The 57,671-nt window shown below is 46.9% G+C and carries 59 protein-coding genes and 1 tRNA gene (1 of these 60 running past the window's edge); 52 read left to right on the top strand and 8 right to left on the bottom strand.

Annotated elements, in window-relative coordinates:
• The 10 genes from pstA to ACESLK_RS10680 form a co-directional block, all read left to right on the top strand.
• Positions 1-597 carry the 3' portion of a phosphate ABC transporter permease PstA gene (gene pstA, locus ACESLK_RS10725; RefSeq protein ID WP_373229428.1) on the top strand. Its footprint begins 279 nt before the window's first position, so 597 of the gene's 876 nt are visible here — the last part of the coding sequence; its start codon lies beyond the left edge, outside the window; it ends in the stop codon at positions 595-597.
• Positions 598-609: 12 nt separating this feature from the next.
• Positions 610-1,365, top strand: coding sequence for a phosphate ABC transporter ATP-binding protein PstB (gene pstB, locus ACESLK_RS10720; RefSeq protein ID WP_373229426.1), 756 nt, complete (start codon positions 610-612; stop codon positions 1,363-1,365).
• 25 nt (positions 1,366-1,390) lie between these two features.
• Entirely contained in the window at positions 1,391-2,050 is a 660-nt protein-coding gene (gene phoU / locus ACESLK_RS10715) for a phosphate signaling complex protein PhoU (RefSeq protein WP_373229425.1), read from the top strand.
• Between the two features lie 205 nt (positions 2,051-2,255).
• Positions 2,256-4,559, top strand: coding sequence for an EAL domain-containing protein (locus ACESLK_RS10710; RefSeq protein ID WP_373229424.1), 2,304 nt, complete (start codon positions 2,256-2,258; stop codon positions 4,557-4,559).
• 79 nt (positions 4,560-4,638) lie between these two features.
• Positions 4,639-5,895 carry an EAL domain-containing protein gene (locus tag ACESLK_RS10705; protein WP_373229423.1) on the top strand — a complete coding sequence of 419 codons (1,257 nt, stop codon included), beginning with the start codon at positions 4,639-4,641 and terminating at the stop codon, positions 5,893-5,895.
• Between the two features lie 120 nt (positions 5,896-6,015).
• On the top strand, positions 6,016-8,688 hold the full coding sequence (gene polA / locus ACESLK_RS10700) for a DNA polymerase I (protein ID WP_373229422.1): 2,673 nt from the start codon (positions 6,016-6,018) through the stop codon (positions 8,686-8,688).
• A gap of 35 nt (positions 8,689-8,723) precedes the next feature.
• Positions 8,724-9,638: a DNA-formamidopyrimidine glycosylase gene (gene mutM / locus ACESLK_RS10695; protein ID WP_373229421.1), complete on the top strand. Its 915-nt coding sequence runs from the start codon at positions 8,724-8,726 to the stop codon at positions 9,636-9,638.
• 120 nt (positions 9,639-9,758) lie between these two features.
• Positions 9,759-10,439: a sporulation membrane protein YtaF gene (gene ytaF / locus ACESLK_RS10690; protein WP_373229420.1), complete on the top strand. Its 681-nt coding sequence runs from the start codon at positions 9,759-9,761 to the stop codon at positions 10,437-10,439.
• Positions 10,440-10,453: 14 nt separating this feature from the next.
• A complete protein-coding gene (gene coaE / locus ACESLK_RS10685; protein ID WP_373229419.1) occupies positions 10,454-11,050 on the top strand; it encodes a dephospho-CoA kinase in 597 nt (198 codons plus the stop codon).
• Positions 11,047-11,616 carry a lytic transglycosylase domain-containing protein gene (locus tag ACESLK_RS10680; protein ID WP_373229418.1) on the top strand — a complete coding sequence of 190 codons (570 nt, stop codon included), beginning with the start codon at positions 11,047-11,049 and terminating at the stop codon, positions 11,614-11,616. The genes coaE and ACESLK_RS10680 overlap by 4 nt, the downstream gene beginning before the upstream one ends.
• 104 nt (positions 11,617-11,720) lie before the next feature.
• Here ACESLK_RS10680 and ACESLK_RS10675 read toward each other — a convergent pair whose 3' ends face one another.
• A complete protein-coding gene (locus ACESLK_RS10675) occupies positions 11,721-11,939 on the bottom strand; it encodes an alpha/beta-type small acid-soluble spore protein (RefSeq protein WP_373229417.1) in 219 nt (72 codons plus the stop codon).
• Between the two features lie 113 nt (positions 11,940-12,052).
• Between ACESLK_RS10675 and nrdR the strand changes: the two genes are divergently transcribed.
• The 3 genes from nrdR (at position 12,053) to ACESLK_RS10660 (ending at position 14,195) form a co-directional block, all read left to right on the top strand.
• Positions 12,053-12,514 (top strand): transcriptional regulator NrdR, encoded by a 462-nt coding sequence (gene nrdR, locus ACESLK_RS10670; RefSeq protein ID WP_373229416.1) that lies wholly within the window; start codon positions 12,053-12,055, stop codon positions 12,512-12,514.
• A 130-nt stretch (positions 12,515-12,644) separates the two neighbouring features.
• Positions 12,645-12,720, top strand: a tRNA-Ala gene (locus ACESLK_RS10665).
• Between the two features lie 761 nt (positions 12,721-13,481).
• A complete protein-coding gene (locus ACESLK_RS10660; RefSeq protein WP_373229415.1) occupies positions 13,482-14,195 on the top strand; it encodes a DUF421 domain-containing protein in 714 nt (237 codons plus the stop codon).
• Positions 14,196-14,204: 9 nt separating this feature from the next.
• Here the strand turns inward: ACESLK_RS10660 and ACESLK_RS10655 are convergent, their stop codons facing one another.
• The 3 genes from ACESLK_RS10655 to ACESLK_RS10645 are packed head-to-tail and all read right to left on the bottom strand — an operon-like array spanning position 14,205 to position 17,837.
• Positions 14,205-14,681, bottom strand: coding sequence for a (2Fe-2S)-binding protein (locus ACESLK_RS10655; protein ID WP_373229414.1), 477 nt, complete (start codon positions 14,679-14,681; stop codon positions 14,205-14,207).
• A gap of 1 nt (position 14,682) precedes the next feature.
• Positions 14,683-15,516, bottom strand: coding sequence for an FAD binding domain-containing protein (locus ACESLK_RS10650; protein WP_373229413.1), 834 nt, complete (start codon positions 15,514-15,516; stop codon positions 14,683-14,685).
• Positions 15,513-17,837, bottom strand: a complete 2,325-nt coding sequence (locus tag ACESLK_RS10645) for a xanthine dehydrogenase family protein molybdopterin-binding subunit (protein ID WP_373229412.1) — start codon at positions 17,835-17,837, stop codon at positions 15,513-15,515. Before ACESLK_RS10645 ends, ACESLK_RS10650 begins: the two co-directional genes overlap by 4 nt.
• 86 nt (positions 17,838-17,923) lie before the next feature.
• Between ACESLK_RS10645 and ACESLK_RS10640 the strand changes: the two genes are divergently transcribed.
• From ACESLK_RS10640 to ACESLK_RS10600, 9 genes are all read left to right on the top strand, one after another.
• On the top strand, positions 17,924-18,100 hold the full coding sequence (locus ACESLK_RS10640; RefSeq protein WP_373229411.1) for an XdhC family protein: 177 nt from the start codon (positions 17,924-17,926) through the stop codon (positions 18,098-18,100).
• Entirely contained in the window at positions 18,100-19,011 is a 912-nt protein-coding gene (locus ACESLK_RS10635) for a YIEGIA domain-containing protein (RefSeq protein WP_373229410.1), read from the top strand. The genes ACESLK_RS10640 and ACESLK_RS10635 overlap by 1 nt, the downstream gene beginning before the upstream one ends.
• Complete coding sequence (locus ACESLK_RS10630; RefSeq protein WP_373229409.1) at positions 19,008-19,211, top strand: capping complex subunit for YIEGIA; 204 nt, start codon at positions 19,008-19,010, stop codon at positions 19,209-19,211. The genes ACESLK_RS10635 and ACESLK_RS10630 overlap by 4 nt, the downstream gene beginning before the upstream one ends.
• A 103-nt stretch (positions 19,212-19,314) precedes the next feature.
• The gene (locus ACESLK_RS10625; protein WP_373229408.1) at positions 19,315-20,391 is read left to right on the top strand and encodes a lactonase family protein; all 1,077 of its coding nucleotides are present in this window, start codon (positions 19,315-19,317) and stop codon (positions 20,389-20,391) included.
• Between the two features lie 66 nt (positions 20,392-20,457).
• Complete coding sequence (locus tag ACESLK_RS10620; protein ID WP_373229407.1) at positions 20,458-22,257, top strand: sensor histidine kinase; 1,800 nt, start codon at positions 20,458-20,460, stop codon at positions 22,255-22,257.
• The gene (locus ACESLK_RS10615; protein ID WP_373229406.1) at positions 22,250-23,884 is read left to right on the top strand and encodes a response regulator transcription factor; all 1,635 of its coding nucleotides are present in this window, start codon (positions 22,250-22,252) and stop codon (positions 23,882-23,884) included. The genes ACESLK_RS10620 and ACESLK_RS10615 overlap by 8 nt, the downstream gene beginning before the upstream one ends.
• A 97-nt stretch (positions 23,885-23,981) precedes the next feature.
• A complete protein-coding gene (locus ACESLK_RS10610) occupies positions 23,982-25,307 on the top strand; it encodes an ABC transporter substrate-binding protein (protein WP_373229405.1) in 1,326 nt (441 codons plus the stop codon).
• Between the two features lie 63 nt (positions 25,308-25,370).
• Positions 25,371-26,279 (top strand): carbohydrate ABC transporter permease, encoded by a 909-nt coding sequence (locus ACESLK_RS10605; RefSeq protein WP_373229404.1) that lies wholly within the window; start codon positions 25,371-25,373, stop codon positions 26,277-26,279.
• Complete coding sequence (locus tag ACESLK_RS10600; RefSeq protein ID WP_373229403.1) at positions 26,276-27,088, top strand: carbohydrate ABC transporter permease; 813 nt, start codon at positions 26,276-26,278, stop codon at positions 27,086-27,088. The genes ACESLK_RS10605 and ACESLK_RS10600 overlap by 4 nt, the downstream gene beginning before the upstream one ends.
• Positions 27,089-27,110: 22 nt before the next feature.
• On the opposite strand, the gene ACESLK_RS10595 is transcribed toward ACESLK_RS10600, so the two are convergent.
• A complete protein-coding gene (locus ACESLK_RS10595) occupies positions 27,111-27,449 on the bottom strand; it encodes a L,D-transpeptidase (RefSeq protein ID WP_373229402.1) in 339 nt (112 codons plus the stop codon).
• A 124-nt stretch (positions 27,450-27,573) separates the two neighbouring features.
• On the opposite strand from ACESLK_RS10595, the gene ACESLK_RS10590 reads away from it, so the two are divergent.
• The 8 genes from ACESLK_RS10590 (at position 27,574) to ACESLK_RS10555 (ending at position 34,647) form a co-directional block, all read left to right on the top strand.
• A complete protein-coding gene (locus ACESLK_RS10590; protein WP_373229401.1) occupies positions 27,574-27,918 on the top strand; it encodes a YojF family protein in 345 nt (114 codons plus the stop codon).
• Between the two features lie 23 nt (positions 27,919-27,941).
• The gene (gene bshB2 / locus ACESLK_RS10585; RefSeq protein WP_373229400.1) at positions 27,942-28,598 is read left to right on the top strand and encodes a bacillithiol biosynthesis deacetylase BshB2; all 657 of its coding nucleotides are present in this window, start codon (positions 27,942-27,944) and stop codon (positions 28,596-28,598) included.
• 51 nt (positions 28,599-28,649) lie between these two features.
• On the top strand, positions 28,650-29,897 hold the full coding sequence (locus tag ACESLK_RS10580) for a M48 family metallopeptidase (RefSeq protein WP_373229399.1): 1,248 nt from the start codon (positions 28,650-28,652) through the stop codon (positions 29,895-29,897).
• The gene (locus tag ACESLK_RS10575) at positions 29,863-30,582 is read left to right on the top strand and encodes an alpha/beta hydrolase family protein (protein WP_373229398.1); all 720 of its coding nucleotides are present in this window, start codon (positions 29,863-29,865) and stop codon (positions 30,580-30,582) included. The genes ACESLK_RS10580 and ACESLK_RS10575 overlap by 35 nt, the downstream gene beginning before the upstream one ends.
• Positions 30,583-30,638: 56 nt before the next feature.
• Positions 30,639-31,628 (top strand): aldose 1-epimerase, encoded by a 990-nt coding sequence (locus ACESLK_RS10570; protein WP_373229397.1) that lies wholly within the window; start codon positions 30,639-30,641, stop codon positions 31,626-31,628.
• Positions 31,629-32,203: 575 nt separating this feature from the next.
• On the top strand, positions 32,204-32,611 hold the full coding sequence (locus ACESLK_RS10565; RefSeq protein ID WP_373229396.1) for a phage holin family protein: 408 nt from the start codon (positions 32,204-32,206) through the stop codon (positions 32,609-32,611).
• A gap of 116 nt (positions 32,612-32,727) precedes the next feature.
• A complete protein-coding gene (locus ACESLK_RS10560) occupies positions 32,728-34,152 on the top strand; it encodes an NAD-dependent malic enzyme (RefSeq protein ID WP_373229395.1) in 1,425 nt (474 codons plus the stop codon).
• A gap of 114 nt (positions 34,153-34,266) precedes the next feature.
• A complete protein-coding gene (locus ACESLK_RS10555) occupies positions 34,267-34,647 on the top strand; it encodes a cupredoxin domain-containing protein (RefSeq protein ID WP_373229394.1) in 381 nt (126 codons plus the stop codon).
• Positions 34,648-34,709: 62 nt separating this feature from the next.
• On the opposite strand, the gene ACESLK_RS10550 is transcribed toward ACESLK_RS10555, so the two are convergent.
• Positions 34,710-34,901, bottom strand: a complete 192-nt coding sequence (locus ACESLK_RS10550) for a hypothetical protein (protein WP_373229393.1) — start codon at positions 34,899-34,901, stop codon at positions 34,710-34,712.
• A gap of 170 nt (positions 34,902-35,071) precedes the next feature.
• Between ACESLK_RS10550 and ACESLK_RS10545 the strand changes: the two genes are divergently transcribed.
• The 9 genes from ACESLK_RS10545 (at position 35,072) to ACESLK_RS10505 (ending at position 39,929) form a co-directional block, all read left to right on the top strand.
• Positions 35,072-35,359, top strand: a complete 288-nt coding sequence (locus tag ACESLK_RS10545; protein ID WP_373229392.1) for a Dabb family protein — start codon at positions 35,072-35,074, stop codon at positions 35,357-35,359.
• A 163-nt stretch (positions 35,360-35,522) separates the two neighbouring features.
• A complete protein-coding gene (locus tag ACESLK_RS10540) occupies positions 35,523-35,951 on the top strand; it encodes a DUF86 domain-containing protein (RefSeq protein ID WP_373229496.1) in 429 nt (142 codons plus the stop codon).
• A gap of 196 nt (positions 35,952-36,147) precedes the next feature.
• Positions 36,148-36,648 carry a hypothetical protein gene (locus tag ACESLK_RS10535; protein ID WP_373229391.1) on the top strand — a complete coding sequence of 167 codons (501 nt, stop codon included), beginning with the start codon at positions 36,148-36,150 and terminating at the stop codon, positions 36,646-36,648.
• A gap of 5 nt (positions 36,649-36,653) precedes the next feature.
• Entirely contained in the window at positions 36,654-37,004 is a 351-nt protein-coding gene (locus ACESLK_RS10530) for a YtxH domain-containing protein (protein ID WP_373229390.1), read from the top strand.
• A gap of 169 nt (positions 37,005-37,173) precedes the next feature.
• Positions 37,174-37,986, top strand: a complete 813-nt coding sequence (racE, locus tag ACESLK_RS10525; protein ID WP_373229389.1) for a glutamate racemase — start codon at positions 37,174-37,176, stop codon at positions 37,984-37,986.
• Positions 37,987-38,126: 140 nt separating this feature from the next.
• Entirely contained in the window at positions 38,127-39,017 is an 891-nt protein-coding gene (locus ACESLK_RS10520; RefSeq protein ID WP_373229388.1) for a M14 family metallopeptidase, read from the top strand.
• Positions 39,018-39,085: 68 nt separating this feature from the next.
• Positions 39,086-39,322 carry a hypothetical protein gene (locus ACESLK_RS10515; RefSeq protein ID WP_373229387.1) on the top strand — a complete coding sequence of 79 codons (237 nt, stop codon included), beginning with the start codon at positions 39,086-39,088 and terminating at the stop codon, positions 39,320-39,322.
• 63 nt (positions 39,323-39,385) lie between these two features.
• Positions 39,386-39,688, top strand: a complete 303-nt coding sequence (locus ACESLK_RS10510; RefSeq protein ID WP_373229386.1) for an iron-sulfur cluster assembly accessory protein — start codon at positions 39,386-39,388, stop codon at positions 39,686-39,688.
• A complete protein-coding gene (locus ACESLK_RS10505; RefSeq protein ID WP_373229384.1) occupies positions 39,675-39,929 on the top strand; it encodes a YuzB family protein in 255 nt (84 codons plus the stop codon). The genes ACESLK_RS10510 and ACESLK_RS10505 overlap by 14 nt, the downstream gene beginning before the upstream one ends.
• A gap of 48 nt (positions 39,930-39,977) precedes the next feature.
• Here ACESLK_RS10505 and ACESLK_RS10500 read toward each other — a convergent pair whose 3' ends face one another.
• On the bottom strand, positions 39,978-41,954 hold the full coding sequence (locus tag ACESLK_RS10500) for an LTA synthase family protein (RefSeq protein ID WP_373229383.1): 1,977 nt from the start codon (positions 41,952-41,954) through the stop codon (positions 39,978-39,980).
• Between the two features lie 177 nt (positions 41,955-42,131).
• Here ACESLK_RS10500 and ACESLK_RS10495 point away from each other — a divergent pair, with 177 nt between their 5' ends.
• From ACESLK_RS10495 to ACESLK_RS10465, 7 genes are all read left to right on the top strand, one after another.
• Positions 42,132-42,782 (top strand): O-methyltransferase, encoded by a 651-nt coding sequence (locus ACESLK_RS10495; RefSeq protein WP_373229382.1) that lies wholly within the window; start codon positions 42,132-42,134, stop codon positions 42,780-42,782.
• Between the two features lie 402 nt (positions 42,783-43,184).
• A complete protein-coding gene (locus ACESLK_RS10490) occupies positions 43,185-44,891 on the top strand; it encodes a peptide ABC transporter substrate-binding protein (protein ID WP_373229381.1) in 1,707 nt (568 codons plus the stop codon).
• Positions 44,892-45,000: 109 nt separating this feature from the next.
• Positions 45,001-45,936 (top strand): ABC transporter permease, encoded by a 936-nt coding sequence (locus tag ACESLK_RS10485; RefSeq protein WP_373229380.1) that lies wholly within the window; start codon positions 45,001-45,003, stop codon positions 45,934-45,936.
• Between the two features lie 3 nt (positions 45,937-45,939).
• Positions 45,940-46,875 (top strand): ABC transporter permease, encoded by a 936-nt coding sequence (locus ACESLK_RS10480; protein WP_373229379.1) that lies wholly within the window; start codon positions 45,940-45,942, stop codon positions 46,873-46,875.
• Between the two features lie 33 nt (positions 46,876-46,908).
• Positions 46,909-47,925, top strand: a complete 1,017-nt coding sequence (locus tag ACESLK_RS10475; protein WP_373229378.1) for an ABC transporter ATP-binding protein — start codon at positions 46,909-46,911, stop codon at positions 47,923-47,925.
• Positions 47,922-48,878 (top strand): ABC transporter ATP-binding protein, encoded by a 957-nt coding sequence (locus tag ACESLK_RS10470; protein WP_373229377.1) that lies wholly within the window; start codon positions 47,922-47,924, stop codon positions 48,876-48,878. The genes ACESLK_RS10475 and ACESLK_RS10470 overlap by 4 nt, the downstream gene beginning before the upstream one ends.
• 695 nt (positions 48,879-49,573) lie before the next feature.
• Positions 49,574-49,897: a 2Fe-2S iron-sulfur cluster-binding protein gene (locus tag ACESLK_RS10465; protein ID WP_373229376.1), complete on the top strand. Its 324-nt coding sequence runs from the start codon at positions 49,574-49,576 to the stop codon at positions 49,895-49,897.
• A 67-nt stretch (positions 49,898-49,964) separates the two neighbouring features.
• On the opposite strand, the gene ACESLK_RS10460 is transcribed toward ACESLK_RS10465, so the two are convergent.
• A complete protein-coding gene (locus ACESLK_RS10460) occupies positions 49,965-51,188 on the bottom strand; it encodes an MFS transporter (RefSeq protein ID WP_373229375.1) in 1,224 nt (407 codons plus the stop codon).
• A gap of 182 nt (positions 51,189-51,370) precedes the next feature.
• Between ACESLK_RS10460 and hemE the strand changes: the two genes are divergently transcribed.
• The 6 genes from hemE to mobB all read left to right on the top strand — a co-directional run bounded on the left by hemE (position 51,371) and on the right by mobB (position 57,417).
• Positions 51,371-52,426: a uroporphyrinogen decarboxylase gene (gene hemE / locus ACESLK_RS10455; protein ID WP_373229374.1), complete on the top strand. Its 1,056-nt coding sequence runs from the start codon at positions 51,371-51,373 to the stop codon at positions 52,424-52,426.
• Positions 52,427-52,428: 2 nt separating this feature from the next.
• Positions 52,429-53,361: a ferrochelatase gene (gene hemH, locus ACESLK_RS10450; RefSeq protein WP_373229495.1), complete on the top strand. Its 933-nt coding sequence runs from the start codon at positions 52,429-52,431 to the stop codon at positions 53,359-53,361.
• A 1-nt stretch (position 53,362) separates the two neighbouring features.
• Entirely contained in the window at positions 53,363-54,856 is a 1,494-nt protein-coding gene (gene hemG, locus ACESLK_RS10445) for a protoporphyrinogen oxidase (RefSeq protein ID WP_373229373.1), read from the top strand.
• A gap of 101 nt (positions 54,857-54,957) precedes the next feature.
• Positions 54,958-55,578, top strand: coding sequence for a molybdenum cofactor guanylyltransferase (gene mobA, locus ACESLK_RS10440; protein ID WP_373229372.1), 621 nt, complete (start codon positions 54,958-54,960; stop codon positions 55,576-55,578).
• Positions 55,579-55,604: 26 nt separating this feature from the next.
• Positions 55,605-56,867 (top strand): molybdopterin molybdotransferase MoeA, encoded by a 1,263-nt coding sequence (locus ACESLK_RS10435; RefSeq protein ID WP_373229371.1) that lies wholly within the window; start codon positions 55,605-55,607, stop codon positions 56,865-56,867.
• Between the two features lie 37 nt (positions 56,868-56,904).
• Positions 56,905-57,417 carry a molybdopterin-guanine dinucleotide biosynthesis protein B gene (gene mobB / locus ACESLK_RS10430; RefSeq protein WP_373229370.1) on the top strand — a complete coding sequence of 171 codons (513 nt, stop codon included), beginning with the start codon at positions 56,905-56,907 and terminating at the stop codon, positions 57,415-57,417.
• Positions 57,418-57,671: the final 254 nt, after the last annotated feature.

Raw genomic sequence — 57,671 nt, 5'->3', positions numbered from 1 at the left:
GGAGCGGCGATTTACTTAGAAGAGTATGCGAAAAAGAACCGTTTAACACGTATTTTCCAATTAAATATTAGTACGCTTGCCGGCGTTCCTTCCATTGTTTATGGAATTTTGGGACTAACATTGTTCGTCCGCTGGTTCATGCTCGAGCGCAGCTTGATCGCCGGTGCATTAACGATGACCTTGCTCGTCCTGCCGATTATTATTGTAGCTTCGCAGGAGGCACTCAAGTCGGTGCCGAAAGCAAGAAGGGACGCCTCCTTCGCGCTTGGTGCCAACAAGTGGCAGACGGTATCCCGTTCAGTGCTTCCTTCTGCGCTGCCTGGCATCTTGACAGGCGTTATTCTTGCCATGTCTCGGGCAATCGGGGAAACGGCGCCGCTTGTCATGATCGGGGCGTTAACTTACGTCGCTTTCTTGCCTGAGAAATTAACGGATCAATTCACGGTTATTCCGATACAAATCTACAACTGGATATCCAGACCTCAGACTGAATTCCATGAGTTGGCTGCGGCGGGGATCATGGTGCTGCTTATCATGCTCTTACTTATGAATATTACGGCTATTCTTCTACGTAATAAATTTCAGAAAAACATATAAGGAGACCGGACCATGAATACCATTATTGAGATAGATAAATTAAATTTGTTCTACAACGAATTCCATGCCCTTCGCAACGTTTCCCTTGAAATACAGGAGAAATCCATTACCGCTTTTATCGGCCCCTCAGGCTGCGGTAAATCAACATTATTACGTGTGTTCAATCGGATGAATGACATGATTCAAGGCACTCGCATTGAAGGGAAATGCGCCATCGGCGGGACTGAAATTTATTCAAACGAGGTCGATGTAGAAACATTGCGCAAGCGGGTGGGAATGGTATTCCAACAGCCTAATCCATTTCCGAAATCGATCTATGACAATATTGCTTACGGTCCCCGAATCCATGGTATTACAGACCGTAAGAAACTTGACGAAATCGTGGAAACAAGCTTGCGATCTGCAGCATTGTGGGAAGAAGTGAAAGATCACTTGAAACGTTCCGCATACAGCATCTCTGGCGGTCAGCAACAGCGGCTTTGCATAGCGCGTGCTCTGGCGGTTGAGCCGGATATCCTGCTTATGGACGAAGCGACTTCAGCCCTCGACCCGATCTCGACGCTGAAGATTGAAGAGCTGGCACAAGAACTGAAGGATCGTTATACGATCGTTATGGTTACACATAATATGCACCAAGCTGCTCGGGTTTCTCAGCAAACGGTTTTTTTCCTCAATGGAGAGGTTGTGGAATACTCGGATACGGAGCAGTTGTTCTCCAATCCGACGGACCAACGTACGGAAGATTACATTAGCGGCCGGTTCGGTTGATAACAAGAAAGGGTGGTAATAGAAAATGGTTAAGCGTATAGAATTTGATCAAGGACTTAAAGAAATTTCGAATTTGCTAGAAGAGATGGGAAATCGTGTAGAGCAAGCGCTGACTGATTCTATGAATGCTTTGAAGAATGGTGATATCGAATCCGCTAAACGAATTATTAAATTGGATTCAGAACTAAACCAGCTGGAAGAAAAAGTCGGTGTTATCGGAACAAAGCTGATCGCCACGCAACAACCGGTTGCTAAGGATTTACGCAGAATTCTAATTGCCTTCAGAATTTCGTCGGATTTAGAACGCATGGGGGATCTTTCGGTAGATGTCGCTAAGGTAGTCATCCGTCTAGATGGTCAGGAGCTAATCAAGCCATTGTTAGATTTGCCTCGCATGGCATCTCTAGTCAGCATTATGATTCAAGAATCGCTACAATCCTATATCGATGAGAATGTAGATTTGGCACACAAGATGGCGAAAGACGATGATCAGGTCGATGCTTTATATTCGCAGATTCTTCGGGAGTTATTCTCCATAATGGTTGAAAATCCGAAGACGGTGAGCCAAGCGATGCTGCTTAGCTTCGTTGGTCGATATATTGAACGAATCGCGGATCATGCGACGAACATCGGGGAAAGCGTCGTGTACCTAATGACGGGCAAACGGCCAGAATTGAATCAATAATCGTTTCACAGTAAGGGAGAAGAACAAGAAAAGCGTGTTTTACCGATTAGGTGACACGCTTTTTTTGTATAACGAGAGCGATTGTTAACGGTTTTACAGTCAGTTAACATAAGCTTACATTTGTGAAGACGTCTTCATGTTACGGTGAAAGAAATGGAAAGGTTATCTTGGACAAATCGCAGTTGTCACTCGGAGGCAAACAAGGATGAACAAGATCAACGGATGGTTAAATCCAGAAGCAATGAAGAGCTTAATGGAGAAACGCTCGCTGCGCGGGAGCGGCTTGTTTATTGTTCAATGGGAGCAAGGACTAGAGTCATCCGATCGGCGGGCTGGGGAACCATTGCCATTACCGCTTCGTATCCATCGATTATTGCAAACCGTTGTACTCCGTTTTTCTCAGGTTTCGCATTGTGTAGTTGGTTTTACACCTACTGCCTCCGGTATCATCATGATTGTTTCTATCAATGAGGATGAAGATGCGGATAAGGAAGCGGCTGAACTGGCTGCCGGGAGATTTTCTTTTCTTCTTAGGGATTTATCTGTGAAAATATTTACTTATTCTAGATTACGCCGATTGGCAGTCGTAGGGAACATACGCTGTGGATTCGGTTGGGTTGTTCGGCCATGGGAGAGGGATAGGAATCCGATTTCAGATAAGGGCTGGGAAATGGCGATTGTTCGGGCAACGGAGAGCGCCTGGAAGCAAATGCTTGATTCCGGCAGCCAGATTGTTCGATTGCCTTTGCCTGAGGCTCCTCTCATCCGTTCTGACAATGAGATTACCGTTAAATATGCTCCGATCCTATCTTTACTAGATGGTTCGCTCTATGGCTTTGAAGCCATCCCCTATACTTCTTATCACGATGTGAAGCTAGACTTGGACACCTTCTACGCGTCTGCAGATCAATCCGGCAAGCTGTTCGATGCGGACCGCTGTTTCCGTGAGGCCGCGATTCGAGGATTCCCTTCAAAAACAGGTGATGTGAAGCTATTCCTCCCCGTTCCCGCCAAAATCATCTATGATCCAAGACTTTATCCCGGCAGTACTCTAAGGCGCATTGAAGCAGCTGGATTGCGCGCTGAGCACATCGTGCTTGTATTAATAGGAGGTGAAGAGGAGGAAGGAACAACGGTTAGAGCGGCCTTGAGCCATTACCGTACGCAAGGCTTCCGAATCGCACTTGCAGGCATTACGCCAACGCGCTCATCTCTTCGCCGAATGGTCGAGCTCCATCCCGATTATGTGCAAATGAACGTTGGATGGATACACGAAGAGGCGATAGATTCCGTAGAAGAAAGCTTGCTTCAGAGCTTGATTTCATTAACCCGTAAAGAGCAAATCGTGTTGATCGCCAATGGTTTAGATCGAGAGGAATTGCTTCCCGTACTTATATCCAGCGGTATGCATTATGGACAAGGCGAGTGGATAGGTACCATACGCAGCGAGTCTCTTGAAGTAGCCCCCTATGTCCAGAACCGGATCCGTACAGAAGTTAACCGGCGATATCAAGGCGCATCAGGCTCGCTTGCAGAGCTGACGGCACCTGTTCGATTATTCAGTCGAGATACATTGGTATCCGAGATTTCACGGAATTTCGAGCTGCATCGAGAGGCTCAAGGCTTTGTCATTGCGGACAATGGCAAACCAATCGGATTGTTAATGAAGGAGAAGCTTCATCAGATGCTCTCGGGCCAATTCGGATTGCCCCTCTATTGGAACCGATCCGTCGGTAAAATCATGGATACCCATCCCATGATTGTAGATGAGTCTCTGCCGGTGGACCAGGTTTCTCAAATGGCCATGGCTCGTGAACCGGACAAGCTCTATGATGCAGTAATCGTCACGCGGGAGGGGCAAGTAACTGGGATTGCATCTATCCGCGCCATGCTGGAGTGGGTAACGCAAACGCGAATGACTGACGCACAGTGGGCGAACCCGCTTACTGGATTACCTGGCAATGAACGAATTCGCCGGGAAATGATCCGAAGACTGGCGGATGGCAAGCCTTTTGCGGTCTGGTATGCCGATCTGGACCATTTCAAGTGGTATAACGACCAGTACGGCTTTCACAAGGGCGATGATGTCATTCGATTCACGGGTGAAACGTTAGTGACTGTCGCCAGAATGCACGAGTCGGAGCAATGCTTTGTGGGTCATATAGGCGGAGACGATTTTATAGTATTATCGTCAGGCACGGACCCGGAAATGATGTCACAGGATATTCTGCAGCGATTTGTTAAAGGCATTCATTCCTTTGAAGAGCAACAGATAGGTCCGGTTTTTGATCGTTCGGGTCGGCAAGTCAATGATGCAACCGGGTTATCCTTGTCTTTATCCGTGCTCTTATGCGAAGAGACGGCCGGATGGACACCTGAGAAGCTATCGCAAAAAGCGGCATTGTTGAAGAAGAAAGCTAAGCAGGTAAATGGGAACTCAGTGGTCTGGGAAACCATTGCTAAAGCCGAAAGTAAATTGTCCGAGCTTTCGGATTTAACGTTGACTTAACAAACTTAGCGCATTGTCTTTACTTAGGATTGGTAAGTTTATAGTCACCAAGATATCGTGGAAGATGGTGTGCAATCATATGATAACTTCATGGTTTGGCATAGAACAAGTAATGGAACGAATCGATCGGATTGAACGAATAGAAAGTCTCGAGCAACGAAACGTTATAGGTTTGATAGGAGTCGACTTCACAGAATGGAAGAATGGATTTGCCTCAGGCTTTCGCGAAGATGGCTTTAGCTGGCCCAACTGGCTCCAGCTATCCATGGGCCGGAATGATATATGGTTCGGGGATGTGATTGGACATCACCTCTGGCTTTATGCGATCATTCCGGACAATCTTCGGAAGGATGAGATCGATAATTATTTGCGCGGGCTTGCCAAGCGGGTAAGGGAAGGTATGATTGCCCAAACCGGGGGAAGCGTTAAAGCGATCTCCGATCTGCCGCGATATAAGGAAAGAGGAATAGGGTATGCGCAGTTAAATGGATGGCATACACGCCCGAACAAAGAGATCATCTACGAAGGAATCCTCAAGGCAACTGAGCAGATGAATGCCTCGCTTCTGGATCAGAGCGGTTGGGAATTGTGCTTAGAGCTCGATCGATTAATTACGGAGAGCAGCATTAGAAGTGCATATCAGCCAATTATAAAGCTCGCTGACGGACGAGTATTCGGCTATGAGGCACTGACGAGATGCCCGGAAGGAAGTCTCTTTGAAGGTCCGCTTCAGTTGTTCCAATTCGCCGAAAGGCAGAATCAAGCATTTGCTCTTGATCGATTGGCTAGAGAAACGGCCATTCGTCATTGTCCTTCCCTAGTCTCGTCACAGAAAATATTTATTAATGTAACCATGGGGATTATAAACGATCCACACTTCGTATCGGGTCAAACCGTCCGGTGGCTGTCGGATCGGGGCTTGCATCCCGGACAGGTTGTATTTGAACTAACGGAGAGAAGCTCGATAGATGATTTCGATGCTGCCAAGAAAATTCTGGCTCATTATCGCAGTCAGGGCTATGAGATCGCGATCGATGACGCCGGTGCGGGATATTCTTCCCTGCAATCCATCGTGGAATTAAATCCTGACTATATTAAAGTGGATCGTTCGCTTGTGAAAATGGCAGATCAAGACGAGATGAAGAAGCATATGCTTCGTACATTCGTCAGATTCGCCAAGAAGATGAACATTCGTACAGTTGCTGAAGGGATTGAGAGGCCTGAGGAGCTGCGCCTTCTTCGATCCATGGGCTTCGATTATGGTCAAGGGTATCTAATTGGCAGACCGACCGAGCAGTCTTCACTAGTTCATATAGGAGCCACTCCCAAAGTCTAAGGATGGACGGGGGGAGGCTTCTTTCTTTTTAGCGATTGAAAGTGTACGGCGGGGTGCGGCTACCTGCGGCAGTATGTTATGATTACGATATGAAAAATGTCGGTGAGGTGGCACACGGTCATGGGTAACGAAACGGACAAGCTGGTATTGATTGACGGAAACAGTATCATCAATAGGGCCTTCTATGCATTGCCGCCTTTAACAAATGGCAGCGGTCTGCATACGAACGCGGTTCTTGGTTTCACGACGATGTTGTTGAAAGTGTTAGAGGAAGAAAAACCAAGCCATGTGCTAGTTGCATTTGATGCGGGTAAAGTGACTTTCAGACATGAAGGTTATGCGGAATATAAAGGCGGCCGTCAGAAAACCCCGCCAGAGCTATCAGAGCAATTCCCGTTACTGAAGGAGCTGCTTCAAGCGTTCTCGATTGCACAATTCGAGCTGGCTGGTTATGAAGCAGATGATATTATCGGTACAATGACTAGGCTTGCTGAAGAACAGGGCAAGTCAGCCATTGTCGTATCGGGTGACAAGGACATGCTTCAGCTCGCATCATCGCAAGTAAGCGTGTGGATCACGCGTAAAGGTGTTAGTGAAGTGGAGCGATATACGCCTGAAGTTGTTGGAGAGAAGTATGGATTGACCCCAGCGCAGATTATTGATCTTAAGGGCCTTATGGGAGATACAAGCGATAATATTCCCGGTGTTCCCGGTGTGGGCGAGAAGACTGCTCTTAAGCTGTTGCATGATTATGGAACGGTTGAGAATGTTCTTGCCCATATCGATGATCTTAAGGGTAAGCTCCGCGAGAATATTGAGACAAACATGGACAATGCTAAGATGAGCAAGCAGCTCGCGACAATTTTTCGCGAGGTGCCTGTAGAGCATTCGCTAGAGGATGTTGTATATAACGGTTATGATTCCGCGCTGTTGGCCAAAGCTATGCGAAAGCTGGAATTCAAAAATCTTGCCGAAAGGCTTAATCTGCATGAAGCGGATGATGCGGCTAAGGCGGAAAGCGTTGAAACGGCATCCCATTATGAAGTGATTAGAGTTGACGTGGAGGGATGGGATGGCTTGAACAAAGCATTATCCCATGCTGAATCTATACTTGTGGAAGCTTCGGGGGACAATCCTCATCAAGCGGAAGGCGTGGGGATTGCACTTACTGCGGGTACGCAGTGCTTTGTTATTCCTTATGGTCTTCTATCCTCCTCAGCGGCGGAACCGCTTAAAGCATGGCTCCTGGATGGCCAATCGCCTAAGATCAGTTATGATCTTCATCGAGCAGAGCTAGTGCTTGGGCGTTCTGGCATATCCCTAATGGGGCAAGCTTTCGATGTGCAGCTCGTTGCCTATTTGCTTGATCCGACAGAAGCGGACCCTTCTCTTAACGGACTGCTTCAACGTCATGGCTTAGCATCCATTCTTTCTGATGAAGCTGTATATGGCAAAGGAGCCAAATTCCGAGTGCCAGCCGACAGCGAGCTTGCAAAGCATTTGGCCGCCAAAGCAGATGCGGTGCGCAGGCTAAAGCCATTTCTGGCTGAGCAGCTAGAGCAGATGGGAATGAACAGCCTGTATAGCGAGCTCGAACAACCTTTATCTGCAGTCCTTGCAGGGATGGAGAAGCAAGGTATTTCGGTCAATGCGGATGCGCTGAAGGAGCTTGGGACAGAGTTCCAGCGTCGCATCGAGGAGATAACGAAGGCCGTTTATCAAGCGGCTGGCTTCGAGTTTAATATTGGATCTCCCAAGCAGCTAGGCGAGGTTCTGTTCGATGTGCTTGAGCTGCCGGTCGTTAAGAAGACGAAGACAGGCTATTCTACGGATGCGGAAGTGCTTGAGAAGCTTGAGCCTTATCACGAAATCGTTCGTCTTATCTTGCACTATCGTCAATTAGCGAAGCTGCAATCGACTTATATTGAGGGCTTGCTAAAAGAGGTTCGTCCGGAAACAGGTAAGATTCATACCTTTTATCGGCAAACGATTGCCGCTACGGGAAGGCTGTCAAGTCAGTTCCCTAATCTTCAGAATATTCCAATCCGGATGGAGGAAGGCCGTCAAATCCGCAAAGCCTTCGTTCCTTCCGAGCCAGGCTGGAGCATTCTAGCGGCTGACTACTCGCAGATTGAGCTGCGCGTGCTCGCCCATATTTCCGGTGACGATGGGCTGAAGGAAGCTTTCTTAAATGATATGGACATCCATACCAAAACCGCTATGGACGTTTTCGGCGTTCAGGCGGATCAAGTGGATAGTAATATGCGAAGACAAGCCAAAGCCGTTAACTTCGGAATTGTATATGGTATTAGCGATTATGGCCTGTCACAGAATTTGAACATTACCCGTAAGGATGCGGCATCATTTATTGAACAATATTTTTCAGCGTTTCCTGGGGTTCGCCGTTATATGGATACAATAGTGGAAGAGGCGAGAAAGAACGGCTATGTTACGACGTTATTAGAACGTCGCCGCTTTCTGCCGGAAATTCGCCATTCGAACTTTAATCTTCGTTCCTTCGCTGAACGGACCGCAATGAATACTCCGATTCAAGGAACAGCGGCGGATATTATAAAGCTAGCCATGCTGCGAATGAATGAAGCGCTGCTTGAACGCGGGCTGAAGAGCCGAATGCTGCTTCAGGTACACGATGAACTGGTATTCGAAGTGCCGGCGGATGAGCTTGCGCTAATGAAGGAGCTCGTTCCGGAAGTGATGAAAACAGCATTGAAGCTGGATGTTCCTTTGCTGGCGGACGTAAGTGTAGGAACGAATTGGTATGAAGCGAAATAAGCAGGACCAGGCAACATGAGTAAGGGGGGCACGATATGCCGGAATTGCCTGAGGTGGAAACCGTCAGACGGACCTTGAATACGCTCATCCCCGGTAAGACGATCGATCATGTCACGGTAAAGCTTCCTCGTATCCTGCAGAAGCCGGATGATCCAGATCTTTTTGCCGTACGGCTTATAGGGAGAACCTTCCAATCGGTAAAGCGGAGAGGTAAGTTCCTAAGGCTGATTCTAGATGGGCTCGTCCTTGTTTCCCATCTGCGCATGGAAGGGCGATACGGTCTGTACGACAAAGATATGCCAATCGAAGCTCATACGCACGTCATTTTCCACTTTACAGACGGGACGGAGCTTCGGTATAAGGATGTGCGTCAATTCGGAACCATGCATTTGTTTTTACCCGAAGAAGAGTTAAGAGTCCCTCCTTTGAATAAATTAGGATTGGAGCCTTTGGAGGCCGAGTTCACACTTGATGCATTCAGACAAGCTCTAGGTAAGCGGTCAACGAAGATCAAGCCGTTATTGCTTAATCAAGAAATTGTTGTAGGGTTGGGTAATATCTATGTGGATGAAGCACTTCATACAGCAGGGATTCACCCGGAGACACCGGCGTGTGATCTTAAGAAGAAGGAGCAAGAACGGCTTCACCATGCGATCGTGCAGACGTTGTCGGCGGCTGTTGCAGCTGGGGGCTCCTCCATCAAGTCTTATGTGAACGGGCAAGGAGAGATGGGATTATTCCAGCATAACTTGAAGGTATACGGAAGAACGGGTGAGCCTTGCCTAATATGTGGAAGTTCAATAGAGAAATCCGTCGTCGGCGGACGGGGCACCCATGTTTGTCCTCATTGCCAGAAAAGGCCTAAAAACGTGGATATTATAGAGAGCAGCGGAAAGCTCAAAGTGAGTAACAACTCCGTAAAACGTCGCTTAGATGGTATACAGTCATAGTTAATTCTTTCATAAAATTCATGTGATCGGGGCATTGGGCCCCCTCCTTGCATAGGATGAACAGAACCTGAACTCCGGAAACGGAATACGGGAATGCATCCATGCAGGAGGAAGTGCACTATGGCATCTGTCGCTTCGCTCATTTTACTATCTTTTGCTGTCAGTCTCGATGGTTTTGGAGTCGGAATTACGTATGGCGTGAGAAAAATAAAAATTCCTCTATCGTCCATTTTCATTATTGCAGCATGTTCAGGCCTTATTATCCTCATATCGATGATGGTTGGAGTAATGCTGACGGGCTGGATGTCACCTCACGGCGCATCAGCGGTCGGCGCGATAATCTTGATTGGAATTGGTTTGCTCGCGCTGTTCCAATTTATCCGCAGCGGGGAACGGGAGGAAGCAGATCCACCTCTAAGCAGCTCGGAGTTGGCAGCCGAACAAGGTGAACAGCCGTATAAACCCGTTCTTACCATGGAGCTTAAGGTGTTTGGTTTCATTATTCAAATCCTTCGCACTCCATCTGCAGCGGATATGGATCGATCAGGAACGATTAGCGCCGGTGAGGCCTTCCTTCTCGGAACAGCCCTTTCCTTAGATGCGTTCGGTGCGGGAATCGGTGCCGCTTTGGTAGGTTTTCCACCCTTGTATACGGCTGTAATTATTGCTGCGGCTAGTGGATTTTTCCTCTGGTCAGGGACTCGGGTTGGCTTCTGGGCATCCGGTTGGCGTTGGGTACGGCAGCTTTCTATGCTGCCCGGAGTCATTCTCATTGGAATGGGGATATTCAAATTGTTCTAGAAGGAAGAGATCTAATGAATATCGGTTTGACAGGCGGCATCGCTACAGGCAAAAGCACAGTGGCTAAGCTTCTGAAGGAACATGGAGCAATACTTATCGATCTGGATCGGATTGCCCGGGAAGTTGTTGAGCCCGGGCAATCCTCCTTGCTTCGTATTGCAGAGAGGTTTGGACAAGCTGTTCTGCAAGAGGATGGTTCACTAGATCGGAAGAAGCTGGGGAGTATTGTATTCGCCGATCCAAATGAGCGCAAAGCTCTAGAGGCCATTATACATCCAGAAATTCGCACGGTTATGAAGGAAAGAATGATTTATTATGAGAGCCATACTCCGGACAAGCTCGTAGTTGTTGATGTTCCTCTTTTGTATGAATCGGGAATGGAGCCTTATTTCCAGGAAATTATGGTTGTGTATGTTCCGAGGGAAATACAACTACAGAGATTAATGGAGCGCGACAAGCTCACTGCCGAAGAGGCACAGAAGCGGCTTGATGCACAGATGGCTATCGAGGATAAGAAATCGAAGGCAGACATCGTAATTAACAATAGTGGGAGTCTGGCTCAAACAGAGCAGCAAATTAATCGTTTCTGGCGGGAAAAGGGGTTTGGATGAGTAAACGGATAAAGCGCAAAAGAGTAATCCTGCCACTCATTCTCATTGTGCTAGGTGCATTGTTCGTGCAATCAGAGTGGTTAGGACGCTGGATATACCCGATTTCGTATGTGGATGAGATTAAGAGAAGTGCCTTGGAATACCAATTAGATCCGTTATTAATTGCAGCTATTATTAGAGTAGAGTCGAATTACAAGCATGAAGCGGTATCTCCGAAAGGAGCACTTGGAATTATGCAAATTATGCCGGAAACGGCTGCATGGATATTAGAGCAAGAAGACTTCGGTAAGTTAACTGCCAGGGATGCCGGCATGGATGCGCAAGCAGGCATAAGGATGGGTTCCTGGTATGTCAAAGAATTGAATCGGCAATTCAACGGGAACTTATTAGTTTCATTGGCTGCATACAATGCAGGTCCGGGAAAGGTACGACAATGGCTTGAAAAAGGGACCTGGGAAGGCACAGAGCAAACAATACGCGATATTCCATATGGAGAAACTAGACATTATGTGCAGCGTGTGATGTATTATTATAAGAAGTATCAGAAAATTTACGAAACGTTATGAAGAGAAGCCTTGAAGCAAAGCATGCCTCAAAGCTTCCCGGTATTTAGTGCCTTGCCTTCAGTTGGTGCAAAATCTCCGTCTTATTAACCGGATTGACTTGTTAATCAAGCTTGGCCAGCAAGTTGTTGTTCGGCCATCTGTACCAAACGGCGGGTAATGTTACCCCCAAGTGCACCGTTATCTTTAGTCATCATGTTACCCTGATATCCATCTTGTGGGATGGCAATGCCCAGCTCTTGCGCCACCTCGTACTTCATTTGATCCAGTGCAGCATTAGCTTGAGGGACTAGCAATTGATTGGTTCTGTTTTGCGCGGTAGCCATTGATATTCACCTCCTTGCGGTTGGTAAATGTATTATGTGCATAATTTTCGTGTTCATGTAAGGGAAGGGTTGGAAAATAAAAAAAACACTAAAAAGGAGCCGGGATTGACGCCATGAAATGTCCGTATTGCGACTATAGCGGAACGAAAGTTTTGGATTCACGGCCAGCTAATGACAATAAGTCTATTCGCCGCCGCAGGGAATGTGAGAAATGCAGCCGCCGATTCACTACGTTCGAGACGGTTGAGGAAACTCCGCTTATCGTAGTTAAGAAGGATGGTAGCCGTGAGGAATTTAGCCGTGACAAGGTGCTAAGAGGGCTATTACGTGCTTGTGAGAAACGTCCGGTATCCGTAGGACAGCTAGAGGTTATTGTTTCAAATGTAGAGCGGGAAGTGCGAAACACTGCACAAGCAGAGGTAGAAAGCCGTATAATTGGCGAGTTGCTGATGGAGCACATCTATACGGTCGATGAGGTTGCATATGTACGCTTTGCTTCGGTATACCGTCAATTCAAGGATATTAATATGTTCCTGAAGGAACTGAATGGTCTCATGAACAAGCATGGAATCTAAGAGCTGCTGATGAGCAAGAAGAAAGCCTTTCATATTATTGAAGGGCTTATTTTCTAGAGCTAATCGTTGCAAGTAAAGTGGTTGACAGCCTTGACTTGCTTGTGATAAAATCAGTTTTGTTGTCTTACATGGGGGTTTAGCTCAGCTGGGAGAGCGCTTGCATGGCATGCAAGAGGTCAGCGGTTCGATCCCGCTAATCTCCACCATAATAAAAACTCACGCATCCTATTGGATGCGTTTTTTATGTGACCTATCAGCAATGTAGGGCTTGATCCAGACTGGGGAGTTAGCCCAATGGGGAGAGCGCATCGATGGCAGCGATGAGGTCAGGGCTTCGATCCCCCTTGGCTCCATACATGCAAAAGTCGACCTTTAGGTCGGCTTTTTTGCGTTTACTGGGCAGTGGGGAAGGGAACCCGGAGAGTTCATCCCGCGTGGATGAAGCGGAGTGTACAGCGACTAAGTTCCGTTCATTGTATTCGAAAATTCATACATAGATTTGCTCAGGAAGGGCAGATCTGCAAATTATATATGAAATATCGAATATAATCGCATTGTTTCGCAGAAACTCAGTACATTTTATTCGAAATATCGAATACATTTTCCGAATGGGAAAGAAAAGCTTGTCGCGGAATCGGTTGCCATACATGGGCAGGCGGTAACTGAACAAATTCGAAAAGCGTTTGCGAATACGACCGACCCGGCTGAAGCCATATACGCCATCATACGGCTTCGATCGAAGGCGCCGTCGTATTGTGTGCCGCACGCATCGCAGTCCTGAACCGATGCTATTTCTCGCGGAAGAACTGAGCCGAAGGGCTCAAACTCTTGCCGGGTATTGGTGTAAGTCATAGGTGTGGGAGTTATCTTTTTGCCGTGAGTTTAGTTGTAATCAAATTGGATATATTGTATAAAATGTGACCTAAAGGTGCCAAGGGGTTACTTAACGAACGAAGAGGTGAAGTAAATGGAAATGCTTAAAGACCTTTTTCTAGTTGCAGGGCGAATTGTTACCATTTTCCCCCTTATGTTAATGGTTGCTCTTTACATGGGGAAACGCTCTATTGGGGAATTGCCGGTGTTCGATTTCCTTATCATAATTGCATTAGGTGCTGTAGTCGGTGCTGATATTGCCGATCCGAAGATTGAACATCTGCATACTGCCGTGGCAATTATATTAATTGGTCTCTTGCAGCGCGGGGTCTCTGTATTGGCGATTAAGGTAAGAAAATTCGGGAAATGGATCACCTTTGAACCAACTGTTGTCGTTCATAACGGAAACATACTAATCCTTAACCTTCAAAAAGTACGCTACTCTATTGACAACATTCTTCAGATGCTGCGTGAAAAAGACATTTTTAATGTAGAAGAGGTTGAACTTGCCGTATTAGAGGCTAACGGCAAATTGACCGTACACAAAAAACCTCTGAAAACCGCTGTTACTGTAGAGGATTTGGGGCTGATTAAAAAACAGAAGGGACTTGCATACCCATTAATTCTTGATGGAAATGTCTCCGAAAAAGTACTGTCCTACATGAACAAAGACATGGTGTGGTTGGAATCACAGTTGCATGCCAAAGGAGTGAACAAAGAGGATGTCATTTTTGCGTCAATCGATGAAAACTTTGAATTGTTTGTTTCTCAATCCTATTCCGGTCATATTCCGCCTATTAAACATTAAACGGTGGTATTATTGCTGTCGTAATGCAGCTTGAGCAGTAGCTAAAGCCGCTTTAACGGCTTCTTCGATTTCTTTATACCCGGTGCAGCGGCAGATGTTCGATTCGAGCCATTCTTTTATCATCATGTCGTTCGCATGTGGGTACTGTTTTATCAAAGCAATGGCATTCATGATAAAGCCCGGTGTACAATATCCGCATTGAAAAGCAAATTTATCTACAAATTGAGTTTGCAAAGCCGTATATTTCAAACCTTCCACAGTCGTAATTTTGCTGCCTTGCGCTTCCACGGCCAGCATTAAGCAAGATTTCATAGGATTTCCATCCACCTCAATCGTACAAGTACCGCAGTCCCCATTCAAGCATCCGGGCTTGGCACCGGTCAGTCCCAGTTTATCCCGAATCACTGACAATAAAGTGTCAGCGTTCCTGACGGTAACTAATCGGAATTCCTCGTTAACCTCTAATGTAATTTCTGTTGAGTGCATGTTATTCTCCTTCCAGTGCTTGCAAAATATCAAGCAGCGTATTTTTCAATACAAATATACGGTATTCCGGGGAACCTTCCACATCGCCCGAGATGGGTTTAGGCAAATGTTGAATCGCTCGCTCGATTCTAGCTTTCGGATTTAGCCGGGTATCGTTCAAGGACTGTTCAATCTGTTCGCTGCGAAAAGGAAAAAGACATACTCCGCTGAAAGATACTCGGATTTTATCTTCTTTTTTAAGCGCCGCAACCGTTATCAACGGATAACCGACATCCCATTGTCTGCGTTTTTTAATGCTATAAAAAGGCAACCCAAGATAATCTGAATGTGTAATAAGCTGGATAAGGAGTTCCCCGTCTTCCAACCGCAGACGCCCGTCGAATATTGAATTCAGTGAAATTCGTCTTCTCCCGCTTTTTCCCGCGATGATAATGTCAGTATCCGCTATCAAGAGCGGAAGTACGGCTTCCCGATAATAAATTTGACCGCAAATGTTGCCGCCCAGGGTAATCTTGTTTCGCGCTGTATGATCGGCTATCTCGCTAATGATTTGGCCTAGCAGCGGAAAGAGGTTTGACTCTTGAAGCTTGGTAAGAGGAAGAGCGGCTCCCATTACCAACTGATTTTGTTCTAATTGCAGTGTTTGGCACTCCGCTATGCCTTTTATGTCAATAACGGCTTCCGTATAAACTTCGTTTAATCTTCCCAGCGTTATTATTTCGGTTCCGCCGGAGTAATAGACTGGCTGCTTTCCCTGCTCTTGCAATGACTGATATAGCTCTACGGCCTCCTCCGCAGCAGAAGCCTTATAATAGGCAAAATCATAAGGAATCATTGCGTACCTCCTGATTGTTTGGTCTTCCATATCAATTCCGGAACAAGAGGCAGTTGATTCAGGTGTATTCCAGCGGCGTTCGACAAACAGTTGGCCAGCGCAGCAGGCATTCCGATCAAGCCGTGTTCTCCGATGCCGCGTGCGCCATAAGGCGCATCGATATGAGGGGTTTCCACGAATTCTACAATATATTCCGGATGCTCTCCATAATGAGGCGGGACGTACGTACGCAACTGAGGATTGAGCACTTTACCTTGCCTGTCAAAGATGAAAGCTTCCCGCCCCGCAAATCCAATCCCCATACTCATGGCACCCATTACTTGTCCCAGAGCGCCTTTATAATTCAATACCCTCCCGATGTCGATAACGGAATAAGCCTTGAGAATTTTATAGGTAAAATCTCTTGTGTCGAACTCAATCTCTATTCCCTGAGCACCTACCGTCCATTCTGGCCCCGGTTTCCCGGATCCGGTCTCACGATCCAGATGCGTCATATGTCTGAACATAAAATTTCCTTTAGCCATAATCTGTCCGCCGATCCCGTTACCATTCGGGTACTTGTGGCCGTAGGCGACATCCGAAATCTTGCAATCTTTCGTTGGGTCGTCCTTTACATAAACTTTTCCGTATCCGACCTCTAATTCATCGGGAGAACAGACCAATGCGCGTGAAGCAATATCCTTCAACTGCCGGATGAGATCGTCAGCCGCTTGCTGAACCGCTCTTCCTGCCATATAGGTGCCTCTGCTTGCAACAGTCTTCCAGTGCTCCGGCATTGTTTGCGTATCTACCTCCATGCGGACATGAATTTGGCTAACATCCATTTTCATTTTTTCCGCAAGGATTTGTGCAAGTACGGTTTTTGTGCCTGTTCCGATCTCGACTAGACCCGACATCAGGTTCAAGCTTCCGTCCGGGTTATACGTCAAAATGACTCCGGAGCTGGCGTTCGTATCGATCGTTGAAGTTTTCCATATACAGCTGATGCCTTTGGCGCGTATCTTCCGGTCATTGATTTCCATGAAGATTCCCTCGTCCCACTTCATCAATGCTTTCAGTTTACTTATGCATTCCGGTAAATTCCCTACATTGCTGGAATTCAGGACAACTTGCGTAGGTGTGGTATGCCCAGGAAGAATGGCGTTTTTCTCTCTGAGTTCAAGCGGATCCATTCCTAGCTTTTCCGCCAGTACATCCATTGTCCGTTCAAACGCGAATAAAACTTCAGAATGACTGAACCCCCTATAAGCGGTAGCATAGGGATGATTTGTATATACACACAGCGAATCGCACCAAATATTTTCGATATGATAGGGTCCTGTGCAAGATACGGCACCAGCCCGACTTATTGTTGCACCCTTATCCGAATAAGCACCAGTATCAAACAAATAAAACAGCTTCGTGGCTTTTAATTTGCCGTCCTTCGTGCTTCCCAGCTTTACAGTCGCCTCAAGTCCAATATGTACGGGAGATGTAATCATGTCTTCTTCCCGTTCATTAAATAACTTTACAGGTCTTCCGCCTACCGCTTTTGAAGCCAAATATGCAATGATCTCCAACTGAGTCGGTACTTTACCTCCATAACCGCCACCGACTAAAGGGGTGATTACAATAATCTTTCCGGCATCGAGATTAAAATATTCGCCCATCAATTTCTTGATCATATACGGTGATTGAGAAGAAGAAGAGATGAGAATATGCCCGTCCGGACGAATTTCGGCGGTTGCACACCGGGTTTCCATAGCGGCGTGATCGGAAGGGCCGAATGAAAAGTTGGTTTCCACAGTCACTTCACTTTCTTGCCAGCCAATCTCCATATTGCCTTTGCGTATTTTGACCCGATCTGCAATATTGGTGTTTGGTTCCGGAAAAACGTGCTGGATCTTTTCATAATGCGCCAAATTCTCGTGAACGAGCGGAGCGCTTGTATGTATTGCATCGGACGGAGAATTGACCACAGGTAAAGGCTCATAAGTGACCCTTACCAGTTCAGCAGCCTTCTTTGCCATGTAAGGACTGTCCGCGACTACTACTGCAACAGGTTCGCCATGATAACGAACCTTCCCGTATGCAATGGGCGGACGATCGTGAATTTCTTCGCCAGTGAGCGGAAATTCCGCTTGTCCCGTAACAATGGCACGTACGCCTGCGACCTTCTGTGCCTCCAAGGTATCGATCGACTTGATCTTGGCATGAGCATGCGGACTAATGATCAGCTTTGCATGCAACATTGCCGGCGAATGATAATCGTCTGTATATTTTGCTGCGCCGGTAACCTTCTCAAGGGCTTCTTTTCTGTAAATGCTATTTCCAATCGTCATCTAACGATTCCTCTTATTCATTATTTAATGGAGTACATCCAAAGCGGTATTATATCCATTTAACTTCAGGACTATTCAATATCTAATTGGAGGCGCTGTCAAATACTAACGGACAGAAACTGTTAGCTACTATTATTCAGGTAGAAGGTTCAGCTTACCTTAAAGAGGGAACGATGATGTTTATAGCGGAAGACAGTAAGCGGGTTGGGTTCTTAAACAGAAGGATTATGAATCCTTGCTTTGCGAAAAAGGAGGCAGATTGATGGAAAGCAACGGTATCATTTCTATGCCGTATCTCGTGATGATCGTTACGGCAACTATTATAGGGACGTTAGCACGAGCCCTGACCATAAAGCAGGATTATAGACAATACCCCAGCCATCCGAACGGATATTTGATTCATTTTGTGACGGGAGCTTTGGCCGCCACTCTGGGTGCTTTTATTGTTCCTACCTTGATGAGCAAAAACTTCGTCGCTGTCACTTTCCTTTCTCTTGCGATTCAACAATTTCGTGAAGTGAGGAAGACCGAAAGGGAAAGTCTGCGGGACTTGGAAGGAACCGAGTATACAATTCGCGGCGACTCTTATATAGACGGTATTGCCAAAACATTCGAAGCACGCAATTACTTTGCTCTGCTTGTCGCCTTTGCAACCAGTGTGACGATGCAGCTCTTGAATCTATCTGATTGGAGCGAGGTTGCCGCCGGTTCCCTGGCAGGTCTGTTATTATTCGTTCTCCTCCGGCGGTTTACCAGCGGCAAGCAAGTAAAACATATCGCGACCATAACGCAGGGGAAAATCGAAATCAAAGGCTCCGAGCTTTACGTGGACGGGCTCATGGTTACCAATACTGCAGGCGAAGATGAGGCAAAGAAATTTTTCTTGGAGGAAGGTCTTGCTGCTGTAATTTATCCTCGTGAGCCTCATCTCCGCATTGTTCTGGAGCATTTCGGCCAACGCCAGGCGATGTTATTTGAAGCCACCCGGGCTATAGGAAAGAAACGATACTGTTTTCAAAATTTGATGGATGAACGAGTTATCATTGTACTCGTCCCCATCGTGTATAACTTCGAACTGTTGAAAGAGACCATATTGAATACTCCCTTGCTTGAAAGTGTAAAGAAAACGAATCGATTATTAAATGCGAACGTAATGGGAGGAAAGTATAAATGAGCAAAGAAAATGACAATCAAAATCAAGGTATTTTGGCTTTTGTGACTACCGATAAAGACCGGTATTTGGGTGGCCGGCCGCTAGCGTTGCTAGCAAAAGATGAGGAGGAATTGCTGGGTCTTGCGACAACTGTAGCTAAAGCTTTCTTGGCAGATATTGTACAGTTTCCGACAGGTGATTATATGGTAATTAAAAAATAGCTTTGAAAATGAGCCTATCAATCTATCGATAATTTCCGTTAAAATGGTATTAAGCCATTGTTGAAATTTATAAATGACAAGACGGATGGGAGATCATTGTGAAATGAAAAAAAGAGAAAAGATTCTCGCCTTCATTGGTTCGTATGCCGACTCGAATAATCCAGGTTTATATACATGCGAGTATGATGCAAGAAGCGGAAATCTTGAGCTGCTTAATCAAGTCAGCGGCCTAAAGAACCCTACCTTCTTGGATGTGGATGAGCACAATAAACGTCTGTATACCCTTGCTGAGGGGGTTGATTCGAAGGATCAAAGATGCGGGTTAGCCGCTGCTTATGACATTGAGCCTTCAAGCGGGAAACTTAGCTTAATAAATATAGAAGTATCAGTTCCTGTACCTGCATGCCATATCACTTTGGATCGAACCAATCAAAGCCTATTGGTGTCGAGTTATCATGGCGGAATGATCGGGATGTCGCCGCTGCTTGAAGATGGCCGAATAGGGCCAATCGCCGATATCCAGCGGCACAAGGGGAGCAGCATTCTTCCCGTACAGGATCGCCCTAGAGCCCATTCCACATTCATCGACCGATTAAATCGCTATGCTGTAGTTTGCGATTTGGGCTTGGATCGAATTTTTCTTTATAAGCTGGAGCTTAGCACTTATCGATTCATTCCTCATGGAGAAGTTCAGGTGGCCCCAGGATCAGGACCGCGGCATTTCGTCTTTCATCCGTCACTCTCATATGGGTATGTAATTAATGAGCTTAATGCGACCATCACTGCATTCACGTATGATGAAGACCAGGGTGAATTAAGCGAAATTCAAACCGTTTCTACGCTCCCAGATTCCTATAAAGGTGAAAATTCCTGTGCGGATATTCACATATCTCCAGATGGGAAATTTCTTTACGGCTCTAATAGAGGGCATAACAGTATCGCGGTATACGAAATCGATCTGTTGTCCGGTCAGCTCGCTTTAGTGGAGTATGCTTCAACGATGGGGGAGCATCCGCGTAATTTCGCGATATCGCCGGATGGTCATTTCCTGCTTGCAGCCAATCGGGATTCCGATAGTATCGTTACGTTCAATAGAGACTTATATTCAGGCAAGCTGACTCCTACAGGGGATAGCTTAAACGTTTCCATGCCGGTTTGTATTAAATTCGCTTATTTCTGATAACGGCGATGCGTCTGCTTCCTCAGTTATATACTGACTAAAAATGCCGGGAGGGAGGAAAGACAATTGTTCTACACACTGAGATCGAAAATGATGTTTACTTTCTCGCTCTTATTAGTTGTTCCGTTCCTCTCGATGGTGTTGATATTTACCGAACAATCCAAAGACAACGTGGAGCAGATTATTAAATCATCCTCCGCCCAAACATTGGAACAATATGCAGGATATTTGGACATGCTCAGCAAACAGGTCGAAGATATTACCTTTCAGGTATTGGGCAATCAATTCGTACAACAGTGGATTGAGGTGCGTAGCGGCACAAATGCGTCTCTGTCACAGGTAGAACGTTATGAGCTGAATTTACGTGTGAAAGATTTCATTGCCCAGGTCGTCCTGAGTCAGTCCAATGTAGCTTCGATTTCGCTCCATGACAGACAAGGGTTCGTTATCGGCAATGACTCTGTATACGAGAACGTGAAATACGATAGCGAAGATTGGTACGCTTATGTGAAAGAAAAGGGGCCAAGCTGGCTTAGCTCCCATACGGATATGTACCAGCCGAATCATTTAAGCAGAAAGCCAATAAACAGCCTGTTGTTTCCATTAGTTGATTTGGAAACGTTATCAATACAAGGTGCCATTAAGGTTAATATTTCTTCCTCCCTTATTAAGCAGCCCTTATCCAAAATCGGATTAAATGACTGGAGCAGCGTTCAGTTGGTGAATTCCTCAGGAATTACGATTACGGAAATGGGTAATACCAGATCAAGTCTGCTGGAGTACGGCGAGCAATGGGAGCTTATGCTGAATTCCAGCAAGACGAAAGACGTCGTTCAATTGAAAGATGAAGAAGGATCCGTGCGTTATTGGTTTTACCGAAAATTAGACGTTCAGGATTGGCTCCTGGTCGGAGAAGTGACGGAGAAGGAATTGTTCCAGGATATTAACAAAACGAGTCGCACGATGCTCTCCATTGGGGTGGGGTTGCTGCTGCTGACCATAATCGCAGCATATTGGATTTCCTCTGGAATGACTCGGCCATTATCGAAGCTGTCTCAGGCGATGCGCAGATTGGAAATGGGCGATTTTAACGCAGCAGACAAGCTGGACATACCGAAAAAAGGTGAAGCCGGTTACTTGTTGTATGTGTTTGCTCGCATGGTGAATCAATTAAATCAGCTTATTCGCGATGAGTTTACCTTAAAGCTGAGGAAACAGGATGCCGAGTATAAAGCGTTGTTAATGCAAGTTAATCCTCATTTTCTATACAATACCTTGGAAGTTATCGGCAGTTTGGCTGCACAGAACAAGACTGAGCAGCTAATTGACGTGACTGAATCTCTGGGGCAGATGTTGAGGAACTCGCTGAAATTAGACACAGACATTGTGACTCTTTCAGCTGAGATGCAGCAAATCCGTTATTACATGGATATTATTAAATGCCGCTTCGAGGAAGGAATCTCGTTTGAGCTTACGGAAGATCCCTCCCTTGCAAACGTTCCCATTATAAAATTCATCCTGCAGCCTCTGGTAGAAAATGCGGTGAAATACAGCAAAGAACGAATGCGCCATGCGGTGATCCATATATCCGCTTCCCGGAGGGACAACCGGTTGGTGCTAACGGTAGAGGACAACGGTCAAGGAATGAGCGAGCAGCAGGTTAGCGAGATTATTCGCGACGCTCACACTCAGGATGCGGCAAGTGTGTTGGGGAGTCCGGGGCGCCGAATTGGTTTACGCAACGTTCTGGCGCGCTGCAGGCTGTACTACGGTGAGAAGTTTGAAGTTGAGATTGAGTCCAAAGCTGGCAAGGGTATGAAGATCAGCATCTTGCTGCCAATAAGCGAGGGAACGAATCATGTATAAAGTGCTTGTCGTGGATGATGAAAGACAAATCAGGTTAGGTCTTAAGGCAAAGTTGAACTGGAACGAGCACGGTTTCGAGCTATGCGGAGAGGCTGCAGACGGTAAGGAAGCATTGGAACTGATAGCTATGCTAAGACCCGATGTTATCATTACCGACATCCGAATGCCAATTATGGACGGAATTAGTCTATTGCAGAATTGCTCTACTGCCCATCCGGACATCCAGTTCATTGTACTATCCGGCTATGAGGAATTCAGTTATGTGAAGGCGGCTATGCAGCACGGTGCAAGCGATTATTTGTTAAAGCCGGTGGTCCGCAAAGAGCTGGCTAGCCGTCTGAATACGATCAAATCCGTATTGGATGCCAGACAGAAGGAAAGGGATGAGGAGAAACAACTGAAGCGACAGCTGGACATTAATCATCAACGTCTGCGGGAGCAGTTTCTACTCCAGACAGCACGTGCTGGAGCCGAAGGTGAGGAGTGTTCCAAAGAGGCTGCCAGATTAGGTTTAGGAGAGATATTTAAATCCAATACATTTATCCAATTCGTGACCTTGGAGATCAAGGATACCCGCTCAGGAGCAAGCGGTTCAACTCCCGATTCTTTGTTGCTGCTTGCGGTGTACTTCATGTCTCATGAATTACTCCAGCTCTGGGGAGAGGAAGCACACGTATTTCGTGATTCGGCAACTCCTCAACTGCTGCACCTTGTCTTGAAATGTGAGACGTTCGGCGAGGAAATGCTGGAGCGATGGTTGAAAACCGAGTTTCGTCCGCAGTTGGAGCGGATGCTGAAGGTGCGAGTGCAGATGGGGATTGGAATGGTGGTCAGCGGTCAGACCGACTGGAGAAAAGGTTATTTATCAAGCCGTCTCCAATGGATGCAACAACCGGTGACCGGTTTGCACCCTGCGAGGTCAGAGCCTGAGAATAATGAACTCAAAGCGGAGAGCTTCGAGCTGCTGCCGGTTTCTGAGAAGCAGCTTACTTTGGCCATAACAGAAGGGGACCTGCAGACGTTCCGAAGTACTCTTCGTACTTTACTGGAGCCGACCTTGACATTAACTCTTCAGGCCTTATCCGTTCGGGTGCTGCGACTAGTGCTATTCCTGGATGGAATGGCATCGAAGCATGGATTGAAGCTGGAGGAAACGCAGCATATGATCAGCGGATTGCCGGAAAGCTTGTGGCAGTGCCAGACGCCGGATAAAGCCGAGGCTCTGTTTGTCCACATAGCGCAGAAACTGATTTGGCATATGGAGCAGGGGCAGCAATCGAGCGGTCATGAAGTCGTTGGTCAGGTTGTTGCCTATTTGCAGGAGCATTACGCGGAGGAGGATATCAGCTTATCGCGAATGGCGAGTCGTTTTCATTTGCACGTCTCTTACCTATCAGAGCTATTTAAGAAAATTACAGCAAAGAACTACAGCGAATATCTAACCGAAATCCGCATGACGAAAGCGAAGGAGCTATTGGGCGATCCTCAGCTTAGAGTGTCGGATGTCTCCGAATTGGTCGGATTCTCCAATCCGAACTACTTCAGCCAAGTGTTCAAGAAAACGACTGGACTTAGCCCGATCGATTACCGTCAGAAAAATGACATGAGCAAGCCGAAAATATTATAGAGCAACAACCGAAATAATTGAACGCGCTTACAGAGGCTTCTCCGATATAATCAGACTTGCAAGGAAAGTTATGATTCAATTACAGGGGGAGTAGTAGATGAATAACAGGAAACTCACGTTATTATTAGTGCTTAGTATGATACTGGCGCTCGTAATGGCTGCTTGCGGCAAAGATTCCAACAATCAAAGCTCAAGTCAGGAATCAAGTACGGCAAGTCAAGCCTCACCTAGTACAGAACCTGAGAAGAAGAAAAACGTTACGCTTGATTATGTATGGTTTACAGACGGAGTAGAAGGCGATGTCATGAAAGGCATCATTCAAGATTATCAAACCGCGAACCCTAACGTAACGATTAACCTAATCGAGGTTGCTTTTAAAGATTTGGACGCAAAGCTGAAAACAATGATCGCGGGAGGAAAACCGCCGGCATTATCGCGTTTGACGAATCCGGGGGCATATGTGAACCAGGCACTGGATCTCACTCCTTACGTAGGTGACGTTAAAGCTTTTATGGCCCAATTCGTTTCATCGGTTGAGCCTTATTATTACATCGACAACAAAATCGTTTCCGTCCCTATGGACGTAACGGCGAACGGACTCATCTACAACAAAACTCTGTTCGATAAAGCAGGGGTCAAAGTACCGCAATCAGGAGATGAAACTTGGACTTGGGACGAATTTGCAGTCGCGCTTCAGGAAGTGAAAGACAAAGGCGGAGCCAAACACGGTATGGTTTGGGACTATTCGCCGCATCGTTGGTCAACGATGCTGTATGAGTTCGGAGGCAGCATTTTTAATGAAGACGGTACCGCCGCTGCGATTAATAATGAGAACGGTATCCGTGCAGTTGAATACTTCGTCAAGCTGCACAAAGACGGCTTGATGCCGGAATCGGTATGGCTCGGTGGAGAAAATCCGAACAACTTGTTCCGTACCGGCACGGTTGCAGCACACTTCTCCGGAAATTGGATGATTAGTAACTACAAGGACATCGACAATTTTGAATGGGGAGTCACCTATGCGCCGAAAGAAGTACAACGCTCTTCCGTCCCGGGAGGCAAATACGTAATGGCTTTCAAGGGATCGGGTGTTGAGGACGAAACGGCAGCATTCATTCAATATTTATCCTCCCAAGAGATCAACGCGAAATATACGAGCAAATCGTTATTCATTAGTCCGCGTATCGACAACGCGAAGCTGGACTATGAATTCGGAGCGGACTTGTTCGCGGTGTTCGCCGATGAATTAGCCAACACACCTGCCAACGCAGGACTTGACTGGTCCAAACAACAAGTTATCCCCAAAGTTCAGACGGAAATTCGCGATAGCATCGTTCAAGTGTTAACCGGTCACAAGACGGCTAAGGAAGCGATGGATGCAATAGCCGAGAAGATCAATGCGGTAATCCAAGAGTCCAAATGACGATTGGCTAGGAAAAGGCTGCCTTTATGGCAGCCTTCTTTAATAAGGAAAGGGGAATGCTTAATGCATGTTACGGCGAAGTCTGCAAAAAATTCATATCGTATAACCAAGTTTAAGCGTGCCATTACTCCTTATCTGTTTGTGCTTCCCAATGTCGCCATTTTTGCCACATTTATTGTTATCCCGGCGATATTAGGACTTGTTTATTCCTTAAATGAATATGACGGGTTAAATGATATGGAATTTATCGGATTTGAAAATTACAGGGAGCTGCTGTCCGATACGGAGTTTTGGCAGGCTATGGGCAGAACCTTTTTATACGCAGGTACAGTCGTTCCGCTCCTATTCGCTTGTTCGCTTGGCATTGCAATGCTCCTTGTTCAAGAAATCCGTTTCAAGAGCTTGTTCCGTGCCGTTTTCTACTGGCCGGTTATGATTTCCTTCATTATCGTTGGGCTGACCTGGAAGTGGATTTTCGGAAGCAGCTTCGGCATTCTGAATTATGCCCTGGAACAAGTCGGGATTCCTCCGGTCGGCTGGCTGACGGATCCGTACTGGGCGAAAATGTCGGTCGTGATTGCTACACTGTGGTCAAGAATCGGTTTCTATATGGTCATCTTTATCGCGGGACTTCAGGCGATTCCGACCGACTATTATGAAGCAGCTCGAATCGACGGGGCTTCCCGGTCACGGATTTTTATAGGAATCACGCTCCCGCTGCTGAAGCCAACAAGCTTGCTTGTATTGATATTAACGCTAATCGACGCCTTTAAGCAGTATCCACTGATGTTTGCCTTAACGAGCGGGGGACCGGGAAAAGAAACAACGTATATGGTGCAATACATTTATCAGACGGGCTTCGAAAAGCTGGAGCTAGGACTTGCAAGCGCCATGTCCGTTATCTTGTTCGCCATTATCGGTCTGTTTACTTTCATACAGTTTAGATTAGCGAGAGGGGGGTCTTACGAATGATTAACAAAAGGCTTACTTATTTGCTGCTTAGTGCTTTCTCAATTGTTTATGTGTTCCCCGTATTTTGGGTAGTCATCTCTTCCTTTAAGGATAAGAATGAGCTGTATCAATGGCCCCCTACTCTATTTCCTTCAAACTTCACGTTCGAGAATTTCCGAGTTGCTTTTGGCACCGGGAACTTCGGATTATACTTCTGGAACAGCTTATTCGTTACTTTCATTTCGACGCTGCTCTTATTGCTGATCAATTCAATGGCTGGATTCGCGCTGGCGAAATATCGTTTTCGGGGCGGCACGTTCTTATTAATCTTGTTCATTTCCACATTGATGATTCCTATCGAAGTTATTATGATTCCTATTTTTAAGGTTATCAGCAAGCTTGGATTATACAATTCGTTATGGGGGATCATCATTCCGCCGGCCGCTACGCCGACCGGTGTGTTCCTTATGCGGCAGTTTTTGCTGACAGTTCCCAATGATTTACTGGAGGCCGCTAGAATCGACGGCGCTGGAGAATGGAAGATTTATTGGCGCATCATCCTGCCGATAGCCAAACCCATCTTGGCCGTGCTTGCCATATTCTCGTTTATGTGGCGCTGGGATGACTTCTTGTGGCCTCTAATCGTCCTTAGCGACCCAGCCAAATACACCGTCCAGCTGGCCATTTCTAATTTCATCGGACAATACGATGTTGACTGGGGCAGCTTGCTGGCAATGACAGTCGTAACCATGATTCCGGTACTTGTCGTATTCCTCGCCTTTCAGAAGTACTTTGTTCAAGGGATGGTAACCTCCGGGATGAAGGGATGATTAAATGGAGCAAACATGCAACTCATTCTCTTATCGTAACAACGGTATGAACCGGGACGAGATCCTTAAGCTGAAGGACATCTGAATTGTACATTCGGATACAGCCTAGACTGACTTCTCTTCCGATCGAAGAAGGGTCGTTCGTACCATGAATACCATAGTGCGGTTTAGACAAGCCCATCCAGAAGGCGCCGAAGGGACCTCCGGGATTGGCTTGTTTGTTTATGATCGTATACACTCCGGTTGGGGTTCGCGTAAGCATTTTACCAATCCCAACCGGGAATGCTCGAATGACAATGTTGCCATCAAGCAAATAGAGCTGGCGATCGGATAAATCAACGATTATTCGGTATTTGGGCATGCGAATCCCTCCTCGTTATAATTATGCAGCTGCTGAGATCATAGTGAGCACTACTTGTATATGTTAAAATCAATTCATGCGCATAAAGACCCTAGGCCAACTAGTCATATTGGGAGGAAAAAGGATGCAGCTCATTAACCAAACAGATGTGCTTCGAATTCTCGATAACCTTAAGGATCAAGATCTATATATCCATCTGGAGATGACCTCAGGAGCATACGCTGCTCATCTAGATCAGACCAAGCATCCGGCTGCTACCTTCATTACGAATGCATTAATTCGATATTCCCATGGCTCGATCTCTGCCAGTGGTCCATATAGGTTAGGCTTGAAGATGCAGCAGGGTTGGGTATACTCAGAAGGTCTTACCCACTATGAAGAAGCCGAGACCAATAGATTGATCATGGCTGGCCATGATGCTCAGGGAAAGCTGGTTGTTTCTTTGCAATTAAGCCCGGTACCCTTCTAATGGAGGAGGAGATGAACCCTTGTATGGAACGACACATTCTGGTTATATTGCCCCATCCGGATGATGAAGCTTTCGGTGTATCAGGCACATTAGCTATGCATCTGGAGAATGGAGCACAAGTCACTTACGCATGTCTAACCTTGGGAGAAATGGGCCGAAATATGGGCATCCCCCCATTTGCTAACCGAGTAACGCTTCCATTAATTCGTAAGCTTGAACTGGAAGCATCCTGTCGAGCGATTGGGATACAGGATTTAAGAATGCTTGGTTTTCATGATAAAATGATTGAATTCGAGGACCAGGATCAGCTGGATGGCAGTATCAACGAGCTCTTATCGGAGCTTAACCCGTCGCTGGTCATTACCTTCTATCCGGGTTACAGTGTTCACCCTGATCATGATGCATGCGGTGCTGCCGTGATTAGGACCATTGCAAGGTTAACCGAAGATCCAAAACCCGTTGTTCATTGTTTGGCTTTTGCCAAAAATCAGGAGCATACAATCGGCAAACCTGACATTATTAATGATGTATCCGATTATCTTAATCATAAGATGGCGTCCATTCAGGCGCATCGTTCTCAATTCCAGGCTGCTGAGCTATTAGGCAGTAAAAAGCTGAACGATAAAGAGATACAAGAGCGGTATGGAACAGAACGATTCTGGACATACCGATTTCCATAATGTGGAGCGAAGGAGGTTTACACACCATTGTCTCGAATGGGATCAGCTTATATGAGGTACATTTTTTTGTTCGTTTGTTATGGACTAGCTATTGCTGTTTATGTTTGGTATACCTCTCCCCAGCATGTACCTGAGATATACGAAGGAAGCGCGGCAGATCCTGCCACCTTCTTCACGACCAGGCAATTACAGAATAGTGAAGAATTAAATGCGATGAGAAATTGGATCTTCTTCATAAGTGGTCCTTGGGAATGGCTGATCTATGTAATCCTGCTCTCAACGGGACTTGCGAGAAGCTGGAGAGAAACCTTAGAGAGGATTAATATACCAATCTACATTCGATTTCCTGCCTATGTGCTTCTTATTCATACTGTGTCCTTCATCCTCTATTTTCCGCTGCGTGTCTTTGGCCATAACCTGTCGAAAGCATACGGAATCACCACGCAATCAGCAATAGGCTGGCTTCGGGATAAGCTGATCGCATTCGGGATAAGTTACCTGACGATGTTAGCAGTTTCCGCTGTCGCATTTTGGCTCATCTCACGCGGAGGCCGCTGGTGGCTCAAGCTATGGCTCATCTCCATTCCATTCACTGTATTTATGATGTTCGTTCAGCCGGTTGTGATTGACCCTATCTATAATCAATTCACACGTTTATCCGACCCTCAGCTGGAACAACAAATACTTGCACTTGCAGACAAGGCGGACATTCCGGCAAATCGCGTATATGAAGTGGACATGTCGGAAAAAACAAATGCGATGAACGCCTATGTGAACGGCCTAGGATCGTCACTGCGGATTGTGTTGTGGGATACGACTTTGCAGAGGCTGGATGAGAAGGAGGTGCTGCTCATCATGGCGCACGAGATGGCGCATTACGTCAAGCATCATCTCGAATGGAGTGCGCTGGGCGCAGTTGTTTCCTCTTTTATCCTTTTAGCTATTGGGAGTTGGGTGTATAAAGCAATAGTACGCAAGCGGGGCTTGGCATGGGGAATACGTTCCTTGTCTGATATGACTGCTCTGCCTCTCATTTTGCTCATGCTCTCCGTCTTATCATTCGCTTCATTACCGATCACCAATTACATATCCCGGCAAGCAGAGGCATCCGCTGATCAGTATGCAATGGAGTTAATCGGAAGTGCAGAGGGCTCCGTATCCATGCATCAGAAATTGGCGGTGGCGGTGCTGAGCGACGTGAACCCGCCGCTTCTTGTTAAGTGGTTCCGAGACAGCCATCCAAGCGATATGGAAAGGATTATAGATGCAGAGAGCTTCGAACGGCGTAGAGGGAAATGAAATCTATGTTTACCTAATGGCCGGAGTGGCGACAGCTCCTCATTTCATGGAGAAGTTTCGCGCTGCACTCCATGAGAAGCTGGCGCAATCCGGAAGGAGCGTGCATTCAGAGCTTCTCTTTCCTTATGGCGATTGGAGCAGGAGAGTAGTGCCTCAATTATGGGAAATAAGGTATGATATGAGACTAAGCTTCTCTCGTTTCTCCTACTCCATTGGAGGTAATCGCTTGCTTTCTTCTATCCTGTCACAGCTTCCAATGGATAGAAGCCACAGAACGATCTTCATTGGTCATAGCGGCGGGGGTGTGGCCGCGGTGCATGCTGCCCAGCTAATGCTAGAGAAACATATCGGCTCTGAACCTTCCCAGGTCGTGATGATCGGCTCCCCAAGAGTCCGCATCCCAGATAACTTACAGAGCTCGGTATTATCTCTATATGCGACAGGGAAATCTCGCGATCTTGTCTCGAGACTTGGCACATTCGGTGGATGGAGCTCCGAATTACGCCGATTTCCAATCTGGCAGGCGGATAAACATGCTCCTGTGAATATTCAAGGCTTACCTATTATCGGGGGCCATCCAGATTATTTTCGTGACCGTGCTCCGTACGTAAATGCGATTGGAAAGTCTAACATTGACATTACTTTGGAAGCTATCGAGCAATGGCTATATCCTTTTTTCAGTTAATAGTATAATAATCTTATCGATACATAGAGATCGTTTAGTAAATGGAGGAAATTAAAATGACAGCGAATTATGCAAAGCAAGGGAAATACGAAAGTGAAGAAGCCATATTGCTAAAGCATGGCAGCTACTCAGCAGTGTTGTTGCCAAGAGTAGGGGGTAACCTAGTCTCCCTTCGAGACGATGTTCGCGGCTTCCGCTTTATTCGCGAACCAGAAGGAGCAGATTGGTCATCCTTCATCGAGCGTCCAATGGTGCATGGGATTCCTGTGTTATTCCCGCCCAATCGGTATGATGCAGGCGTCTTCGAGTTTGACGGCCGAGCTTACAGCTTCCCCATCAATGAGCAGGAAACTGGGAATCATCTCCATGGATTTGTCTACCAATCTCCTTGGGAGGTCGTTAGCTTCGGCAGTACAGATGAGGAAAGCACGGTGACAGTAAAGCTGCGGTTTGACGAACAGCACCCGGACTTTAACTATTTCCCTCATACGATGACCTTGTCGCAAACCTTTTCTTTGTCAAATAAAGGCCTCACTCAGTCCTTCGATGCCGTTAATGAAAGCGAATTGGCGTTACCCTTCATGCTGGGATTCCATACGAGTTTGAATGCACCTTTTGCTCCGGGGAGCAGCGTATCTGATCTGGAATGCGGTTTATCCATCGAAGACCGTTGGGAGCTGGACAGACGTATGCTGCCGACCGGCGGCACGCAGCCTCTGAATGAAGGAGAATTGCTCTTAAAGGCAGGCAAAGGCAGTCCTTATTTTGCTTCTCTCGACAATCACTACTCCGCATCAGCTGCAGGCACTAACGCCATGACGCTGTATGACAAACGTGAGAATGTTACTTTTGTATATGAAGCTGGAGAAGCCTACAAGCATTGGATGGTTTATAATGCTGCTGCGAACGGGAAGTTTTTCTGCCCAGAACCGCAAACAGGCATGGTGAATGCTCCCAACGTAAAGCTGCCTGTTGAGAGGACGGGGCTCATTCGTTTAGAGCCTGGACAGAAGTGGTCTGCCGCAACTCGTATGTATATAAGATAATCGGAAGAATTTAACTAAAAGCCGGCATAACAGCTGCTCGTTGCAGCTGTTATGCCGGTTTTTTTCTGCGAGGGCAGATACGTATGTCTAAACACAATGCTTAACGATTGCCGGCAATTGTCAGAGTCGCAAAACGCGACATTGAGAGAAAAAGCCGGAGCGCCCCCCGCCATTGTTGCAAAATGAGGCTGTCGATTAATTGTGGACAGTTTTATCATGAACGTACACATACAGAGAATGTATATGATTTTTCGCATACATTTCCAGAATCCGGGCTCAATCAAATTTTTTTGTATGAAATTTCGTATAGAATCGACTGATTCGATGTGTGTGACGCTCATTTTGTATGATTTTTCGTATAAATTTTTTGGTCTCCCGCAGATTTCCGAAGTTATGAACTGTTAATCGACAGCCTCAAAACGCAACAATAGAGACGTTTGGCGAAGAGATCCCCCGCATAACGATCGTCCTGAGGGTCTCGAATCTGAAGCAATAAAATCCGTAACGACCGTTCCAACCTTGTCCACCTTGCATATGATAGCAATAAAAGAAGCTAATCAGAGGAGGAAAGGCGGATGCAATTACAAGCAGGCGCGATAAGCGCTTTTTTTGGGGTGGCGATATCCTTTAGCTTCGGCTTATGGTCGGAATCGCTTACCTTCCTTATTGTCTTGATGGCGATTGATTATTTTACCGGTGTCGTTGCCGCAGTCCGGAGCGGGAGCGGGTTGAACAGCAACATCGGGTTTTGGGGTTTGTTCAAAAAGGCGCTTATACTACTCGTTATGATCATTGCACACCGGTTGGATGTACTGCTGGGTGTTGAGGTTATTATGGGTGCGGCCGTTTATTTCTACATTGCCAATGAATTGCTCTCCATCATTGAGAATTATGGTCGTATAGGCCTCCCTCTCCCTAGCCGCTTGAAGAGGATCGTCGAGGTTCTTCGAGATCGCGCCGGTGAAGATAAACAGGATAAATGAAGACACCGTATTTTACCCATGATAATATGAGCAGAGAAGCTCGTTTTTTTGTTTTGTTACAATATAAGGATATAATCAATGTCAAAAGGAACTCACGACAGGGAGGATGAATCGCTATGAGATTAGAAGGCGGCACAAGTGTTACACTGCGCGTCGAAATGGATAAAGAACGAGTAACCTTTGGAGAGCTTGTATCGGTAATCGGTCAACAAGGCGGAGATATCGTAGCGATTGACGTCATTCAGCCCGGAAGAAGAAAGGAAGTACGTGATTTGTCAGTCACCGTCATTGACCCATCTGTTGTCGCGTCCCTTTCAGCGGCAGTACAAGCTATGAAAGGCATCCACCTCGTGAATGTATCCGACAGAACGTTCCTCCTTCATCTCGGCGGGAAAATCCAAGTGCACTCGAAGGTGCCGATTAAAAACAGGGATGATCTATCCAGGGTTTACACGCCAGGAGTAGCGAAAGTTTGTATGGCGATACATGAAGATATCAGTAAAGCCTTTTCCTTGACGATTCGCCGGAATACGGTTGCCGTCGTGTCGGATGGAACCGCAGTACTAGGCCTCGGAGATATTGGACCTCATGCCGCAATGCCCGTTATGGAAGGTAAAGCGATGTTGTTCAAAGAATTGGCCGGCGTAGATGCATTCCCAATCTGCTTGGATACTCAAGACACTGAAGAGATCATTAGGATTGTCAAAGCTATTGCACCCACATTCGGCGGCATTAATCTGGAGGATATCTCCTCACCCCGATGCTTCGAGATTGAACGTCGGCTGAAGGAGCAATTGGACATCCCGGTATTTCATGACGATCAGCATGGTACTGCTGTTGTTCTGCTAGCGGGGCTGATCAACGCTCTAAAAATCGTTAATAAGCGGATGAATGAAATTAAAGTTATCGTTTGCGGCATAGGAGCGGCTGGCGTGGCCTGCTCCCGTATGCTTCTAACTGCCGGAGTGACAAATCTGATTGGTGTAGACAAGGAAGGGGCCATCCATAGGGAATTGTCCTATACAAATGAGGTGTGGAATGAATATGCCCGCATGACGAATCCCCACATCGAGAAAGGTCCATTATCCGAGGTGATCCGAGGAGCGGATGTATTCATTGGATTATCACGGCCTAAGGTGCTCGCGGGCGAAGATGTCCGGTTAATGAATCGGGATCCAATCGTATTCGCTATGGCGAATCCTGATCCGGAAATCTCGCCAGATGAAGCAGGACCTTATGTGAGGGTGTATGCGACAGGACGTTCCGACTATCCGAATCAATTGAATAACGTGCTTGCGTTTCCTGGGATTTTCCGAGGAGCGCTTGATGCTAGGGCTAGTACGATTAATGAAGAAATGAAGCTGGCCGCAGCCCAAGCCATTGCTTCTATCGTAACAGATGAGGAGCTGAACGAAGAATATATTATACCTGGGGTCTTTAATGATAAGGTCGTTCCCGCCGTTCGCAAAGCTGTTATTCGAGAAGCGATACATAGCGGAGTAGCCCGGAAGATACCAAGCGATTTCAGGAATATGGATTAGATAGATCGTTGTTCATCATTTTGTCATAAGTCCCAACAATGAAGTGCTTGAGTTCGATTAGTCTTTTTAGGTATTATAAGAGGTAGACTATTTCTATGAAACGGGGAGCAGACGATGCAGAAATGGATTTTATCTACTTTGATTACCGTCGCTTGCGCCATGGGCGTATATCTGATGGCAACCGGACTGCCGGAAAAGCCGGTTAACGAGGCAGCCGAATTAAAGGAAGGTCAAGAATTACTGAAAATTACCGCAACAAACTTTGAATTTGACCAGAAAGAATACGTCGTCAAAGCGGGTACCAACTATAAGGTGAAGTATGCCAACAAGTTGGGTAAGCACGGTGTGGAGATCAAAGGGCTTGACATTGAATTAGACGAAACGTCCCCGGAGATAGAATTTACGTTCGACAAGCCGGGTACTTATGAGATGCGTTGTTCCATTATGTGCGGACAAGGCCATGGTGACATGATCTCTACAATAATCGTTCAGTAAATGAGAAGGGAGCCATAACGGCTCCTTTTTTCCCCTTTATCTAATTAAATCCATTATGACAGTCAAAGATGACGCCAAGTCCGAATTCGGGAAATGCCAAGATCGCCTAAATATCCGATGAGAGCCCAGCTCAGCACGGTTAACGCGTACATAAACCATACATTTACTCTGTGGATGTCTGTGAAGAGTTCCACAAACCACATCGGAACGCTAAACATGAGTAGAAACAGGTTATGGGGATCGTAGCCGGTCACGTTAAAAAGGCATAGTGCAATTCCAATTAACGTGCATGCTGCAGTAAAGGGATATCGCATAGAGACTCCTTTCACCTATTATTGCCCGTAGTATGTACTGCTCTGCGATTCCTCATGCGTGGTTGACTATAAGAAAATGTATCTCACAAGAGAGAAGGAAGGCAAAGTCTATGATTACACATATTGTAATGTTTAAGCTCAAGGATCGCACTCCGGAAAGCATCGATCGCACCGTACAGGTACTTCGCAATATGGAGGGAAAAATCGACGAGCTGCTGCATCTAGAGGTAGGTACGGATGTTCTGCATTCCGAACGTTCATATGATATCGCATTGGTTACGAAATTCGAATCGATGGAAACTCTGCAAGCTTATCAAGTGCATCCCGTCCACAAAGCAGTTATAGAACATATGGCGTCTGTTCGTGAAGCATCGGTCAGCGTCGATTACGAGTGCTGAGAGGAAGAGGCTCGTGATTGAAGATACTGGAAGTATGCGCGACGTTTATGAGATGATGACTTATATCATCGTGATTTTATTAAGTGCCGTTATCATTACGGTATGGCTGAAACGTAGAAGCAAACGTAAAAAGAAATAATAAGGGAGCAGTCTACCCATGCCTATGTATGATGTGAACCGGGATAGTATCGGAGCTCGTTTGAATTGTGTGCCAGATATCGCGGAAGCTCTTACTAATGTGGCGGCTTATTGGACGGGTACATTAGTCCAAGGGCTAGCGCAGGAGAGGGCCCTTCATCTGGCTGCAGAGATTGCAACGGATGTCGGACATACCTTAATTGACGGCTTTATAATGCGGGATGCAAGCAGCTATGAGGATATTATTGATATCATTGCGGAAGAAGGAGTCATTACTGTACAAGTGGCTGCTATTCTGCGTCAAGTTGTCCTTTTGCGCAAGTCGCTTGTCCAAGAATATGACCGTTGGCCGAGGCGTGAACTGCATCCATTGACAGCAGAGCTTCCTAAGCTGTTGCTCGAATTCTCTGATCAGGTAAAAGGTTACTTGCACAAAGAGCTGGATAACTTGTAGGCGGCTTGTTCGTTCAATAAATATGAGAGTCCTCTTGCACTTGCTGCATGAGGACTTTTCTTGCTTTAGAATGCAGTTAAGAACAGCACTTTTTTAAAATTAACCTGTTTCTTGTATCAAGACATGCTGTAGCTTCTTATACTGTATTAACCGCATGGGCATTCGCCCGGATTGGAGAGCAGTTGGGGGGATCACAATGGCATGGGATTTGGCGGCATATGGGATTATGACAGCTAGCTTAACGATAGCTGCGGCTTTTGTAATCGGTATCGTACAAATTTGCCGATCACTCAGACGTCTGGATACAGCACTTGGGCGTCTCGGGAAGGAAACAGAAGCCTCATTACTCCAGTGCAAGGAGCTGGCGGAGGAGGCTAAGGAGACGATTGCTGCTTCGAGGCAAAGCTTGCAAGGCTTCTCCTCGCTCGCGGAGGGGGCGCGTGCGTTAGGGGAGGCTGCGCAGTCGACAGCACAGGGAATTGCCAAAGCAACAGCCCTCTGCCGAGAGCGTCTAGCCTCTATTATCCCGGCATCGACAGAGCATTGTGATCATAATAAGGCAAGCGGAAATTCTGACTTATCCGAGATTAGCCGAATTCTTTGGCTTTTATGGAAAAAGCGAAGATCCGAAAACGAGCCGAACTTCGATTGCTCTCGGCATTCAGGGCTGGGTGCGGATCCATCTCAAGGAGAGTGAATATAATGGCTGAAAAAAAAGCTGTCAAATCGTTTTTATGGGGGACGCTTGCGGGAGCGGTTACTGGAGTTGTTACTGCGCTTCTGCTGGCACCAAAGTCTGGCCGCGAGCTTCGCAGCGACATCTCCGAAACCGCTCAACAGGCATTGGAGAAAACAACAGACTTAAGCCGTCAAGCAGGCACTGCCGTGCAATCGCTGGCTAGAAAGACGACGAACTTAGCAGTTGATGCCAAACAAGCGGCGGAGCGTGTAGTAACAGATATCCGCTCACGTAAAGGCAGCGGGGCAGCTGTAGATAATGAAGTTGCGACTGCTGAAGAGAAAAGCAATGAGGATACCTCAGCCACATTGTAGCCCTCATCCTAATTAAAGCCCTGAAGCATCGCCCGCTCCCGCTGGGCGGTGCTTTTGTTTGCCTTGAATCCTTGTCCTAATAGGTGCTAATATGGAGGTACCTTTTTGACGCTGGTATCATAAAGTATCAGGAATCGACCTAATCAATTATGAAGAAAGCGGTGTTTCCGTGCAGCAAGCGATCGCAGTCCTGGACTCGGGTGTGGGTGGACTGACAGTCGTCAAGGAAGTGATGCGTCAGCTGCCTCAGGAGAAAATATTGTACTTCGGTGACACGGCACGAACGCCTTACGGCTCCAGGCCTGCAGAAGAAGTGCTTGCATTTACAAGTGAAATTGTCGATTACCTTATACAGTATCAGCCTAAAATGATTGTTATTGCTTGCAATACAGCTACAGCAGTCGCGTTAGAAGAGATTCGCAGACGAGTAAATCTTCCCATAGTAGGGGTCATTAATCCTGGTGCGCGCGCAGCGATTGGTCGGACCAAATCGGGGGTTGTTGGTGTTATTGGCACTGATGGGACTATTAAGAGCGGTGCCTATGAACATGCGCTTAAGCGATTATCACCGAAGGTAGAGGTAATTAGCCGCGCATGTCCATCCTTTGTGCCTCTTGTGGAGGCTGGGAATTTCAACTCCTCGGAAACCTTCCGAACTGTCAGCGAAGCATTGCTGCCTCTCCGTAGATCCGATATGGACTGCCTGATTTTAGGATGTACCCATTATCCTTTTCTGTGCCATCCGATATCGGAAGTCATGGGACAGGACGTTGTCTTGATCAATTCGGCGGAAGAAACCGCGCGGGAGATCAGCACCATTTTACACGAAAAAAGTGAGTTGGCAGGAAGAGGCGAGGTTCCGATTCATCAATTTTTCTGCAGCGCTGAACCTCGTAAATTCCAAGAAATCGCTCAGATATGGTTAGGAGAGCAAATTTGGCTAATGCCTGTTGTATGGCAGGTTTATCAGCTAAGAGCATAATAATATGGAAAAAATCAATTGGCGGGAAGTCCGTGGGGAGTATATCTCCTCGGGCTTTTTTTGATACCTGTCAATGGGTATAACTTGGGATCCGCCTTCATACACCAGTAGGACTGATACTGGAATGAGGAGTGGGTTGAATGTCGACTAAAACGGATTACGGACCTCAGCAGCTGACCAAGGAGTTGAAGAGACTGACTCGAACCTATCCTTTTATAAGCGCGGGTGCGATCGGTAGAAGCGTGCTTGGCAAACAGATTCCTTACCTAAGAATAGGTGCAGGACCTTTCCGATGGCACTTTAATGGTGCTTGCCATGCGAATGAATGGATAACCTCCTTATTGCTGATTCGATTCGCGGAGGATTACGCCAAAGCCTGCGCAAGAAGGCTGCCGTTCTGGGGGAAGTCGGCTAAGGATTTGTTCGCTCGCTGCAGCTTGTGGATTGTGCCGATGGTCAACCCGGACGGTGTAGAGCTCGTTCAACAAGGGATGACGGCCAAACATCCGCTCTATAAGGAGCTGATGCAGTGGAATCGAGGCTCTAATTTCTTTCACCGATGGAAAGCCAATGCAAGGGGAGTAGACTTGAACGATCAGTTCCCCGCATTCTGGGAGGAAGAACGCAAGCGAAGGGGAGTGTTATTACCTGGGCCTCGTGACTACAGTGGAGCTGCCCCTCTATGCGAGCCGGAGGCATTAGCGCTGTCACGATTTACAGATCAGAATGATTTCCATGCTGTGTTAGCCCTGCACACGCAAGGCGAAGAAATTTATTGGAACTATCGAAATGAGGAACCCCCCGAAGCAAAAGAGTGGGCGGAACGCTTAGCGCGCTCCTCTGGTTATCGTGCAGTTTATTTAGAAAATAGCGACGCCGGTTATAAGGATTGGTTCATCTCTAAGTTTAAGCGTCCCGGATTTACGGTAGAAGCGGGATGGGGTCACAATCCTCTTTCTATGGATAATTTTGAGCTGTTATATGATGATATTGCAAGGATTCTAGCTGAAGCTCTTGATTGCTCACATTAAAGATTCGAGATGGGGATGAAGGGGTAAACTTGATGAAAGCTGATGCTTTTCAGAAGGAGGTCCCTCAAATGGCTCGTAGATCATGGATAACCTTGTGGAGAAGTCTTCCGGGACGTGTTTGGCGTATTTTGCGCTCAGACCAGGTGACGCTAAAGGATAAACTTCTTTTTATCGTACCTGTTGCGCTTTATTGGGTGTTGCCGGACTTTATGGCGTATCTCCCCATCGATGATGCTGCAGTAACGGCACTGGCTGCAGCATGGTTCACGCGTGCAATGGAGAAGAAATATATCTTCAAAAAGTGATCTTGCATGACCCTATACGTTTCATTACAATAGAACGAGAACCTGACAGGAGTGATACTTAAAATGAATTGCAAAATTACTCGGAACGCGGCGAACGTGCTGCGCCGTGAATTGGACAAGCCAGAGAACGCGGATAAGAAATTGCGTGTCGTCATTACGCACAGCCATGGTGATCATGCCCATTATGGAATGGATATGGATGTCCCGGGTGATAAAGACGAAGTGGTTGCTACGGATAAGGGCATAGATGTTGTTCTGACCAAAGGGGAAGCGCTTCTAGACGGCGTTAAAATCGATTATTTGTATTTCCCTAAAGAAGGATTTGTCATTACGAATCCAAGCAAAGGCAACCATGGCGACCACTAATATTGAACAATCGGCTCCGGTTAACGATATCCGAATATGCGATAAATGTAAGCATATGCGGGTAAAGTCGATACTGCCTAAATTGCAGAAGCTATCTCCCGGAACCGAAGTAAAGGTGGCTTGCAAGTCTTATTGCGGGCCTTGCTCTCGTTTTGCTTTTATATTCATTAATGGACGTTATGTTACAGCACCAACGGAAGACGAAGCGATCGAGAAAGCTCGCAAATATGTGAAGACATAAGAAAGAAGCTGCCCTCATTTATTGAGGCAGCTTTTTTGTTACCCATCACTATTCATTTTCTTCGCGAAAATCAGCGATAAGATTATTTTCGACGACTCGGTCGGAAATGCTAAGATCAAGCTTCGCAGCCTCTGCACCCGCCCTGCATGAGGTTGGATCCGAAGCCAGCTCAGCGCTTAATAATTCATAACAAGCACCGTGATCGGCAACTCCATCGGCACTTGGAACGAAGTATACATTACCATCCGTAAAACCGCCGTTGCGGAATACAACAGACTTTGAGGCGCCGGACAGCATGCTGATGCCCATTAAAGAACGATTTTCCACAGGAATTCCCAACAAATGCATCAAAGTAGGAGTTGTATCGATTTGACCAACGGCCTTCTCTACCACACCTGCATGCTCATCGTTAGGAAGGTGAATAAAGAAAGGTACACTTCTGATGATTCGATCCTGATCCAGCGCAGATACCGGCTGACCTAGGAATTGCTCGTATAACTTCCAATCTTGGATTGAATTATCATGATCTCCATAGAAAAGCAGCAGAGTGTCTTCCCACAAACCTTCCTCCTTCAGTTGATCTACGAGTACACCCATCGAGGAATCCACGTAATGGGCAGACTGCAAATAATCTCCCATTATTGTTCCTTGCAGTTCACCGACCTCAAGCTCTTGGTTAGAGTAAGGCAACTTATAGGGGTGATGGCTTGATAATGTAATCGTAAAAGCATAGAAGGGAGACTGCTTACGTTCTTTTAATTGCTCGATTGTCTGGCGGAAGAAGGATTGATCCCCCAGTGACCAGCCGATCGGTTCATCAATCGTAAAGTCCTTCAAATCGTAAAATTGATCGTATTGCATATTATGGTACATATTATTTCGATTCCAGAAGCTTCCGTCATAGGCATGATGAACAGTCGTATCGTAGCCTTGGCTCTTTAATATAGAAGGGGCGCAATCGAAGTCGTTGCCCGCGAAACGAATGAAGACCGAACCGGTCGGCATGGGATGCATCGAGCAGCTCGTTGCGAAATCTGCATCGGAAGTACGGCCTTGCGCGGTCTGATGATAGAAATGAGGGAAATAGACACTCCGGCCTATGAGCTCATTCAGGTTTGGCGTTATTTCCTGTCCTCCGATCGATTGACCGACGACAAAAGTTTGGAAGGCTTCCGCCTGGACAATGAGGATGTTTTTCCCTTTGTATTGTCCGAATAGGGGTTCTGATTCCATTTGGGCTTGAAGCTTCCGACGATCCAGGAACCAAGCTTCTGATTCTTTTACCTGCTCATCGGATAAGCCTCCGCCTAACCAATGCTCCTTCGCATAGCGATAGGTGTCATATCCATGAAAGCCGAACAAACCAGTGACGTTATAAATCGGGACATTCCACCAATTTCCGACGAACAAGCCTCGTGCCCACCCGTTCTTCTGCTCTTCGACAGGAAAATAAATCAGTGCCCAACCGAGGGCGAATAGGATTGCTGCAGGAATGGTCTTACGCCAGACGGCTGTACGAGCCTTAGAGTAGGATAGCTTCAATGGAGGGTTGCGTTTAGCCTTAGTAAGCCAGAACACCCACACGACGAGAGCAAAGGATATCGGTAAATCCGCAAATAAGAGCCAGTCTTCTATATAGATAAGGCTCCAGATGCTGGCTTTTAGCTCACCCACCTGCCCTGCTTGCAGGAGTACGGGGACAGAGATAAAATCCTTGAAGTAGCGGAAATAAACGAGGTCTGCGAATAAGACAATGGAAAGTATGGCATTTAGTAAGGCTAAGGAGACTGCTCTGCCGCGACGTCCCAGCAACAATGTCCAGAAGGAGGCAAGCAACACAGCGCCTAGATTGACGGCCCATTTCCAATGGTTCATTCCTCCAACGTTAAATTGCTTATCGAGTTCATTTAATTTGTATAGTATCGATAGGATTAGAAGCATAATCCCCCAAAAAGGCCATAGCTGGATCACTCTTAAGGACATCTGAGCCGCTTTGCGGGATGCAGCTCGGAACTGCAATAACATAGCTAAACTTCCTTTCCGATAATGGCGTAATGTATTCGAGAACCATTGCAAATCATTAACGCAGTGTAAATGGTTAAATAAAAAATAGTATAGCTCTAATAAAGGGGGTATTACAAACTCAAGAGGAAATCGTGGTAAGATATATTCGGGTTAAGAAGGAAAAGGGGTGGTCTTTAAATGGAGTTGTTGCCAGATCAATATTTTGATCAATTATACGCGCGGGATACCGATTTGGAACGGGTGAACGAGGTTATCCGAAGTCACGGCATGCCAGAAATCTCTGTTGCTTCCGGCTATGGTCGGTTACTAACGTTTCTAATTTCGCTCTCCAAAGCGGAGAGGGTTTTGGAAATTGGTGCTCTAGGCGGTTATAGCGGGATATGTTTAGCGCGTGGTTTGTCACCAGGTGGCGAATTAGTTTCCTTAGAGCTCCGCCAGGACTATGCGGATATTGCCCAGATTAATGTATCTGCTGCGGGGTTAGGCGATCGAGTACGGTATGTTGTTGGCGATGCTTCTCAAAGTTTGGCGATGCTGCATTCGCAGGGGGATCGTTTTGACTTTTTCTTTATAGATGCGGACAAAGAGAATTATCCCCATTACTTAGATGAATGCATCCGACTTTCCAATGAGGGTGCTATTATCGCTGCTGATAATACTCTTCTTAGAGGTAAAACAATTGATTCCGTAAAACAAGGGCCGTCCGTGCTCTCGATGAGAGAATTCAATCGACGGATTGCCCAGGACCCGAGGCTGGTCGGCGTTCATCTTCCGGCTTATGACGGACTAGCTTTAGCAAGGGTAATAAAAAGGAAAACAGAATTTTAAGTGTATTTTATGTAAAATTATTCCATGTATACGATATACAGTGCCATTAATTGAAATTTAGTTAGTTTAATACTAATTTTAATTACAAATTGATATACTTTATACTAAATATATCCATTTTACTGAACGTAATTTCAAAATCGAATTATCATAATTACATTCATATCAGAATTAATGAATGATTATACGAGGTACATGATTAATAATCATTTAAGTAAGCGTTTTCTGTAAGTTGTGTGTAATATATGCTTACATCATGGGTAATATTGGTTAACAATTACATAATCTAGCATTGCAGAATCCGAACATTATATAGTAATATTCTTTTGTTCCATCATTTCTGAGTATGTATAACATATACGTTAAAGAAATGATATGGCTAAAAAACGGGGAGGCAATAGAATGAAATTCAAGAAATTATTCTCGGCTGCATTAGCAGTCACGCTGGCAGGAAGTTTGTTAGCTGCATGCAGCAGCAACAACAATAACGCCGCATCATCAGCTCCAGGTTCTGCATCTCCATCTGCATCTCCATCTGCATCCGAATCACCGGTCGTTAGCACACCTCAGGAATTTCGTTTCACTATAGGGAGCGAACCGCCAAGCTTAGATCCAGCTTTGATGCAAGACGCTCAGTCCTCGATCGTCGCATCCGGATTATTTGACGGCCTTATGCGGTTGAATGAAGCCGGCGAACCCCAGCCTGCATTAGCCGAAAAATATGAAATGTCCGAAGATGGTAAAACCTACACCTTCAAGCTGCGTCAAGACGCGAAATGGAGCAACGGAGATCCCGTAACCGCTCATGACTTCGAATATTCATGGAAACGCGCATTGGCGCCGGAAACGGCTGCCGTATATGCTTATATGCTTTATTATCTCGAGAACGGTGAGAAATATAACAGCTCGACTCCAGACAAACCTGTGGATGCGGACGAAGTCGGCGTCAAGGCGTTGGACGACTATACGCTGGAAGCCAAATTGTACACAGCGGCGCCTTACTTCATCAGCCTTGTATCGCACTACACTTATTGGCCTGTACACAAGGCTTCCGTTGAAGGTAAACCGGAATGGGCGGCTGATTCGTCAACGATGGTTACTAACGGACCGTTCAAGTTGACGGAATGGGCGCATGGCGACAAGCTCGTCTTAACGAAAAACCCTGATTTCTACGACGCGGACAAAGTCAGCTTCGACAAAGTGACGATTTCCATGGTTGAAGAAGACAGCACCGTTTACAGACTGTTCGAAACAGACAAAATCGACTGGATTGGCGCGCAAGCGGGATCGGTGCCGAGCGACTTGGTTCCGAAATTGGTTTCGGAGAAGAAAGCTGAAATCGAGACGATCGCTTCCGTATATTATTACCTCTTTAATACTAAGCAAGCGCCGTTTGATAACGCGAAAGTTCGTAAAGCCTTCTCGATGGCTATCGACCGGCAGTCTATTATCGACAACGTAACAAAAGCAAATCAAACTCCGGCTTTCGGCCTCGTACCGCCAAGTATCGCAGGTATGGACGGCAAAGCGTATCGCGAGCTGTATCCGGACACCGCATATTACTCGGAAAACGTGGAAGAAGCGAAAAAGCTTCTGGCTGAAGGGCTCAAAGAAAGCGGACTTACTAAATTCCCTGATTCCACTTTGCTGTATAACACGAATGAAGGCCACAAGGCCATTGCGGAAGCAATCGTCGATATGTGGCGTAAAAACCTCGGCGTCGAAATGAAGCTTGCAAATCAGGAGTGGGGTACGTTCCTGGAAACGAGACAAGCGGGTCAGTTCGGTGTCGCTCGTTCAGGTTGGGGAGCAGACTTTAACCATGCGATCAACTTCACTTACGATTTGATCCATCCGAAATCCGGCAACAACGACGGCAGATATGACAATCAAGAAGTCGGGAAATTGCTTGACGATTCTCTGTTAGCTACGGATGAGAAAGAACGTCTGGAATTGATTTCTAAAGCTGAAAAAATCGCTCTATCCGACGATATGGCAGTATTGCCGATCTACTACTACACGACGGTTACTATGGAAAAAGACGGCTTTGAAGATGTCGTCTCGGATTATGCGGGACACTTGGATTGGGTATTCGGTAAGAAGAAATAAACAATAGCTGGAGCATCACAGGAAACTCCGATTTTGAAGGGTATATATAGTATCCCTATATATACCCTTTTTAATTGCAAACTTCGGTAGAACAGGCAGGTGAGAATGATTGATTCGCTATATATCGAAAAAATTTATGTTTATGCTTCTGTCGCTGTTCCTTCTAGTGACCGCCACATTTGTCTTGATGAACGCTGTACCCGGCAGTCCGCTGCAATCGGAGAAGGCAACAAGTGCCCAAGTGCAGAAGAACTTGGAAGCGTATTACGGCTTGGATAAACCGCTGATCGTACAATATGGGATTTACTTGAAAAACTTAACGGAGTTTGACCTAGGTATTTCCATGAAGAAGAAGTTCCAGGCTGTCGATAAAATCATTAGCAATTCATTTAAATATTCTCTTAGGCTCGGTATCGCGTCCGTGATTACTTCTGTAGTTGTCGGATGTGTTCTGGGTATTATTGCAGCCATGTACCATCGTAAGCTGTTGGATAATTTAGCGATGATCATAGCGGTAATCGGATTGTCCATTCCGAGCCTGGTCATGGCTCCACTGCTGCAATATTTTTTGGCCGTGAAAATTAGAGCGTTTGAAGTAGCTGGCTTGAATGGTCCGCTTGATTACGTGCTGCCGACGATAGCGCTATCAGCGGCTTCAATCGCATTTATCGCTAGGTTGATTCGATCGACCATGATAGAAGTTTTGAATGCCGATTTCATAAAGACGGCGAAATCCAAAGGTCTCGCCGGACATGTGATCGTATGGCGGCATGCCTTGCGCAATTCGATGCTGCCTGTGGTCACCTTTCTTGGCTTTCTTACAGCCAATGTTATCACAGGCTCCGTCGTCATCGAGCAAATCTTTGCGATACCAGGACTCGGAAAGTTTTTTGTCCAAAGCGTCGTTGATCGTGACTACCCGCTTATTATGGGCATTACGATATTTTATGCTGCAATCCTGATGGTGTCCCGATTATTAGCCGATATCGCCTATGTGCTGGTGGATCCGCGAATCAGATTATCAGGCGGAAAGGTGGAGAAGTAGACCTTGCAAAACGAACCCAACATCAACTCTGTTCGTCCCGAGTTTTTTACGCCGATCAACCGCAATTCGACCGATTCGGAGAAAATAGAGCGGAATAGATTAACCGCTTGGCAAGATATTAAGCTTCGTTTATTGAGTAATAAGCTGGCCATGACGGGGCTATGGATCACGATTGCCGTATTGCTGTTTGCCGTATTTGCTCCCTTGCTATCTTCGTTTGATCATTTTACGAATGATCTGGCAAACTCGAATCAACCGCCCTCACTAAAGCATTGGTTTGGAACGGATGAATTGGGCCGCGACTTGTTTGTAAGAACGTGGAAAGGCGCGCAGGTGTCTTTGTTTATAGGTGTTGTTGCAGCTTTAATCGATTTAGTCATCGGCATCATTTATGGAGGTATTATGGGTTATTATGGCGGCAAAGTGGACGAGGTCATGAACCGCTTTGCCGAAATTCTGTATGCGATTCCGTATTTGCTCGTCGTCATTCTCCTGCTTGTGGTGATGGAACCGAGTCTAACCACCATCATCATAGCGATGTCTATTACCGGCTGGATCAATATGGCTTGGATCGTCCGGGGACAGATGATGCAGTTGAAAAACCAGGAATATGCCCTAGCCTCCAAAGCGCTTGGTGCAGGTTCGATGCGGATTATTTTCCGGCATTTGATACCGAACGCTATGGGCCCAATTCTGGTAACCTTGACATTAACCGTTCCTGGCGCGATATTCACCGAAGCGTTCCTCAGCTTCCTGGGTCTTGGGGTTCAGTCTCCCGTCGCCTCATGGGGGACAATGATTAATGACGGAGTTGGATCGATGGAGATATTTCCATGGAGACTCTTCTTTCCGGCCCTGTTTTTAAGTGTGACGATGTTTGCCTTTAATGTATTTGGCGACGGATTGCGAGACGCCTTTGATCCAAAATTGAAAAAATAAACGATTTTACGCGGAAAGGAGGTCATAGCCTTCATGAAAACGATTCTTGATGTGAAAAATTTGAGTGTATCATTCGACGTATACGACGGCGAAGTTCAAGCGGTCCGAGATGTCAGCTTTGAAGTGAAGGAAGGGGAAGCCGTCGGAATCGTCGGTGAATCCGGTTCCGGGAAAAGCGTAACAGCCCAAACGATTATGAGATTGATCCAGACGCCCCCGGGAAAAATCAAAAAAGGTTCTATTATATTCGACCAACAAGAATTGTTGTCGCTGTCCGAAAAAGAGATGCAAAAAGTGCGAGGAAACAAAATTGGCATGATCTTTCAAGATCCGATGACTTCTCTCAATCCGACCATGACGGTCGGAAAACAAATCATGGAAGGCTTGATCAAGCATGAACAACTGAGCAACGCGAATGCGAAAGTGAGAGCGGTCGAACTGTTGTCCACAGTAGGCATCCCTAATCCAGAAACGCGGATCGATCAATATCCGCATCAGTTTTCCGGCGGTATGCGGCAACGTGTGATGATAGCGATTGCGCTTGCGTGCAGCCCTGCTCTGTTGATCGCTGACGAACCGACTACTGCTCTCGATGTTACGATTCAGGCGCAAATCCTTCGTTTACTAAAGGATCTTCAGCAGCGAACAAAGACATCGATTATATTAATTACCCATGATTTAGGCATCGTTGCGGACTTATGTGATCGCGTTATCGTCATGTATGCGGGACAGATTGTAGAAACGGGCACAAAGCGGGAAATACTCCGCAACCCGCAGCATCCTTACACGAAAGGTCTGCTCAAATCTTTGCCCCGATTGAATCAAGATAAAGGCGAGCCGTTAGTTCCGATATTCGGAACGCCGCCGGATTTGATCAAGCCTCCGCAAGGCTGCGGTTTCTGCAGCCGCTGCGACGAAGCGCTGCGTATCTGTGAAACGGAAATTCCGGATCCAACAGCGATTAGCGGCACTCAATTGGTGCGGTGTTGGCTGCAGCATCCTTATGCGAAGCAGTCGGGTTCCGCCAGCGGCAAGGAGGCGAGCGTATGAGTAAAGCGTTAATTGAAATCGAGGGACTGCGCAAATTTTTTAATGTAGGAAATAATCGTATATTAAAGGCAGTTCACGATATTAGTTTTTCGATTCAAAAAGGTGAAACGCTAGGGTTGGTTGGAGAGTCAGGCTGCGGGAAATCGACGGCCGGGCGTACAATCATTCGTCTTTATGAACCAACAGCAGGTCGTATTTCATTGGACGGGACGGATATTACGAAATTGTCCAATGCAAAATTCAAAGCATACCGCAGCAAAATGCAAATGATTTTCCAGGATCCTTACGCTTCGCTCAATCCCCGAATGACGGTTCTGGACATTATCGGAGAAGCGTTGGACATTCATGGATTGGTGAAGAGCAAGGCGGAAAGAAAGCGCCGCGTAGAACAACTGCTTGAAATGGTCGGATTGAACGCTGACCACGCTTCACGTTATCCCCATGAATTTTCCGGTGGACAGCGGCAGCGGATCGGAATTACCCGAGCGTTGGCGGTGGAGCCTCAATTTATAATTTGCGATGAACCGATTTCCGCATTGGATGTGTCGATTCAAGCGCAAATCGTTAATTTGCTCAGTGATTTGCAGAAGAAAATGGGTCTCACCTATTTGTTCGTCGCGCATGATCTGTCGATGGTAAAGTACATGAGTGATCGTGTCGCCGTTATGTACCTGGGTAAAATCGTCGAGCTTGCACGCAGCGAGGATTTATACGCCAATCCGCAGCATCCTTACACGAAGGCGCTGCTGTCGGCCATACCGGTGCCGGATCCCGATGTGCAAGAGGGAAAGGAGCGGATTATCTTGAAAGGCGATTTGCCTAGCCCGATCAATCCGCCAAGCGGCTGCACGTTCCGTACACGTTGTCCGGCGGCGACGGAGAAATGCGCGGCGGAGGCTCCCGAGTTCCGCGAAATGCGCCCCGGCCACTTTGCATCTTGCCATTATGCATAAACCAGTATTGATCTGTATGAATGAAAAGTAAAAACTAGACAGAAACGGGACGAAGCAGAGTGATACATCTGCTCCGTCCCGTTTTTAGGTTTGGACTAAAGGATTAACTGAGACGCATGCCACTATTGTCACAACATGAGGCTGTCGATTAACAGTTCATAACTTCGGAAATCTGTGGGAGACCACAGAATGTATGTGAAAAATCATACAAAATGAGCAGTACACACATCGAATCTGTCGATTCTATGCGAAATTTCATACACAATACACGATTTGAGCCCGGATTCTATAAATGTATCCGAAAAATCATATACATTCTCTGCATGTGTATGTTCACGTTAAAACTGTCCACAATTAATCGACAGCCTCAACATACAGCAATGGGAGCGTCTAAACTGCGGAACATACCAAAAGCTGGGATAACGAAACGTGGCTCCGTTATTAGGCCACATTGTCTTATTCCACCGAAACTCGCAATTTCCCCACACTAACTTCCTGAGCTAACATAAGATAACGATACCATCACCGCTATGAATGAAACTTGATAGCCATTTCGCTGGAAACAATAAAAGCTATAAAATTGGTGAAAGAGAAGAATATCTACACCAAGCTCTGAATATGCAATGGGTAAATTGTTTTACCCTGTTTTATATTGCTATAATAAGGTAAAAATTTAAGAAATGGGGTTTATAACGATGCCAGCTGTTAAAGTAGAAGGTAAAGGTTTATTTCAAGCGGAAGAGGGAAAGAAGCTTGTACTTGTCCTTGAGGATAACGGGGTAGATATTTTACACCGCTGCGGCGGTAATGCCAGATGCACAACTTGTCGTGTTGAAATCTTGGAGGGGGATGGAGGCCCTATAGGTGAGGCTGAAGCAGCCATCCTCAATGCTAAGGGGGTTACCTTGCCTAATGTCCGTCTTTCGTGCCAAATTCGAGTACATTCAGACCTAGAAGTCAAACCTCTCATGACGGTATCGGAATCCGGTATGGAGCCAGGTACTAGACCGTTGGATTAATCAGTTATACTTGTCTATTATCCGCGCAACTCACTCTGTATTGGAGGCAGCGTTGCGCGGTTTTGGATTAATCGGAAGGTTCCCTCAGAGAATAATCGTTTTGTCTTGTCCATAAAGCGCGAGCAGCCCAGGCACACGTAGCAAACAGCAGAATCCCTGACAGTATGAATAATCCTTCAATGCCGATTAGCCCGGAGAGTGCTCCGCCCATAATCGGGCCCGCCACGTTGCCAAGGCTGAGCGCGCTGCCGTTAAAGCTGTAGGAGCGGCTTTCCATGCCGTCCGGAGTATATCTGCGAATGAGAGAATTGACAGTTGGGATCATGCCCCCCATGAAACATCCGAGTAGGAATCGGCAAATCAGCAGCTGCCCAACGGATCCGACAAACGCTTGAGGAATAAGCATTAATGCGGCTCCAGCAAGCGATACGATCAGAATCCGCGAAGAGCCAATCCGATCTGCAAGCTTCCCTAACAGCGGAGCGCATATCATATTGGATATTCCCGTTACCGAGCCGACAAACCCAGCATAGAAAGCCAAATTAGCAGTTGTACCATGCAGCTCTTGGACATACAGTGGAATAAGCGGCATTGGACTTAACATTGCGAATTGAATAAGAAAGGTTACCGTAAGCAGAACCGGCAGCTGAGGAATAATCATTAAATCGCGGAAGCCCTTGAATATGCTTGCCTGTTTCTGAAGCGCGGCAGCGGTTCGATCGAAATTCTCTTTGACCAATAACCAGGAAATAACGGATGCAAGAAACAAAAGCGTGCCTGTAATATAGAAAATAGGACGGAAACCAAAGTTGTCCGCAAGTAATCCCCCGATAAAAGGCCCCAGGATCACGCCGGCGGTTCCCCCCGATTGGAGCGTTCCCATAGCAAATCCCATACGATCCTTCGGGGTTGTAGCCGATACAAGGGAGACTGCAGCCGGAAAGAAGCCGGATATGACCCCATTCAGCATTCTTAGTACGAGCAAATGCCATGGGGCTGTCGCAAAACCCATTAGAACCATAACAATAGCCATGCCGAATCCTGAACGCAGCAGCATCATTTTACGCCCATATCGATCGGAGAGCTTCCCCCACAAAGGCTGGAAGAGGAAAGAAGTAACGAAATTAGCCGCAAAAATAAACCCCGCCCATATTCCGATTTCATGATCGTTCGTGAGCCCGAGATCTTGCTTTAGGTATAGGGAGAGGAAGGGGATGATCATTGTCATACCCGCCATCACGAGAAAATTTCCAGACATCAGTATGAACAGGTTAACTTTCCAACGTTGCATCGGCAGCTCCTTGTCCTAACTATCTTATCTACTGACAGTATATCATAGCCCAATTGAGGGAGCGGAAACATCATTGTCAAACTATTGTCATACTCCAAGGTAACTCTAGGTTGTCCCGCCGCTCCAAAAGGGGCATAATGAAAGCAATGAAAACCAATCCATGACAAAATGAGGACGACCTGATGATTGAGAATGATCTTTTTCTACGAGCTTGCCGACGTGAGGCAGTAAACCGTGTGCCGGTGTGGTATATGCGCCAAGCAGGACGATATGATCCCGACTATCGTAAAATAAAAGAAAAATACTCATTGCTTGAAATATGTAAGCAACCAGAGCTTGCCGCCGAGGTTTCTTTGATGCCCGTTCACAAGCTGGGTGTTGATGCCGCTATTCTTTATTCCGATATTATGAACCCCGTTGCTTCGATTGGAATTGATTTCGATATCGTCAAGGATATTGGACCTGTCATCCATAATCCCGTGCGCAGCGCAAGTGATATAGATCGTCTTAAGCCGATTGATGTGCAAGCGCACCTCTCTCATGTATTGGAGACGATTAAGATTCTAGATCGCGAGCTGAAAGTACCCTTGATTACGTTCGCCGGCGCCCCTTTTACTCTTGCTAGTTACATCATAGAAGGACGTCCTAGTAAATCCTATATCCGTACGAAAGCACTCATGTATACCGAGCCGCAGGTCTGGCACCGTCTTATGGGCAAGCTTGCCGATATGGCTGCGACCTATTTGCGTGCACATATAAATTCAGGCGCCAAGGCCGTTCAATTGTTCGACAGCTGGGTAGGCTCTCTGGCTCCGCATGACTTCAGGGAGTTCGTGCTTCCTCATGTGGAAAGCATTTTTGCAAGCTTATCGGACCTCAATATACCGAAAATTTATTTCCCAGGCGTTAGCTCGGGAGAATTATTGCCATACTTAACGACTCTTCAGAGCGATGTCATCGGTCTCGATTGGCGCGTTTCGATAACGGAGGGGCGCAGTCGCACGGGTGGCAAATATGCGATACAAGGGAATCTTGATCCTTATGTGCTGACTGCACCTTCTGAAGTTATTCATGAGCATGCTAGACGAATACTAGATGAAGGCATGAAGGAGCCTGGATTTATTTTTAACCTGGGACATGGTTTGTTCCCAGAAGCTTCACTAGATAAATTAAGGGAGCTTACGGAATTCGTTCACAGCTACAGCGAGCAGAAGCTTGCGACGGGGGTGGTCTCTTGAGCATTAAACGTAAATCAATAGGAGTGCTCGTCATGTCCTATGGCACACCGGAGAGCTTGGAGGGTGTCGAAGCCTATTACACCCATATCCGAAGAGGAAACCCGCCATCTGCTGAGCAGCTTGAGGACTTAACGAACCGTTACCGCTCGATCGTGGGCGGCGTTTTCCCTCTGCGCGAAAATACGAATCGCCAGGTCGCTGCTTTGCAGCATACGCTAGACGAACTTGCAGGCGAAGACAGCTTTGTTTGTTACCAAGGCTTGAAGCATGCCTTTCCCTATATTGAGGATGGCATAGCTGCGATGGCCGCAGCTGGAATCACGAAGGCGATTGGGATCGTGCTGACTCCGCAATATTCCGTCATGAGCGTCGGAGGTTACATGAAACGGGCGCAAGAGGAAGCTGCAAAACATGGAATTGCGTTCAAGTCTGTTCAAGAGTACCATCTGCATCCAGAACTGATAGAAGCGCTTAGTGAGCGGGTAAAGGAAGGTCTGCACAAGTTCGATAAGCAGGGGGCTGATACGTTAGTACTCTTTAGCGCTCATAGCCTGCCAGCTAAGATTCTAGAGATGAATGATCCATACTCCGATCAATTGCTTGCGACTTCAGCTGCAATCGCAAATCTAGCAGGTGTGAAGAAGTGGCAGTTCACATGGCAAAGCGCAGGACAAACCGGACAGCCTTGGCTTGGACCGGACATTCTAGAAACGTTGGAGCAGATTAGCGAGGAAGGGATCACATCTGTACTGGTAACGCCGGTAGGGTTTGTATCCGATCACCTTGAAGTGCTCTACGATATCGATATCGAAGCGCATGAGTACGCATCTGAACGCGGCATAAGGCTAGAAAGAATCCGCATGCTGAACGACGATCCTCAATATATGGCTGCTTTGGCTGATTCCGTGCTGATAGTTCATAGGGAGCTGGAATAAAATGACGAACAAGTTACGCCGTGTGGCGGTGCTGGGCGGCGGAATTACCGGCCTCAGCGCCGCTTTTTATTTGCAGAAGCTGGGAGCAGAACGCGGAGAGAGCATTGAGGTAACTGTATTAGAGGGCTCAGAGAGATTAGGGGGACGAATTCATACGCTTCGCCGGGATGGCTTCGTCATCGAGCGAGGACCGGATTCCTTCCTTGCGCGCAAGCTTCCAATGATCGAACTGGCGAAGGAACTGGGTATAGCTGGTGAGCTGACTGGGACGAACCCTGCGGCTAAAAAAACCTATATTTCCTTAGATGGCAAGCTCCATCCAATGCCTGAAGGCTTAACGCTTGGTATTCCTACGAACGTCGATAAGTTCTTGAAGACTGACCTTGTGTCGGGTCAAGGTAAAGGGCGCGCGTTAGAGGAACAGCAGCTTCCTCCGACTGAAGGTAAGGAAGATGAGTCTGTAGGTGCTTTCCTTGAGCGCAGGATGGGACGGGAAATGGTTGAACGAATATTTGAGCCTTTGCTTGCGGGCATTCATGCGGGTGATCTTTACCAGTTAGGGCTGCGGGCAACTTTCCCGCAGTTCAAGCAGCTCGAACAAGAGTATGGCGGCCTGATTCGCGGGATGACCGAGACGAGCAAGAAGGCAGCGCTGGCGAATGCGGTAGAACCAGCACCAGCACTAGCAACTACCCCAACCGCGGTGGTCGAAACCGATCCGTTACCGGCATCTATCTTCATGACGTTTCGGAGAGGATTGTCCACAGTAATCGAGGCGCTAGATTCTATGCTTAGAGCGGATGGTTGCGATATTCGAATGGGTACCCGCGTTGTCTCATTAGAGCAAGCACTTGGAGCAGGCTCCTTACAACCTGCCTATCGGCTTCGGCTCTCTGACGATTCGATGATTGAAGCGGATGCCGTGATATGCACGTTACCTGCTTATGCGGCAGCGAAGCTGCTAACACCCCATATTGATGTATCTGCACTTATGAATATAAAATACGTTTCAGTTGCCAACGTTGTGTTCGGGTACGATGATGCAGGCTTTGACCATGACCTTGACGGCTCCGGCTTTCTCGTTCCGCGCGGGGAAGGGCGCCGTATTACGGCTAGCACCTGGACATCGTCCAAATGGCTGCATACCGCTCCGAAAGGCAAACGTCTGATTCGGTGTTATGTCGGACGCGCAGGGGATGAGAAGGGCGTAGAATTGTCCGACGAGAAGCTAACGGAAGAGGTGCGCCAAGACTTGCATGACCTCATAGGACTAACCGCAGCACCTGAATTCGTCGAGATTACAAGGCTTCGCCATTCCATGCCGCAATATCCTGTTGGACATATAGGGGCGATAGCTTCACTGCGCGAGCATCTAGCTGCGCAACTCCCGGGTGTTGTTGTAACCGGGGCGGCATTTGGCGGAGTTGGACTGCCGGATTGTGTTGCACAGGGTAAGAAGGCGGCGGAGGCTTTACTTAAGATTGAGGAAGTATAATTGGAGCCCAAATAACGGTCTTTAGTTGTCAGGTCATACGGCTGAGGATACAATAAAAAAGGGTGTTAGCTACTTCACGTTAAATAGAGGAGGCTGATTCCATGCCGACCACAGCGGTTATACTGGCCGGAGGCATAGGAAGGCGTATGGGCGGCATGAATAAAGCGATGCTATCCTACGGCGATGAAGCTTTTATTGAGCGCCAGATACGAGTAGCCTCACTAGGAACAGATGAAATAATAGTCGTCTCGAACGATCAAGCGATAAGCTCGCTCTTGCACAATCGGAGGAATGTGACAATCATTCCGGATGTTTATATAGGAGAGGGACCCTTGGCCGGTTTACATGCAGGTTTGTCAGCGGCATCCTACTCATCGGTTTGGGTATTGGGCTGTGATCAACCCTTTCTTGACGTGGCTGCCGCCCTCTATTTACAAGATCGGATGGAGAGCGGATCCTATCAAGCAGCCTTGCCTATATTCGGGGGAAGACCGCAGCCGCTGCATGCTCTATACCGCAAGGAAACAATGCAGCCTGTACAAGCGCTGCTTGAGCTTGGGGAGCGAAAAATCTTATCTCTGCTCGATCATATTCCATGGTGTGGGATCGATGAGTCTGAATTTAAGGAACAGGGTATTCCCTTGAATTTTGTCGATGATGTGGATACACCGGAGCAGTATGCCGAAGCTCGCCTGTTGTTTGATGATAGTGATAATAGTTGATTTACAAGTAAAGGAGCGTACCTTCCTTGACGCAGCATAATGATCTTTCTGCAAGGTTCCGTCGTCAAACCATCCAGCCGGAAGAGGCGCAGAATCGTATTCTTGAGCATATCCGGGTCTTAGATAGCGAGAAGGTTCCGCTTGAGGAGTCTTGGGGACGCCGATTAGCGGAAGCGATCATCGCTCCGCACCCATTCCCTCCCTTTCGCCGATCGGGTATGGACGGCTACGCGGTGCGCGCCGCAGATTTGCTCGGGGCATCGTCGGACAAACCCGTTAGGCTAGCCGTAGTGGAGTCATTACCCTGCGGCTTTGAGCCGCGTTACGAGGTCGGTGAAGGGCAAGCAACGCGAATTATGACTGGTGGAATGGTCCCATCCGGAGCGGATACCGTCGTTATGCTGGAGATGACTGCTGCCGAGGAAAGGGACGGAAAACCGTACGTTCTAATCGGTAAAAGTGTTCCTTTAGGTTTAAATGTAGCGGAAATTGGCTGTGAAATACAGGATGGCCAAACTTTATTGCCTCCCGGTAAAGTCATTCGCTCTGGCGAGACCGCGCTGCTTGCTTCTTGCGGCTATGCTCTTGTCACCGTAATGCGGCGTCCGCGAGTTGCGGTCTTATCTACTGGCAGCGAGCTGCTTGAGGTGGAGGAGCCGCTGGCTCCTGCCAGAATCCGTAACAGCAACGCGCCTATGTTAGCAGCAATGCTAAGGGAAGTAGGAGCGGAGCCGGTTATGCTGGGTAAGGTTCCGGATGATGCGATGGCCGCGCAAGCACTTGTAAGGGAAGGCGTCCGAACCTGTGACATGCTTCTTACTACTGGCGGAGTTTCCGTTGGAGATTACGATGTGATGGTTGATGTGCTGGCAGAAGCCTCTGTAACCCTGCTATTTAACAAAATAGCGATGCGTCCCGGAAGTCCGACGACGGCGGCAATTCTAGAAAATAAGCTCGTCGTCGCTTTATCCGGGAATCCTGGCGCCTGCTTTGTCGGCTTTCACTTGCTCGTTGCTCCTGCGCTGAAAGTGATGCAGCAAGAGCCCCATCCGACTCCTAGCAGCTTTAAGGCTTATCTTGGAGCTGAGTTTCCTAAGGTTAATGCCTATCGTCGATATATTCGCGGCCGGACTGATCTGCGGGAAGGTACCGTTTGGGTTTCTCCTACCGGGGATGATAAATCCAGTCTAATGACAACAATCGTAGATGCAGACTGTCTCATCGAAATCCCTCCTGTTAAGGAAGGGCTTGAGAAAGGGACACTTGTGAACGCTTGGAAGTTGGGATAGAGGCATACTCCATAAGCGGGGTGAACGGAGGGAGCGCATGATGAAAATCTTTCAGGTAGTCGGTTACAAGAATGCAGGCAAAACAACACTCGTATGCGAGATTGTAAGGGAATTGACGAATAAGGGGCTGCGAGTTGGAACCGTGAAGCACGATGTACACGATTTCGAGCCCGATGTGACAGGCACAGACACGTGGCAGCATCGACAAGCGGGCGCTCATATTACGGCGATTACCTCCCCATCACGAACGGCGTGGGTACAGGAGCAATCAACTCCTTTAGAGGAATTGGTATCTGACATACGTGAGCATGCACTCGACTATCTGATCATTGAAGGCTTCAAGTCAGCTGCATACCCCAAAGTCGTTCTTCTTAGAAATGAGCAAGACAATGTCCTACTATCTCTGACCAACATCATAGCAGTCATTGTTCGGGAACCAAACGACAGCTTGCAGGCACAGGCGAAGGCACTTGCTATCCCGGTGTTTATTCAACCAGATCCAGTTTCCTCTTTATCCTTTATTCAATATTTAATTGGGCTTCCTAGTTAAAGGGGCTCTCGAATCTCGTGTCCACGAATGGGATTAGGGAACGCGGTTCAGTTAAATCACCGAAACTTTTTCACGGATGGTTGCAGCAGCAGTAGATTCTACGGCTAAAGTTGCATGAGCGCGACTGTTTGGAGTTCTGTCAAGAAAGTAGACACAAACTTATGCGGCCTGCTGCTGCTCGTAGTACCTCTTTTCGCATAAATGCGGGGTTAAGTAACCAATGGAAGAATGAATGCGGATTCGATTGTATTCGA

The organism is Cohnella sp. (genome assembly GCF_041640265.1).
GTDB lineage: Bacteria > Bacillota > Bacilli > Paenibacillales > Paenibacillaceae > Cohnella.
Note: the sequence above shows the minus strand (reverse complement) of the source record. Positions and strands in the feature narration are given on the sequence as shown.

Bases quoted from the DNA above. Each gene is read 5' to 3' on its own strand.
- pstB (WP_373229426.1), top strand. From the start codon at position 610: ATGAATACCATTATTGAGATAGATAAATTAAATTTGTTCTACAACGAA.
- phoU (WP_373229425.1), top strand. From the start codon at position 1,391: ATGGTTAAGCGTATAGAATTTGATCAAGGACTTAAAGAAATTTCGAAT.
- ACESLK_RS10710 (WP_373229424.1), top strand. From the start codon at position 2,256: ATGAACAAGATCAACGGATGGTTAAATCCAGAAGCAATGAAGAGCTTA.
- ACESLK_RS10705 (WP_373229423.1), top strand. From the start codon at position 4,639: ATGATAACTTCATGGTTTGGCATAGAACAAGTAATGGAACGAATCGAT.
- polA (WP_373229422.1), top strand. From the start codon at position 6,016: ATGGGTAACGAAACGGACAAGCTGGTATTGATTGACGGAAACAGTATC.
- mutM (WP_373229421.1), top strand. From the start codon at position 8,724: ATGCCGGAATTGCCTGAGGTGGAAACCGTCAGACGGACCTTGAATACG.
- ytaF (WP_373229420.1), top strand. From the start codon at position 9,759: ATGGCATCTGTCGCTTCGCTCATTTTACTATCTTTTGCTGTCAGTCTC.
- coaE (WP_373229419.1), top strand. From the start codon at position 10,454: ATGAATATCGGTTTGACAGGCGGCATCGCTACAGGCAAAAGCACAGTG.
- ACESLK_RS10680 (WP_373229418.1), top strand. From the start codon at position 11,047: ATGAGTAAACGGATAAAGCGCAAAAGAGTAATCCTGCCACTCATTCTC.
- ACESLK_RS10675 (WP_373229417.1), bottom strand. From the start codon at position 11,939: ATGGCTACCGCGCAAAACAGAACCAATCAATTGCTAGTCCCTCAAGCT.
- nrdR (WP_373229416.1), top strand. From the start codon at position 12,053: ATGAAATGTCCGTATTGCGACTATAGCGGAACGAAAGTTTTGGATTCA.
- ACESLK_RS10660 (WP_373229415.1), top strand. From the start codon at position 13,482: ATGGAAATGCTTAAAGACCTTTTTCTAGTTGCAGGGCGAATTGTTACC.
- ACESLK_RS10655 (WP_373229414.1), bottom strand. From the start codon at position 14,681: ATGCACTCAACAGAAATTACATTAGAGGTTAACGAGGAATTCCGATTA.
- ACESLK_RS10650 (WP_373229413.1), bottom strand. From the start codon at position 15,516: ATGATTCCTTATGATTTTGCCTATTATAAGGCTTCTGCTGCGGAGGAG.
- ACESLK_RS10645 (WP_373229412.1), bottom strand. From the start codon at position 17,837: ATGACGATTGGAAATAGCATTTACAGAAAAGAAGCCCTTGAGAAGGTT.
- ACESLK_RS10635 (WP_373229410.1), top strand. From the start codon at position 18,100: ATGGAAAGCAACGGTATCATTTCTATGCCGTATCTCGTGATGATCGTT.
- ACESLK_RS10630 (WP_373229409.1), top strand. From the start codon at position 19,008: ATGAGCAAAGAAAATGACAATCAAAATCAAGGTATTTTGGCTTTTGTG.
- ACESLK_RS10625 (WP_373229408.1), top strand. From the start codon at position 19,315: ATGAAAAAAAGAGAAAAGATTCTCGCCTTCATTGGTTCGTATGCCGAC.
- ACESLK_RS10615 (WP_373229406.1), top strand. From the start codon at position 22,250: ATGTATAAAGTGCTTGTCGTGGATGATGAAAGACAAATCAGGTTAGGT.
- ACESLK_RS10610 (WP_373229405.1), top strand. From the start codon at position 23,982: ATGAATAACAGGAAACTCACGTTATTATTAGTGCTTAGTATGATACTG.
- ACESLK_RS10605 (WP_373229404.1), top strand. From the start codon at position 25,371: ATGCATGTTACGGCGAAGTCTGCAAAAAATTCATATCGTATAACCAAG.
- ACESLK_RS10600 (WP_373229403.1), top strand. From the start codon at position 26,276: ATGATTAACAAAAGGCTTACTTATTTGCTGCTTAGTGCTTTCTCAATT.
- ACESLK_RS10595 (WP_373229402.1), bottom strand. From the start codon at position 27,449: ATGCCCAAATACCGAATAATCGTTGATTTATCCGATCGCCAGCTCTAT.
- ACESLK_RS10590 (WP_373229401.1), top strand. From the start codon at position 27,574: ATGCAGCTCATTAACCAAACAGATGTGCTTCGAATTCTCGATAACCTT.
- bshB2 (WP_373229400.1), top strand. From the start codon at position 27,942: ATGGAACGACACATTCTGGTTATATTGCCCCATCCGGATGATGAAGCT.
- ACESLK_RS10580 (WP_373229399.1), top strand. From the start codon at position 28,650: ATGAGGTACATTTTTTTGTTCGTTTGTTATGGACTAGCTATTGCTGTT.
- ACESLK_RS10575 (WP_373229398.1), top strand. From the start codon at position 29,863: ATGCAGAGAGCTTCGAACGGCGTAGAGGGAAATGAAATCTATGTTTAC.
- ACESLK_RS10570 (WP_373229397.1), top strand. From the start codon at position 30,639: ATGACAGCGAATTATGCAAAGCAAGGGAAATACGAAAGTGAAGAAGCC.
- ACESLK_RS10565 (WP_373229396.1), top strand. From the start codon at position 32,204: ATGCAATTACAAGCAGGCGCGATAAGCGCTTTTTTTGGGGTGGCGATA.
- ACESLK_RS10560 (WP_373229395.1), top strand. From the start codon at position 32,728: ATGAGATTAGAAGGCGGCACAAGTGTTACACTGCGCGTCGAAATGGAT.
- ACESLK_RS10555 (WP_373229394.1), top strand. From the start codon at position 34,267: ATGCAGAAATGGATTTTATCTACTTTGATTACCGTCGCTTGCGCCATG.
- ACESLK_RS10545 (WP_373229392.1), top strand. From the start codon at position 35,072: ATGATTACACATATTGTAATGTTTAAGCTCAAGGATCGCACTCCGGAA.
- ACESLK_RS10540 (WP_373229496.1), top strand. From the start codon at position 35,523: ATGTATGATGTGAACCGGGATAGTATCGGAGCTCGTTTGAATTGTGTG.
- ACESLK_RS10535 (WP_373229391.1), top strand. From the start codon at position 36,148: ATGGCATGGGATTTGGCGGCATATGGGATTATGACAGCTAGCTTAACG.
- ACESLK_RS10530 (WP_373229390.1), top strand. From the start codon at position 36,654: ATGGCTGAAAAAAAAGCTGTCAAATCGTTTTTATGGGGGACGCTTGCG.
- ACESLK_RS10520 (WP_373229388.1), top strand. From the start codon at position 38,127: ATGTCGACTAAAACGGATTACGGACCTCAGCAGCTGACCAAGGAGTTG.
- ACESLK_RS10515 (WP_373229387.1), top strand. From the start codon at position 39,086: ATGGCTCGTAGATCATGGATAACCTTGTGGAGAAGTCTTCCGGGACGT.
- ACESLK_RS10510 (WP_373229386.1), top strand. From the start codon at position 39,386: ATGAATTGCAAAATTACTCGGAACGCGGCGAACGTGCTGCGCCGTGAA.
- ACESLK_RS10505 (WP_373229384.1), top strand. From the start codon at position 39,675: ATGGCGACCACTAATATTGAACAATCGGCTCCGGTTAACGATATCCGA.
- ACESLK_RS10500 (WP_373229383.1), bottom strand. From the start codon at position 41,954: ATGTTATTGCAGTTCCGAGCTGCATCCCGCAAAGCGGCTCAGATGTCC.
- ACESLK_RS10495 (WP_373229382.1), top strand. From the start codon at position 42,132: ATGGAGTTGTTGCCAGATCAATATTTTGATCAATTATACGCGCGGGAT.
- ACESLK_RS10490 (WP_373229381.1), top strand. From the start codon at position 43,185: ATGAAATTCAAGAAATTATTCTCGGCTGCATTAGCAGTCACGCTGGCA.
- ACESLK_RS10475 (WP_373229378.1), top strand. From the start codon at position 46,909: ATGAAAACGATTCTTGATGTGAAAAATTTGAGTGTATCATTCGACGTA.
- ACESLK_RS10470 (WP_373229377.1), top strand. From the start codon at position 47,922: ATGAGTAAAGCGTTAATTGAAATCGAGGGACTGCGCAAATTTTTTAAT.
- ACESLK_RS10465 (WP_373229376.1), top strand. From the start codon at position 49,574: ATGCCAGCTGTTAAAGTAGAAGGTAAAGGTTTATTTCAAGCGGAAGAG.
- ACESLK_RS10460 (WP_373229375.1), bottom strand. From the start codon at position 51,188: ATGCAACGTTGGAAAGTTAACCTGTTCATACTGATGTCTGGAAATTTT.
- hemE (WP_373229374.1), top strand. From the start codon at position 51,371: ATGATTGAGAATGATCTTTTTCTACGAGCTTGCCGACGTGAGGCAGTA.
- hemG (WP_373229373.1), top strand. From the start codon at position 53,363: ATGACGAACAAGTTACGCCGTGTGGCGGTGCTGGGCGGCGGAATTACC.
- mobA (WP_373229372.1), top strand. From the start codon at position 54,958: ATGCCGACCACAGCGGTTATACTGGCCGGAGGCATAGGAAGGCGTATG.
- mobB (WP_373229370.1), top strand. From the start codon at position 56,905: ATGATGAAAATCTTTCAGGTAGTCGGTTACAAGAATGCAGGCAAAACA.